This is a genomic window from Enterobacter cloacae complex sp. P18RS, assembly GCF_014982105.1.
GTDB classification, from domain to species: Bacteria; Pseudomonadota; Gammaproteobacteria; order Enterobacterales; family Enterobacteriaceae; genus Enterobacter; species Enterobacter hormaechei_C.
In genome coordinates this window covers 1-57393 of the sequence record NZ_JADCKV010000035.1, presented here as the reverse complement: position 1 = coordinate 57393, position 57393 = coordinate 1, and the positions used below count along the sequence as shown (strand labels likewise).

The following is a 57393-nucleotide window of genomic DNA, read 5'->3' as shown; positions in this document are numbered from 1 at the left end:
AGCTTTGGCAGCAGGCATTTTTCGATGGCGTGCTGGCTGGCATTAATGCGCACCGTGCCGGATGGCGTCTGGCGGTAATGCGCCAGTCTGGTCAGCCCGGTATCGAGCGCATCAAAGGCTGAACCAGCGGTCTGGAAAAGTTGCTCCCCGGCATGGGTCAGCGACAGTTTGCGCGTTGTACGCACCAGAAGCCGAACGCCCAGCCGCTCTTCCAGCTCGCGAACCGATCGACTGATCCCGGATTGTGCCAGCCCGAGCCGTTGCGCGGCTGCCGTGAAGCTTCCCTCCCGCACCACCTGGATAAACAGATACAGCTCATTGTAGTTTTCCCGCTTCGCCATCATGCCTCATCAATTCATAACAATATGATATTAATCCTAGCAGCCATTGGCCTCTAATCAGCACTATTTCTGCTAACTATAATGACCGCATTACAACAACACACGGTACCTCTTATGCAAACATTCACCCAAAAACTGTCCGTTGCGCTGCTGCTATGCGCATCATTAAGTGGAGTGACAACAATGAGTTATGCAGAAACACGAAATCCTGCCGCCCCCGTTTCGATGGTGACAACCTGGGATAAGACCTTCGTCGAGAGCAATAAAGTCGACCACCGCAAGGTGACGTTCGAGAACCGATACGGGATCACCCTGGTCGGCGATCTGTACATTCCCAGGAACAGCGGCGACCAGAAGCTGGCGGCGATTGCCGTCAGTGGACCATTCGGTGCGGTTAAAGAACAATCCAGTGGTCTTTACGCCCAGACTCTGGCTGAACAGGGGTTCGTGACCCTGGCCTTCGACCCATCCTACACGGGTGAAAGCGGCGGCCAGCCGCGTAACGTTGCCTCCCCTGATATCAACACCGAAGACTTTAGCGCCGCAGTGGATTTCCTCGGATTACAGAAAGAAGTCGACCGTAACCGTATCGGCATTCTCGGGATCTGCGGCTGGGGTGGTATGGCGCTGAACGCGGCATCCATGGATACCCGCGTGAAGGCGGTCGCCACCATCGTAATGTACGATATGAGCCGCGCGATGGGTCACGGCGTGGGCGACGGGAAAGATCGTTATTCAGCGGCCGATCGCCGGGCCGTGTTGCAGTATCTGAACGCGCAACGCTGGAAAGATGCTGAAAGCGGCACCTTCGCCCATGGCGGCCACGATATTTATGTCGATGAAAACGGTAAGGTAACGGCGGCCGGGCGTATTCTGCCGGAAGCATTGCCCGCCGATCCGCATCCGGTACTGAAAGAGTTCTATGATTACTACCGTATGCCGCGCGGCTTCCATGCCCGTTCCGTAAACTCCACCGGCGCATGGACCGCGACCATGCCGTTGTCCTTTATGAATATGCCGCTGCTGAGCTATGCCGGGGAGATCACCATCCCAACGCTGATTGTGACCGGTGAAAACGCGCACTCACGTTATTTTGCGGAAGATGCGTTTAAAGCTGTCGGCAGCAAACAGAAGGAACTGGTGATTGTTCCCGGTGCGAATCACGTTGATCTCTACGATAACGTCGCAGGGAAAATCCCGTTCGCGCAGTTCGGGCAGTTTTTCAAAACCAGTCTGGATTAATTCTCTTAGCCCCCGGCAATCAGGGGGCTTATCTTCTCTTCGCCGTGAATTACACCTATGTCCACACTGAATCAAACCTCATCCCGTGATGCTGAGCGTGCACACTGGGGCGGTATTTTTGCCATGACCCTGTGCGTTTTTGTCCTCATTGCCTCGGAATTTATGCCCGTCAGCCTGCTCACGCCCCTCGCCAGAGATTTAGGGGTGACAGAGGGGACGGCTGGCCAGGGGATCGCCCTCTCTGGTGCGCTGGCTGTCCTGACCAGCCTTTTTCTTTCCCGGCTTGCCGGGAATATGAATCGCAAACATCTTCTTTCAGGCATGACCGTCCTGATGGCGCTGTCAGGGATCATTATCGCCTTCGCCCCAAACGCTTTGATGTATATGGCAGGCCGGGCGCTGATCGGCATCGCCATCGGCGGTTTCTGGTCGATGTCTGCTGCCACCGCCATTCGGCTGGTGCCTCAGCATCAGGTCTCTCGTGCGCTGGCGATTTTTAACGGCGGCAACGCGCTGGCGACGGTGGTCGCCGCCCCGCTGGGCAGTTATCTCGGCTCGACCATTGGCTGGCGCGGCGCGTTTCTTTGCCTGGTTCCCGTGGCGATTGTGGCGTTCATCTGGCAATATTTTAGCCTGCCCAACATGGGCGGGAACCAGCGGCCGTCGCCACGTAAAAGCGTATTTCGCCTGCTCCACCAGCCTGCGGTTTCGGTGGGTCTGATGGCGTGCGGCCTGTTCTTCATGGGACAGTTTGCGTTATTTACCTATGTGCGCCCCTTCCTCGAAACCGTCACCCACGTCAGTCCTTCCGGCTTATCGCTGATCCTGCTCACTATCGGTATCGCAGGTTTCATCGGCACGCTGATCGTCGCGCTGGTCCTGAATGCCGCGTTTTACCTCACCTTAATGGCCATACCGCTGCTTATGGCGCTGATTGCAGGGGTATTAATGCTCACCGGGGACAGCCTGTGGATCGTGGCCCTGCTGTTAGGTTTCTGGGGAATGCTGGCAACTGCGGCCCCTACGGGCTGGTGGACGTGGATCGCCCGTACGTTACCGGAAGATGCCGAGGCTGGCGGCGGGTTAATGGTCGCGGTGATCCAACTCTCCATTGCGCTTGGCTCAACGGCGGGTGGCGTGGTGTTTGATACCTTTGGCTGGCAGAGCACCTTCGCTTTAAGCAGCATATTACTCCTGAGTGCAGGGGTGCTGACTTTTACGACGTCGCGCCATCGGAAATAAGGCATTATATTAACAGGGTTGTTTTATTTAATTACAAAACCTCGCTCACCTCCCGTAGAAATAATAATTAAGCAATATCCTGGTCAGCCAGCGACATCGCTTTGTTAGCTTGAGCATTCAGGCAAAGCTCAAACCGGAGGTATTCTTTGCTGATTAAATTAAAGAAAGAACGAACGCATCAGGAGGATCGTCGTCTTGCCCTCTGGCTGGCGACCTCCGCGGGACTGCTGAATGCCATTGCGCTGGGCGCGTTCGGTTTTTTTCCCTCGCATATGACGGGCAATACCTCGCAGCTATCCAGCGAAGTTTCCTCCACCGATCTCAGCGATATTCTTTTCTTTGGCGCCATTATTCTTTCGTTTGTCTCAGGCGCCATCGCTGCGCGGATTATTGTTATCTGGGGGATTATCCATAACGTCAGGCTGGTATTCAGCCAGGTTCTGTTTGTTGAAGGGCTATTATTGGCCGGGGTATCCCTGTACGAAATGTATTTTCACTCCTTCGCCACGAATCATGAGATTATTATTTTCCTGTGCGGGTTGATGGGAATTCATAATTCCACCTCCACTCAACTATCCGGCGGTCGGGTGAGATCCACGCACATCACCGGCACGCTGACCGATGCGGGCATTTCGCTGGCCTCCGTTATGGTCGCCATGCTGCGCCGGGATTACTCCAAAGATACGGCCGCGCAAAAGAGTCAGCTCAAAACCCATTTAACTACCCTTTTCTCCTTTATCAGCGGCGGGATCGCGGGGCTGATCCTGTTCAGAGAGTTTGGATTCCACGCGATGCTGGCGCTGGGCCTGTTGCTGGTAATCGTCGCCGCCTTCTCTATCGTCCGCATTTCGTGGCGCGTACGCAAGGTGCGCGCCGCGCTCAGTCGACAGGTATAATCAGCACGCCTTATGTGACGTTGTCACGTAAGGCGTGCTTCTTTAAGACTATTCTGCCTGCCCACTGACAGCCCTTATGCCATAAGGCTTCACTCAGGTTGTCACTAATTTCATAGGGTTACTGATTTACCCCCTTCGCTGGAACCCTTCCGTTTCGCTTGCTATAGGTGAAGTACCCCTGCCGAAACATGGCATAACAACAGGCAACCGGTGGTTGCTATAACGCATGCGCACAGGGAGACACACCGCAATGCACCCATTACTTAAACGTTCGCTGCTTTTTGTCGGCGCGATTATCGTGGTTCTCGCTCTCCTCACCTGGGGAATAGGACTGGAAACGATTAAGGCGCGCCAGGTTGACCTGATTTACCTCGGGCAACAGCACCTGATTCTGGTCTTTTCATCCATGTTCTTTGCCCTGCTGGTGGGCATTCCAAGCGGTATTCTGCTGAGCCGTCCGGCCGCGCGTGGTATCGCCGAATATGTGATGCAAATCTTTAACGTGGGCAACACCCTGCCGCCGCTGGCCGTTCTGGCACTGGCGATGGTGGTGATTGGCATCGGTGATAAACCGGCCATTATCGCCCTCTTTCTGGCCTCTCTGCTGCCGATTGTGCGTAACACCTATGCCGGGCTGTGCTCTGTTCCCGCGTCGTTGCTGGAAGCGGCAAACGGTATCGGCATGACCAAATGGCAGCGCCTGAGTCAGGTTGAGATTCCAAACGCTTGGCCGGTGATGCTTTCCGGTATTCGCATTGCCACTGCGATTAACGTCGGTACCGCACCGCTGGCATTCCTGATTGGCGCCAGCAGCTACGGCGAGCTGATTTTCCCGGGGATCTATCTGAATGATTTCCCGACGCTGATCCTGGGCGCGGCGGCCACCGCTCTGTTCGCCCTGATTCTGGATACGCTGCTGGCGGCACTGGGCCGATTACTGAGCCCGCATCTCGCGCGATAATTATAACAAGGAGCTTCTATGAGACTGTTTTCCGGGCTGACGGCGCTATGCGCCGCCGCGCTCTTCACCAGCCAGGCGCTTGCCGCGCCGCTGATCCTGGCAACCAAGAGCTTTACCGAGCAGCACATTCTCTCGGCCATGACCGTGCAGTATCTGCAAAAGAAAGGGTTTCAGGTACAGCCTCAGACCAATATTGCAACGGTGATTTCCCGTAACGCGATGATCAACAAGCAGATTGATATGACCTGGGAGTATACCGGCACCTCGCTGATCATCTTCAACCACATCAACAAACGCATGTCGCCGCAGGAATCGTACGAGACGGTGAAACGCCTCGATGCGAAGCACGGTCTGGTGTGGCTTAAACCTGCCGATATGAACAATACCTATGCCTTTGCCATGCAGCGCAAGCGCGCCGAGGCTGAACATATCAATACCATGTCTGAGATGGTGGCAAAGATTGAGCAGATCCGTAAAACCGATCCGGATAACAACTGGCTGCTGGGCCTTGACCTGGAATTTGCCGGGCGCAGCGACGGGATGAAACCGTTGCAGGCAGCCTACAACATGGAGCTGGACCGCCCGCAGATCCGCCAGATGGATCCGGGCCTGGTCTATAACGCGGTGCGCGACGGGTTTGTCGATGCGGGGCTGATCTACACCACCGACGGGCGCGTAAAGGGCTTCGATCTTAAAGTGCTGGAAGATGACAAAGGCTTCTTCCCGAGTTATGCCGTGACGCCAGTTGTTCGGAAAGACACGCTGGAGGCTAATCCGGGGCTGGAGGAGGCGCTGAACACCCTTTCAGCCCAGCTCAATAACGACGTTATCACCGAACTGAATAAGAAGGTGGATATCGACCATCAGTCACCGCAGCAGGTCGCCCGTGATTTCCTGCGTAGCAAACAGTTGCTGTAGGAGGCGCTATGGAGACGATTCACTATATTCTCGACAACTGGGACTATCTCTTAACCCTGACGCTGCAACACCTGTGGCTGGTGGCGCTCGCCGTGGGCCTGGCGATTATTATTGGCGTGCCGCTGGGCATTTTAATTGTCCGCCATAAATGGCTGGCAACGCCGGTGCTGGGAATTGCCACCATTGTGCTCACCATCCCGTCAATTGCGCTTTTCGGCCTCATGATCCCGCTCTTTTCGCTGATCGGTCAGGGCATTGGCGCCCTGCCCGCGATTACGGCGGTGTTCCTCTATTCGCTGCTGCCGATTGTGCGTAACACCCACACGGCGCTCGACAGCCTGCCGCCGGGCCTGCGTGAAGCGGGACGCGGCATCGGCATGACCTTCTGGCAGCGTCTGCGCTGGGTGGAAATCCCGATGGCGTTGCCGGTGATTTTTGGCGGCATCCGCACCGCCGTGGTGATGAACATCGGCGTCATGGCGATTGCCGCCGTGATCGGTGCGGGCGGGCTGGGCCTGCTGCTGCTTAACGGTATTGGCGGGAGTGATATTCGTATGTTGATTGCGGGCGCGCTGATGATTTGTCTTTTAGCGATTGTGCTCGACTGGTTGCTGCACCGTTTGCAGGTGGTACTGACTCCGAAGGGGATTCGATAATGATAAAACTGGAAAACCTCACCAAACAATTTTCACAGAAACACGGCCAGACGTTTAAGGCCGTCGACAACGTCAACCTGAACGTGCCTGAAGGGGAAATGTGCGTGCTGCTCGGCCCGTCCGGCTGCGGGAAAACCACTACCCTAAAGATGATCAACCGTCTCATTACGCCAAGCAGCGGGACGATCCTGATTAACGGCGAAGACACCAGCGGAATGGACACCGTGACCCTGCGTCGCAACATTGGCTACGTGATCCAGCAAATTGGCCTGTTCCCGAACATGACCATCGAAGAGAACATTACCGTCGTGCCGCGCATGCTGGGCTGGGATAAAGCGCGCTGTAAATCCCGTGCCGAGGAGCTGATGGATATGGTGGCAATGGATCCGCATAAATTCCTTCACCGCTATCCACGCGAAATGTCCGGCGGTCAGCAGCAGCGTATCGGCGTTATCCGCGCGCTGGCAGCGGATCCCCCGGTCCTGCTGATGGATGAACCGTTCGGCGCGGTCGACCCGATTAACCGTGAGGTGATCCAGAACCAGTTCCTGGAGATGCAGCGCAAGCTGAAAAAGACCGTGATGCTGGTGAGCCACGATATTGACGAAGCGCTGAAGCTGGGCGACCGTATTGCCGTCTTCCGTCAGGGACGTATCGTGCAGTGCGCCAGCCCGGACGAGCTGCTGGCGAAACCCGCGAATGAGTTTGTTGGCTCGTTTGTTGGTCAGGACCGGACGTTGAAACGCCTGCTGCTGGTATCGGCGGGCGACGTCACCGACCAGCAGCCTACCATTACGGTACGCGAATCGACGCCGCTGCCGGAGGCCTTCGCCACCATGGATGACAACGATATTCGCGCCATTACCGTGGTTGATGAGCACGGCAAACCGCTCGGCTTTGTGAAGCGCCGCGAAGCGCGTAACGCCAGCGGCAGCTGCGGGGATATTCTGCATCCGTTCCGCATGACCGGTAAGGCCGAGGATAACCTGCGCGTGGTGCTTTCTCGCCTGTATGAGAGCAACACCAGCTGGATGCCGATTGTGGACGAGGACGGACGCTATAACGGCGAAATATCCCAGGATTATATTGCGGAGTATTTGAGCTCAGGGCGTACGCGCCGGGCGTTGAATATTCATAGCGAGAGTTAAGCATTCAGGCCGGGTACTGCCCGGCCTTTTTCCGCACGCATACCTTTTGCTAACCTCCCGATTTCCCGCCACAATATTGTATCGTCCCCGTTAAATCACGACTTCATGCAACGTCTTCACGCTTACCCCGACATCCGCGCGATGTTTCGTCGTCTCCTGATTGCTACCGTCACCGGCGTGCTGGCGGCGCTGGCCGTTGCGGTGTTCCGCCACAGCATGTATCTGCTGGAGTGGCTATTTCTCAGCAACGAAAGCGGAAGTCTGGTGAACGCCGCAGCCGCGTTATCACCCTGGCGGCGGGCGCTGACGCCTGCGCTGGGTGGTCTGGCCGCGGGAATGCTACTGTGGGGATGGCAGCGCATGACGGCACAACGTCCCCACGCCCCCACCGATTATATGGAAGCGCTTGAGACGGGTGACGGCCAGTTTGATTACGGCGCCAGCCTGGTGAAATCCCTCGCGTCGTTGCTGGTGGTCGCCAGCGGCAGCGCCATCGGCCGTGAAGGCGCCATGATCCTGCTTGCTGCCCTCGCCGCCTCCTTTTTTGCACAACGTTGTACGCCGAAATCCGAATGGAAACTGTGGATCGCCTGCGGTGCCGCCGCCGGGATGGCCAGCGCCTATCATGCGCCGCTGGCGGGCAGCCTGTTTATCGCAGAGATCCTGTTTGGCACGCTGATGCTGGCCTCCCTCGGCCCGGTGGTGATTGCTGCTGTAGTGGCCCTGCTGACCACGCGCCTGTTAAGTCCCGGCGCGAATACGCTATATGATGTCCATCTCAGCGAGATGCTTACGGCGGTGGATTATTTCCTGATCGTTGGCGTGGGTCTGCTGGCTGGCGTTTGCGGCCCGCTGCTGATGTGGCTGATGGCGGCCAGCCACAGGCTGTTTCTGCGTCTCAAACTTTCACCGCCGTGGCAGCTGGCGCTGGGTGGTCTGATCGTCGGGCTGCTGTCGCTGCTAACGCCGAAGGTATGGGGGAATGGCTATAGCGTGGTTCAGGCGTTTTTGCAGTCACCGCCGCTGCTGTCGGTGATTGCTGGCGTCTTTATTTGCAAGCTGCTGGCGGTGCTGGCAAGCAGCGGGTCCGGCGCGCCGGGAGGCGTGTTCACGCCAACCTTGTTTGTCGGTATGGCAACGGGAATGCTGTTTGCGCAGATCTTTGCGCTGTGGTTTCCTGGCTCTGAGACGGCGATCCTGCTCGGACTGGCGGGTATGGCGACGCTGCTCGCCGCCACAACGCATGCGCCAATCATGTCGGCCTTGATGGTATGTGAGATGACCGGGCAGTATTTTTTACTTCCCGGTTTGCTGGTTGCCTGTGTTGTGGCGTCGGTATTGTCGAGAACGCTACGCCACGACTCGATCTACGGCCAGCATACCGCCGAAAGCCGAGAGATCGATGTAGTGCGCTAATTCGCGCTGCTCGGCGCGGGGCAGATAAGGCAGTTCGCCCACCAGCGGGCCAGGCAGCTTTTTGCTCAGCACATCGATGATTTCAGCGTAGTGCGCAAGGCCCGGGTTAATACGGTTCGCCACCCAACCAATCAGCGGCAGGCCGTCATTAGCGATAGCCTGCGCCGTCAGCAAGGCATGGTTGATGCACCCTTCCTGAATGCCCACGACCATAATCACCGGCAACTGCTCCTGCACCACCCATTCGGAAAGGGGACGTAAATCGTTCATCAGGCTGCGCCAGCCGCCGGTCCCTTCAACGACAACGTGGTCAACCTTTTCACTCAGATTTGCCAGGCCATCAGAAAGCAGGCTGTAGTTGATAAGCCCACTGTGAGCGACGCTGCTTTCCTCTTCGCTTAAGGCGATAGGATTAACGGCATCATAAGGCAGTTCCAGAGACGAGACGCTTTGCAGAACCAGGGCATCCTTATTGCGCAGCCCTTCTGGCGTCTCTTTACTGCCTTTTGCAACCGGCTTGTATCCTGCAACGCGTTTACCGCTTGCCGCCAGGGCCTGAAGTAACGCGCGGGATACGACTGTCTTCCCGACAGACGTATCCGTACCAGTAATAAAGAAACGCTTAAGCATGACTCATTCCACCTCTTGGGTATGCTTCAAAATATAAACCAGGTAAATAATTCAGTGGGGAAAGTCTACGGGATGCGTGCGCTACCGGGCTTGAGATAGCGCAATTTTTCGTACATCTCTGGAAAAGAGTTAGCCCTGTAGCAAACGAATCAGTAACGAGCCGTTGTACATCGCATCTTTTACCAGCGCGGCGCCGGCCATCGTACCCTGGTTGGAAAATTGCGTACTTTCGACCACGATGTTTTTACTGTACGCGGGAAGCGCCTGCTGATTGATGCAGGCGGAAATCGCCGGAAAGAGGATATCCGCCGCCTGGCTGAGCGGGGAGCCGATCAGTATTTTTTGCGGGTTAAACAGGTTCACCATAATGGCCAGAATGCGCCCGACATTATTGCCCACGCCGGTAATAATGTCCTTCGCCAGCAGATCGCCCTGCCTTGCCGCAGCGCACAGTGCCTCGACGCTTAACGGTTGACCGTGCAGCGTGGAGCTCATCGACTGGCTGAGCCGCACCTGCGCCAGCTCCAGCACGCTTTCGACGCTGGCAATCGTCTCCAGACAGCCATGGTTACCGCAGTAGCAGCGTTTTCCGTACGGATCGACCTGCGTATGGCCGATCTCCACCAGGCTACTGCTGCCAGCATGCAACAGACGCCCGTCGGTGATCACACCTGCGCCAACGTTATGATCAATCACCACCTGAATTACGTCGCGTGCGCCCCGGGAGGCACCAAACAATGCCTCCGCCATCGTCCAGGCGCTGATATCATGCTGAATGTAGACCGGCACACCGGTGTGGTTTTCCAGCACGTCGCCCAGCGGCATCTCTTTGACGTTTTCATAAAACGGCATGCGGTGCACAATGCCATTTTCGGTATCAATAATTCCCGGCAGGGTGATCGCAATCGCCGTTAAACGTTCAAGACGCTGCTGGTGACGAATAAAGAACTGGTCGATGTGGGTCAGAATGGCATCGAGAAGTGGTTGCTCTGCATTAAGCGGGAGTTCCAGCCGGTCTTCCACCACCAGCTTGCTGCTGAGGTCGCGCAGCGCGAGGAAGATTTCCCCGCGGCTAATCCGCAGCGACAGGTAGTGCCAGGCTTCCGTTTCCACCACCAGCCCTACCGCCGGACGGCCACGGCTGCCCGGCTCCTGAATTTCTGTTTCCTGAACCAGATGGGCTTCCAGCATTTCGCGGACAATCTTGGTAATACTGGCGGGTGCCAGTTGTGCCAGGCGCGAAAGATCGATACGCGAAACCGGACCAAGCTGATCAATCAGGCGATAAACGGCACCCGCGTTGGTCTGCTTGATCTGATCGATATGCCCTGGCTGACTATCAGCAACCACCTCGTACTCCCTTATTTTCGAGCTTCGAAATAAACTGAGGGCTATGGTGAAGCACTTCAATGGCTGACGTCAAATTTTTACTTAGCCATGTGATTTACTGCACATTTTCGCCCACTTTTCCCTATAAATAATGCCCGCGAGAAGCGGTAATTAATTGTTCTTTGAAACGCTGTGCCGCATGGCTCTGTTCATGATGTTTAGACCACACCAGCCACATCTCTGAGACTGCATCCTGCTCGGCTATCTTCACCCAGCGCATTTCCGCCAGTTGTACCCGTTTAAATGAGGCCGGGAGAATCGATACGCCAAGCCCTGCGGCAACGAGACCAATGATCGTCATGGCTTCCCCCACCTCCTGCGCGATAGTCGGGACAAGGCCATATCGCCGCATCAGACCAAGAATATCGTCATACAACCCGGTACCCACCTGTGGGTCAAAAAAGACAAACGGCTCTTTCGCCAGTTCAGCCAGCGAGACGCTGTGCTGCGCGGCGAGCGGATGATCCCGGGGGATCATCGCCATCAGCGGTTCGCGGAGGATCACCTGCCACGCCAGGGTATCAGGCAACTGCGTGTTACGCATCAGCCCCAGGTCGAGCGATCCTTCGTTAAGCGGCGATATCTGCTCTCGGGTATTTATTTCGCGCGTCTGAATATGCACATCCGGAAAGTTACGGCGAAACGAGGATAGCGTTTGTGAAACAGCGCTGATAAAGGGGGCCGATGAGGTAAACCCGATGCGCAGCTCCCCCGTCTCCCCAAGATAAAGCCGTTCCGCTCTGGCGGCGGCGTCCTCCACCATACTCAGGATCTGCCGGCTATCGGCGAGAAACTGTTTTCCCGCCGTCGTCAGGCTCACGCTGCGGTTGGTTCGCGCCAGCAGACGCGCCCCGACCTGCTGCTCCAGGATCTGGATCTGCTGGCTTAGCGGTGGCTGAGAGATATTCAGCCTTGCCGCCGCACGACCAAAATGCAGCTCTTCGGCGACGGCGACAAAATAGCGCAGATGGCGCAGCTCGATATTCATATTTTTAAAGTATCATTTGAGATTATTAATATATTAGACAGAATATTTACATTTTCCTACCCTAATCTTGTGGTCATACCCGTCACCAGAAACCACGGGGATGTTTAAGCAAGGATTATGTGTGAGCCGTACAACGACCGTTGATATCGCGCCGGCCAGCGACATTGATGATTTACCCGCAGCACCGCAGCCGGTTCAGTTTATTAAACGTGGTACCCCCCAGTTTATGCGCGTCACGCTGGCGCTCTTCTCAGCAGGTCTCGCCACTTTTGCCCTGCTCTACTGCGTTCAGCCGATCCTGCCGGTCCTGTCGCATGAATTTGGCGTGTCGCCAGCCAGCAGCAGTATTTCGCTCTCCATTTCAACCGGGATGCTGGCGATCGGTCTGCTGTTCACCGGGCCACTTTCGGATGCCATCGGACGTAAGCAGGTCATGGTAACGGCGTTAATGCTGGCCTCCGTGTGTACCTTGCTGTCCACCATGATGACCAGCTGGCACGGCATTCTGGTCATGCGCGCGCTGATTGGGTTATCCCTCAGCGGCGTGGCGGCGGTCGGGATGACCTATCTCAGCGAGGAGATCCACCCGAGCTTCGTGGCCTTCTCCATGGGGCTATACATTAGCGGGAACTCTATCGGCGGGATGAGCGGACGCCTGCTCAGCGGTGTGTTTACTGATTTCTTTAACTGGCGCATTGCACTGGCCGTTATCGGCTGCTTCGCCCTCGCTTCGGCGCTGATGTTCTGGAAAATCCTGCCGGAATCGCGCCATTTCCGCCCGACCTCCCTGCGTCCGAAAACGTTATTTATCAACTTTCGTCTGCACTGGCGCGATCAAGGGCTGCCCCGTTTGTTCCTGACCGGTTTCCTGCTGATGGGCTCGTTCGTGACGCTGTTTAATTACATCGGCTATCGTCTGATGCTTTCACCGTGGCATCTTAGTCAGGCATTGGTGGGTTTGCTCTCTGTGGCATATCTCACCGGGACATGGAGTTCGCCAAAAGCGGGCGCCATGACCGCGCGCTTCGGTCGTGGTCCGGTGATGCTGGTTTCCACCGCCGTGATGCTGTTCGGACTGCTGATGACGCTTTTCTCTTCCCTGTGGCTGATTTTTGCCGGAATGCTGCTCTTCTCTGCGGGCTTCTTTGCCGCGCATTCCGTTGCCAGCAGCTGGATTGGCCCACGCGCGCGCCGCGCCAAAGGTCAGGCTTCGTCACTGTATCTGTTCAGTTACTATCTCGGTTCCAGCATAGCCGGTACGCTCGGCGGGGTGTTCTGGCATAACTACGGCTGGAACGGCGTGGGCGGATTTATCGCGCTGATGTTGTGCGCGGCACTGCTGGTGGGCGCGAGCCTGCATAAACGACTGCATTAACATTCAGCCCTCTTCGTGTTTAAATCGAGCCGATGCTAATTTTTGTCATCGGCTGATTCAGACACGAGGACTTCATGAAAAACAATAACTATCAACAACTCACCCGCACCTTCCAGCGCCTCTCCCGCTTCTCGCACCTCTCCTCCATCGCCAGTTGGGACATGTTCACCATGATGCCGCCAGGCGGCAGCGCCGCGCGCGGTGAAGCGCTGGCGGAGATGAGCGTCCTGCAACATCAGATCCTGACCGATAAAAAAATGGGTGAATGGCTGGCGGCGGCGGCAGACGAAGATCTGAATGACGTTGAGCAAGCCAACCTGCGTGAAATGACACGCCACTACCAGCAGGCCACTTTACTGCCGGAATCGCTGGTGGAGGCCAAATCGCTGGCGGGCAGCAGGTGTGAACACGCCTGGCGCACTCAGCGTCCGGCCAACGACTGGCAGGGCTTTTCAGCCAACCTGAAAGAGGTGGTGAAACTCAGTCGTGAAGAAGCCCGCCTGCGCGCTGAGGCTAAAGGCTGCACGCCTTACGACGCGCTGCTGGATATCTTTGAACCCGACATGACCAGCGCTCGCCTGGATGTGCTGTTCGGCGATCTGAAGTCCTGGCTGCCGGAGCTGCTGGCAAAGGTTGTGGAAAAACAGGCTCAACGATCGTTCGTTCCGCCACAGGGTCCCTTCCCGACCGCCACGCAGCGCGAGCTGGGCCTGGAAGCGATGAAAATGCTTGGCTTCGATTTTAACGGCGGTCGTCTGGACGTTAGCGCTCACCCGTTCTGCGGCGGCGTGCCGGAAGATGTGCGTATCACCACGCGTTACGATGAAGATGAACTGCTCAGCGCGCTTTTCGGCGTGATCCACGAAACCGGACATGCCCGCTACGAGCAAAACCTTCCGCGAGCGTGGGCCGGCCAGCCCGTTGCGCTGGCGCGCTCTACGGCGATCCATGAATCCCAGAGCTTGTTCTTTGAAATGCAGCTGGGCCGCAGCGACGCTTTCCTGAAGCATCTGCTTCCGGCGGTTCATGCCCGTTTCGGCAGCCAGGCGGCATTCAGCGAAGAGAATTTTATTGCCTGGAACCAGCGCGTGAAGCCGGGCTACATCCGCGTTGATGCGGATGAAGTGAGCTATCCGGCGCATGTGGTGCTGCGCTATGAGATCGAGCGCGCGCTAATCAATGGCGAAATTGAAGTCGATGATATTCCCGCGTTATGGGATGAGAAAATGCAGGCGTGGCTTGGGTTATCCACCAAAGATAACTACCGCAACGGCTGTATGCAGGATATCCACTGGACCGACGGCGGTTTTGGCTACTTCCCGTCTTACACGCTGGGGGCAATGTATGCGGCACAGCTGTTCCATGCCGCCAAAACTGCGCTGCCCGGGTTGCAGGCATCCATTGCCGGGGGCGATTTCTCGGCGCTGTTTGACTGGCTGCGTCAGAATATCTGGCAGCACGGCAGCCGTTTCAGCACGTCGCAGCTCATCACCCAGGCTACAGGTGAAGATCTGAATATCCGCTACTTCCGCGAACACCTGACGTCCCGCTATCTGTAACCGAACGCGCCGGGGGCCCACCCCGGCGTTGTACATATGGTTACACGCCGATACCAATCACTCACGGAAACCCCGAATTTACAGGGATATAGTTATTTCAACGGCCCCGCAGTGGGGTTAAATGAGAAACCAAATTCGAGGGTATGAAAATGAAAAAAGTATTAGCTCTGGTCGTTGCCGCTGCTATGGGTCTGTCTTCCGCTGCATTCGCGGCTGAAACTACCGCCACCGCAGCGCCTGCGGCATCCACCGCTGCTCCGGCCAAAACGGTTCACCATAAAAAACATCACAAAGCGGCTAAACCAGCGGCAGAACAAAAAGCGCAGGCCGCGAAAAAGCACCACAAAAAAGCGGCAAAACCTGCGGTAGAGCAGAAAGCCCAAGCGGCTAAAAAGCATCACAAAAAAGCAGCAAAACACGAAGCGGCTAAACCTGCTGCGCAGCCAGCAGCGTAAGAGTACAAGCTTAACCGTGCCCTTCGGGGCACGTTGGTAAACCGGCGCTGAACGGGTTTGCGGTCAGCGCCGTTTTTTTATCCGGAGGGCGTATGCTGCGGCGCTATCGGTTTGAGTTCATTCTTATCCTGCTAATTTTATGCGCGCTCATCGCCAGCCACTTTTATCTTTCCTGAATGTAGCACGCTGATTTTACTCCCACTTTCTCGCCGTCGCGTCTATAGTATTTTCATAGGGTTCACTTTTAATAATCATAATTACCCCCACCAGAGTGTGATATGCGTAAATCTGTTGTGTTGTTACTGGGAACGTTTAGCCTTTTTGCTGGCTTTTCACATGCGGATGATGGCGACGATGACGCCATTAGCGCCAAAGAGGTAAAGACGCTGTTTTTTGGTCATGACGATCGTACGCGTGTCACCGATCCTACCGAATCGCCCTGGGATGCCATCGGGCAACTGGAAACCGCCAGCGGCAATTTATGTACCGCGACCCTCATTACGCCACGCCTTGCGCTGACGGCGGGTCATTGCCTGTTAATGCCGCCTGAAGGCAAACCGGATAAAGCGATCGCCCTGCGCTTTGTGTCGCAAAAAGGAATATGGCGCTACGAAATTCACGGTATTGAGGGGCGGGTGGATCCGTCGCTTGGCAAACGCCTGAAACCGGATGGCGATGGCTGGATTGTGCCGCCCGGGGCGGCCTCCTGGGATTTCGGGCTGATCGTTTTACGTTATCCGCCGTCCGGGATCACCCCGCTGCCGCTCTTTGATGGCGATAAAGCCGCGCTCACCGCCGCCCTGAAAGCCGCCGATCGAAAAGTGACGCAGTCAGGCTACCCTGTTGATCACCTCGATTCGCTGTACACCCATACGGACTGCGTGGTGACGGGCTGGGCGCAAAACAGCGTACTGTCGCATCAGTGCGATACGCTACCGGGTGATAGCGGATCGCCCCTGATGTTAAAAACTGATAACGGCTGGCAGCTGATTGGCGTTCAGAGTTCTGCGCCAGCGGCGAAAGACCGCTGGCGCGCAGATAACCGGGCGTTGTCGGTGACCGGTTTTCGCGACCGGCTGGAAGCCCTGGCGCAGCAGTAGGTCACTCAGGCCAGTTTAATCATGATCATGCCGGCGAGCAGTAATACCAGCCCTATCCAGCCTTTATTGTTTAAACGCTGCCCGAACATAATCCAGCCTGCCGCCAGGGTGGCGGCAATACCGAAGCCCCCCCACAGCGCATAGGCCACGGACAGATCGATGCCTTTCACCGCCTGCGACAGGGCGCTAAACGCCCCCAGAACCGCGGCAATCGATAACAGGCCGTAGGCTTTGCGACGAAAACCGTCGGAGAACTTCAGAAAGACGTTGGCAATAATTTCCAGAACGATGGCGAAAGCCAGCCAGGCCGCGTGGATCCATTCAAACTGCTGCATGGGTCTGCTCCTTCTGCTGTTTTGCCGGTTTGCGTGTACCCGATTTAATCAGCACGATACCTGCGACCAGGGTCGTCAGCCCGGCAATTTTCATTGTCGTCAGGGTTTCATCAAATAACATGACGCTAAACAGCGTAATCAATAAAATACCAATACCTTCCCACAATGCGTATGCCACGCCCAGCGCGATTTTTTTAACCGCAAAAGAGAGGAAAATATAGGAAAGCGTAATCATGACCAGCATCAAAATAAAACCGGTGCTGCCATCACTCACGCTTGCCCATTTCATCGACAAGGTGCCGGTAATTTCAGCGACGATCGCCAGAGCTAATAAAATCCAGTAAAACATGTTTTTTCTCCTGCTTGAGAATATAATCCATCGAGGCTCGCTGCGGACAGCAAACCAAAAAATTGGGAATTAAATCAGTTAGCTAAGCGCATAGCGCCAGCTCAGGCAGAAGACGTGACTATAGCGCGGAACGCCAGTGTTGCTCACCAGAAAGCAGGCAGAGGGAGGTTGAAAACAGAGCAGAGTTGTTTGAAAAAAACGTCCTGAACAAATTGTCCATAAAATTACAATTATCCGCGGTGTTGCTTCTCGTCTTTGCGGATGAAAATTGTCCTCGGTAGTTGAACACGCCTGATTTGTATCATAAGCCAGGAATTTACTCAAAGCCTTTTCATTTCTTTACCCAGTCTGTTTGATTTTGGTTAGTTTTTTTAATCCGCTTTCCCCTCTATTATAAATAAAAAACTGTTCAGGAACGTCCATGGCCAAACCTATTATCACCCTCAACGGGCTTAAGATCGTCATCATGCTGGGCATGCTGATGATCATTCTGACCGGCGTTCGTTTTGCGGCCGATATCATCGTGCCTTTTATCCTGGCGCTTTTTATCGCGGTGATCCTCAATCCGCTGGTGCAGCGAATGGTGCGGCTACGCATCCCGCGTGTGCTGGCGATAAGCCTGCTTATCAGTATTATTATCGTTGCGATGGTGCTTTTAGTCGCCTATCTGGGAACCTCCCTGAACGAGCTGGCGCGGACGCTACCGACATACCGCTCTTCCCTGGCGACCCCGCTGCTGCAAATTGAACCCTGGCTGCAACGCGCGGGTATCGAAGTCTCGGTTGAGGAACTGCTTAAATACATCGATCCGAATGCCGCCATGACGATTGTCACCAGCCTGCTGGCACAACTCTCCAACGCCATGACCTCGATTTTCCTGCTGTTCCTGACGGTTGTGTTTATGCTGCTGGAAGTTCCACAGCTGCCTGCAAAGCTCCAGCACATCATGGTGCGTCCGGTAGAGGGAATGGGCGCCATTCAGCGCGCGCTCGACAGCGTTTCACGCTATCTGGTGCTGAAAACGGCCATCAGCCTGGTGACGGGATTAGTGGTCTGGGGGATGCTCGCCGCGCTGGATGTGCGTTTTGCCTTTGTCTGGGGGCTGCTGGCCTTTGCGCTCAACTATATTCCTAACATCGGCTCCGTGCTGGCGGCGATCCCCCCTATCCTTCAGGTGCTGGTTTTCAGCGGTTTGTATGATGCCCTGATTCTGCTGGCAGGCTATCTGGTGATTAACCTTGTCTTCGGGAACATTCTCGAACCACGGATAATGGGACGCGGGCTGGGGCTTTCAACCCTTGTTGTGTTCCTGTCCCTGATTTTCTGGGGCTGGCTGCTCGGGCCTGTCGGCATGCTGCTCTCCGTTCCGCTGACAATTATTGTCAAAATTGGCCTGGAGCAGACCGCCGGTGGACAAAGTATCGCTGTACTGCTGAGCGACATGAGCCATAAGGCCGATTAATTGTCCATCGACAGCATGGGCTTACCCGTTCTTCCCGCTTCGCGATAGTTGCCCACTGCCCGCTGCCATTCCGACAGCGGGTAGAGGGTGACATCGCTGCACTGGCTGGCGCGCAGTTTAGGCCAGATGCGCCGAAACTCCGCCTGCCACGCCTCAGCGCTCAGCGCGTCCAGATAGTTACGAATGTGAAACCACGCCACGCGCGGCAACGGCCGCTGCTGCCGGAAGGTCTGCCCGGAGAGTAGCCCGTAGCAGACAAAGGTGCCGGTTTCGGGCATCACGCTCAGGATCGTCTCCGCCAGACTGCCGCCCGTGGCGTCGTACACCACCTCCGCTTGCGCGGCGGCAGCGTTGACGGCGGTCGTATCATGTTGCGCAATCGGGACGATCCCCATTTCAGCCAGACGTTGAGCGTGCACGGGCGAACGATGGATCCCGTAAACCGCCTCCGCACCCGCCTGACGTGCCCATTGCCCGAGCAGAACGGCGCAGTCAGAACCGGCAGCGGTGAGCAGCACCGTTTTCCCGACCGGAGGATAGCGGTCCAGCATCATCTGTGCGGCAAGCGGGTTGATATACGCCCGCGCGGCAAGTAGCGAGTCGACGTCGTCCGGGACGGGAACCGCATACGCCGCCGGGCAGTCGACATAGCGCTGCCAGGTTCCCTGCCCCCGTAACGGCAGGACCCGCTTGCCCAGCAGCGCCGGATAAGCGGCGGGCGTTTCGGTCACTATTCCGACCCCTTCATAACCGGCTATCGCAGGCAGCGGCGTGCGATGGCGATATGCTCCGGTGATGGGGATGAGATCGGAGGCGTTCACCGGGGAAAAAAGCATGCGCACACGTATCTCTCCCGGCTGTCGCGGCGACAATGGTGTAGTTTCCGCTTGCAGTACCGATTCAGGCTCACCAAACCGGCGATACCAGAGGGCCAGATTAAGCATTGCGATCGCGCCATCCCATTTCCGGTGCGACATGTTTCAGGATGGACTCGATCACATGTGCGTTGTATTCCACGCCCAGCTGATTCGGCATGGTAAGTAACAGCGTATCCGCTTCCGCGATCGCTTCATCCTTTTTCAACTGTTCAATCAGCTTGTCTGGCTCTGCGGCATAGCTGCGTCCGAAAATGGCCCGCGTTTTCTCATCCAGATAGCCCACGCTGTCGCTTTCATTGCGGCTTGAACCGAAATACATCCGGTCGCGATCGTCCATCAGGGCAAAAATACTGCGGCTGACCGAAACGCGTGGCTGACGGGTATGCCCTGCCTCAGCCCAGGCCTGTCGGTAGGCTCGGATCTGTTTTGCCTGCTGAATATGGAACGGCTCGCCGGTTTCATCATCTTTCAGCGTTGAGCTTTGCAGGTTCATCCCCAGTGTTGCCGCCCATACTGCCGTTGCATTAGAGCCAGCCCCCCACCAGATACGATCGCGTAAGCCTTCTGAATGCGGCTCCAGACGCAACAATCCCGGCGGGTTTGGGAACATCGGCTGTGGGTTAGGCTTTGCAAACCCTTCACCGCGTAATACATCAAGCAGTACCTCAGTGTGGCGGCGCGCCATATCAGATTCGTTTTCCCCTTCCTGCGGCACGTAACCAAAATAACGCCAGCCATCAATCACCTGCTCCGGGGAACCCCGGCTGATACCAAGCTGTAATCGCCCGCCGGAGATGAGATCTGCCGCGCCAGCATCTTCCGCCATATACAGCGGATTTTCATACCGCATGTCGATCACACCCGTCCCGATTTCGATGCGTTTGGTTTTCGCGCCTATTGCAGCCAGCAAGGGGAATGGCGAACTGAGCTGGCGGGCAAAGTGATCCACACGGAAATAAGCCCCGTCCGCGCCCAGCTCTTCGGCGGCGACCGCCAGATCGATGGACTGTAGCAGCGTGTCAGCCGCGGTTCGCGTGCCGGACTGGGGTGACGGTGTCCAGTGACCAAACGACAAAAATCCGATCTTTTTCATAGTGGAGTATCCTGATAAAGCATTGCGTTATCCCTACTCTACGCATTAACGAATGAGAATAAATGGTGATTATTTAACGGAATGCTTCAAATAAACTGACAGAAATACGCAAATCGCACGCTGCCTTCCCGCAGAGGAGGCATTCTCCTGACATCTCATAATGGGATATAGTGTGAATTATTCTCTTTTTAACAGGTAACATCAGCAATGGCTCTGATCCCCAAAAACTACGCACGGCTGGAAAGCGGCTACCGTGAAAAAGCGCTAAAAATCTACCCCTGGGTTTGTGGACGCTGCTCGCGTGAGTTTGTATATTCAAATCTTCGTGAACTCACGGTTCACCATATCGACCACGATCACACCAATAACCCGGAAGATGGCAGTAACTGGGAGCTGTTGTGCCTGTTTTGTCACGATCACGAACACTCAAAGTACACCGAAGCGGATCAGTATGGCACCACCGTTGTCGCGGGTGAGGATGCGCAAAAAGACGTGGGTGTCGCCACGTTTAACCCCTTTGCCGATCTCAAGGCGATGATGAACAAGAAGAAGTAATATCGACGGCTTCACTGCCCATACCTGTCGTATGGGCACTTATATTCCTTAAACATTTCATTAAATACCCTTTCCGCCAGATTTGCCTCGCCGCCATTCTGAACATAACCCTCTCCCTCCTGCACCCGTACGACGTCACTCCTCGTTCCCCCTTGATCTTTGCTATCAACATACAATACTGTATATAAATACAGTCTTAATTAACGGTGATCATAATGCAGTTTTTCACCCCTCCTGGCGATACCAGAGCGAGCTGACCATGTTTGCACTGTGTGATGTGAACGCTTTCTATGCTTCCTGTGAAACGGTTTTTCGCCCGGACCTGAAGGGACGACCGGTGGTCGTGTTGTCCAATAACGATGGGTGCGTCATCTCTCGCTCCGCTGAAGCCAAACCCTTTGTGAAAATGGGTGAACCGTACTTCAAACAGAAAGATCTCTTCAGGCATCATGGCGTGGTTTGTTTCAGCAGTAATTATGAACTTTACGCGGATATGTCCAACCGGGTAATGAACACGCTTGAAGAGATGTCGCCTCGTAGCGAAATATACTCAATTGATGAGATCTTTTGCGATCTTACCGGCGTGCGTAATTGTCGCGATCTTTCCGACTTTGGGCATGAAATGAGAGCGACCGTACTGCAACGCACCCATCTGACCGTCGGAGTGGGCATCGCACCCACAAAGACGCTGGCGAAACTGGCAAATCATGCGGCGAAACGCTGGCAGCGCCAGACGGGAGGCGTTGTTGATTTATCCAATGTGGATCGTCAGAGAAAGCTGATGGCGGCGCTACCCGTCGAAGACGTTTGGGGTGTAGGACGTCGCATAGCGAAGAAGCTTGAGATGATGGGGATTAAGACCGTCCTGCAACTGGCAGACACCGATATCCGGTTCATAAGAAAACATTTCAATGTCGTGCTGGAGAGAACGGTGCGTGAATTACGGGGCGAATCGTGTCTTGAACTGGAAGAGTTTGCCCCGGTAAAGCAAGAAATCGTCTGTTCGCGCTCGTTTGGCGAACGCATCACCGAATATGACGATGTACGCCAGGCCATCTGTAGTTATGCCGCCCGGGCAGCAGAAAAACTTCGCAATGAGCATCAGCATTGCCGCTTTATCTCCGTATTTGTTAAAACCTCGCCCTTCGCGCTTAACGAGCCATATTATGGCAATAGCGCGTCGGTAAAACTGCTCACCCCAACCCAGGATAGCCGGGATATTATCGGCGCATCAGTTCGTTGTCTGGATGCGGTCTGGAAGAACGGCCATCGGTACCAGAAAGCCGGAGTGATGCTGGGAGATTTTTATAGCCAGGGCGTCGCGCAACTTAATCTGTTTGACGACAACGCACCCAGGAAAAACAGCCAAAAGTTAATGGATGTATTAGACCATCTGAATGCTGAAAATGGCCGTGGCACGCTTTACTTCGCGGGACAGGGTATACAGCAGCCGTGGCAGATGAAACGGGAAATGCTTTCACCCCGCTACACCACCCGCTTTGCGGATCTCCTCACTGTTAAGTGATATTAACAATTGCTGCTAAGTTGTAATTTTCCCCTTGCCGGACCGGACAAATCGGTTATCGTGCCAGGCAACTTTCGCAGCAATAAAAGACAGTGGGATGCGCTATGGCGATTTTTGATGGTCACAATGACCTGTTGCTTAATTTATGGCTTCACCATCGCCAGGATCCGGTAACGGCCTTCTTCTCCGGCATTGAGAAGGGACACCTCGATTATCCACGCATGCAGCAAGGCGGATTTTCCGGCGGGCTGTTCGCGCTGTTCGTGCCGCCGCAGGAGTATATCGCCCGCATGGCGCCACAATACGCCAGCGAGCCGTGGCAGCCGGTCGACATTCTCTGGCAGCAGCTGACGATCCTTAAGCAGCTTGTCGCCCACTCCGATGGCCGGGCGCGATTGTGCCTGAGCTCGGCGGATATCGAACGCTGCCGTCAGGATAAAGTGCTGGCGATGGTGGCGCATATTGAGGGCGCGGGCGGTTTTGACGGCGAGGGAGACGATCTACAGGCTTTCTATGCCGCCGGGGTGCGCAGCATTGGGCCTTTCTGGAACATTGCTAACCGTTTCGGCACCGGCGTTAACGGGGCGTTTCCCGGCAGCCCGGACAGCGGCCCAGGGCTTACCGCTGAGGGTATCGCCCTCATTAAGCACGCTAACGTCCTGAACATGCTGATTGATGTTTCGCATATGAATGAAAAAGCGTTCTGGGATACCGCTCGTCATTCCTCTTCACCGCTGGTCGCCACCCATTCCAACGCCCATACGCTGTGCCCGCAACCGCGCAATCTGACCGATCGGCAGCTACTGGCTATCCGCGACAGCGGCGGCGTGGCAGGCGTCAATTTCGGCAACGCGTTTTTGCGCGCCGACGGTAAACGCGATAGCGATACCCCGCTGAGCACAATCGTTCGCCATATCGACTATCTTATTAACATCATGGGTGACGATCATGTCGCGCTGGGCTCCGATTTTGACGGCATTACGTTGCCTGATGACTTACACGATGTGAGTGGTTTACCGCGGCTAATCAGCGCGTTGCGTGACAGCGGCTATGATCAATTTGTGCTGAATAAGCTGCTGTGGGGCAACTGGCAAAAGGTATTGCAAAATGTTTGGCAACAATAGGTTACGTTGTAAACATTAAGTTAATTCCTTACATCTTTCGGGTTGAGCTTTGCCCTCCTGTGACGCATTATTTGATGACCATCACAAAACTGGCACAAACAATGGCGTTGGTGCTGCTTTTTTAAAGAGGAAAAAACGATGTGGAAGAAACCTGCTTTTATTGATTTACGTCTTGGCCTGGAAGTGACCCTGTACATTTCCAACCGTTAATCGCTCTGCCCGCCATCCGTGCGGGCATTTTTGTTTGACTACCTGGCCCATCTTCATGTTTATTAAAGTCCTCGGTTCCGCCGCTGGCGGTGGTTTCCCCCAGTGGAACTGTAACTGCGCCAACTGTCAGGGTTTGCGCGACGGTACCCTTCAGGCGACCCCTCGCACCCAGTCGTCGATCATCGTCAGCGATAACGGCAAAGAGTGGGTGCTGTGTAACGCCTCCCCCGATATCAGCCAGCAGATTGCCCATACGCCAGAACTGAATAAGAAAGAGGTTCTGCGCGGCACGCATATTGGCGGCATTATTCTCACCGATAGCCAGATTGACCACACCACCGGGCTGCTCAGCCTGCGCGAAGGGTGCCCGCATCAGGTATGGTGTACGCCGGAGGTGCATGAAGATCTTTCCAGCGGATTCCCGATTTTTACCATGCTCCGGCACTGGAACGGTGGCCTGATTCACCACCCGATCGCGCCGCTCACCGCCTTTAGCGTGGAAGCCTGCCCTGATTTGCAGTTTACCGCTGTCCCCATCGCCAGTAACGCACCGCCCTATTCGCCGTGGCGCGACCGCCCGCTGCCGGGGCATAACGTGGCGCTGTTTATCGAAAACCGCCGCAACGGTCAGACGCTGTTCTACGCACCGGGTCTCGGTGAACCCGATGACACCATCCTGCCGTGGCTTAAAAAAGCGGACTGTCTGCTGATTGACGGCACCGTCTGGCAGGACGATGAACTCCAGGCCACCGGCGTCGGACGCAATACCGGCCGCGACATGGGCCATCTGGCGCTCGGCGATGAACACGGCATGATGGCGCTGCTGGCCTCGCTGCCGGCAAAGCGCAAGATTCTGATCCACATTAATAACACCAACCCGATCCTTAACGAGCAGTCGCCGCAGCGTCACGCCCTTGCGCAGCAGGGAATAGAAGTGAGCTGGGACGGGATGAACATCACGCTTCAGGACTAACTATGCACATTCGCGAAACGCTCTCACCGCAAGAGTTTGAGCACGCCCTCCGGGCGAAAGGCGCCTACTATCATATTCACCATCCGTACCATATCGCGATGCATAACGGCGAGGCCAGCCGCGAGCAGATCCAGGGCTGGGTGGCGAACCGGTTTTACTACCAGACGACGATCCCGCTGAAAGATGCGGCAATTATGGCGAACTGCCCGGATCCGCACACGCGTCGCAAATGGGTGCAGCGGATCCTCGATCACGACGGCAGCAACGGTCATGACGGCGGTATCGAAGCCTGGCTACAGCTGGGCGAAGCCGTGGGGCTCAGCCGCGAGGACTTAATCAGCGAACGCCACGTGTTGCCCGGCGTCCGTTTCGCCGTCGACGCTTACGTTAACTTCGCCCGCCGCGCCAACTGGCAGGAGGCGGCATGCAGCTCGCTCACCGAACTGTTCGCCCCGCAAATCCATCAGTCGCGTCTCGACAGCTGGCCACAGCACTACCCGTGGATCAAAGAGGAAGGCTATTTTTATTTCCGCAGCCGCCTCAGCCAGGCCAGCCGCGACGTTGAACACGGTCTGGAGCTGGCGAAGCGTTACTGCGATAGCGCGGAAAAGCAGAATCGGATGCTGGAGATCCTTCAGTTCAAACTCGATATCCTGTGGTCGATGCTCGACGCGATGACCATGGCCTACGCGCTACAGCGTCCGCCTTATCACACGGTCACCGACAAAGCGGCCTGGCACACAACCCGACTGGTATAAGCATGCAAAAAAACTCCATCGTCGCCTTTCGTCGCGGCTATCGCCTGCAATGGGAAGCCGCTCAGGACAGCCATGTCATCCTCTATCCGGAAGGCATGGCCAAACTCAATGAGACCGCGGCCGCGATCCTCGAACTGGTCGATGGCCAACGCGACGCGGCGGCCATCATTGCCATACTCAACGAACGGTTCCCGGAAGCCGGCGGCGTGGATGACGACGTCGTAGAATTCCTGCAAATCGCTTATCAACAGAAGTGGATTATTTTCCGTGAGCCAGAATAAACCCGCCGTCAATCCACCGCTGTGGCTGCTGGCGGAGCTGACCTATCGCTGTCCGCTACAGTGTCCTTACTGCTCTAACCCGCTGGACTTCGCCCGGCAGGATCAGGAGCTGACCACCGAACAGTGGATTGAGGTTTTCCGCCAGGCGCGGGCGATGGGCAGCGTGCAGATAGGTTTTTCCGGCGGCGAACCGTTGACGCGTAAAGATCTGCCGGAGCTGATCCGCGCCGCCCGCGATCTCGGTTTTTATACCAACCTGATCACCTCGGGAATTGGCCTGACGGAAAGCAAACTCGACGCGTTCAGCGAGGCCGGTCTGGACCATATCCAGATTAGCTTCCAGGCCAGCGATGAAGTGCTCAACGCTGCGCTGGCGGGGAATAAAAAAGCCTTCCAGCAGAAGCTGGCGATGGCCAAAGCGGTCAAAGCCCGTGATTACCCGATGGTGCTGAATTTCGTCCTGCATCGGCATAATATCGATCAGATCGATAAAATCATCGAGCTGTGCATCGAACTGGACGCCGACGATGTCGAACTTGCCACCTGCCAGTTCTACGGTTGGGCGTTCCTTAATCGTCAGGGGCTTCTGCCGACGCGGGAACAGATCGCCCGCGCGGAACGCGTGGTTGCCGAATATCGGCAAAAAATGGCCGCCAGCGGCAATCTGACCAACCTGCTGTTCGTCACCCCCGATTATTACGAAGAGCGGCCAAAAGGCTGTATGGGCGGCTGGGGGTCGATTTTCCTCAGCGTGACCCCGGAAGGCACGGCGCTGCCCTGCCACAGCGCGCGCCAGCTGCCGGTGGATTTCCCGTCGGTGCTTGAGCAGAGCCTGGAATCCATCTGGTATGACTCTTTCGGCTTCAACCGCTATCGCGGGTTTGACTGGATGCCGGAGCCGTGCCGCTCCTGCGATGAAAAGGAGAAGGACTTCGGCGGCTGCCGCTGTCAGGCCTTTATGCTCACCGGGAATGCGGATAACGCCGATCCGGTGTGCAGCAAATCGCCGCATCATCATAAAATCCTCGAGGCGCGACGCGAAGCAGCCTGTAGTGATATGAAGATCGGTCAACTTCAGTTCCGCAACCGTACCCGTTCTCAGCTTATCTACAAAACCCGGGAACTGTAACGATAATGACCACCCGCATCGTGGAACTGGCAGGCGGTTTGCGCGCAACGCTGGTGCATCAGCCGCAGGCGACACGCGCGGCGGCGCTGGCGCGCGTGAGTGCCGGAAGCCATCACGAGCCACCGCGCTTCGCCGGTCTGGCGCATTTGCTTGAGCACCTGCTGTTCCGCGGTAGCCAGCGCTATCAGGGCGATGATCGACTCATGGCCTGGGTCCAGCGCCAGGGCGGCAGCGTCAATGCCACCACGCTGGCTCGCCACAGCGCTTTTTTCTTCGACGTTGCCGCCGATAACCTGTCCTACGGCGTCGCGCGGCTGCGGGATATGTTGCAGGCGCCGCTGCTTTCACCGCATGACATACAGCGCGAAGTGGCTGTCATTGATGCGGAAAACCGGCTCATCCAGCAACATGATTCCGCCAGGCGCGAAGCGGCGGCGCGCCACGCGATGGAAGAACCCGCGGTTTTTCGCCGTTTTCAGGTGGGTAGCAAGGATTCTCTGGGACAGGACCCGGTATCGCTGCAAGCCGCGTTGCGCGACTTTCATCGTCGCTATTATGTGGCCGGACACCTGCAATTGTGGCTGCAAGGGCCGCAAACGCTGGATGTGCTGGCCGAGCTTGCCCATACGTTTGCGTCAGATTTTGCGTCAGGAGGCATGCCTGAAACCGCTCCCCCGTTGCGTCTTAGCGCTGAAGCAGATTATAAGCTGGCGGTAACGGAGCGACCCGCACTGTGGCGTTGTCCGTTAATCCGAAAAAGTGACAACGTCACTTTATTTCGGGAGTTTTTACTGGACGACGCCCCCGGAAGCCTGATTGCCGGGCTACGGGCGCGCGGGCTGGCAGAAGAGGTAGCCCTGAACTGGCTTTATCAGGATGACGATTACGGCTGGCTGGCGCTAACGGTTGATAGCGAACGGCCCGAGGACATTGACCCGCATATTACCCACTGGCTACGGGCGCTACAGCAAACGACGGATGAGCAGCAGCGGCATTATTATCGGCTGGCACAGCAGCGTTTCAGCGCCCTGCCGACGCTGGAGCAGCTGCGCCAGCGGGCATTTGGTTTTGCGCCCGGCGCGGCGCCCGTAGGTTTTTCCGCCTTCTGTGCTGACTTACTGGCGGCGCCAGTCTCGTATCTGGCCTGCAAAAAAATGGAAACCGCTGAAATTATTGCCAGCCAGGGTTTTGCCCTGCCGCTTAGCCATTGGCGTCGCCAGCCGGTTGCAGATGATAGCCCCATCGCGTTTTCCTTCTACCCGCAGACTGCCAGGTATGCTGCGCCAGCCCCGACGTCAGAAGCTGCTCCACTGCTGCATTTGTCGGCGCAGACACAACCGCCGACGCTGATCCTGCGCAGGCCTTTTTATTCGCGCGTGGACAGGTCACAGGGGGTGGCGATGGGCAAACAGTTACGCCCTCTTCTTGCTGAACTGCGCCATATCGACGGCAGCGGCGAGTGGCAAACGGTTGACGGTAGCTGGCAGCTCACCCTGCGGCTTCCTGACGCCATGGTGACGGCGGAACCCATCATCGGGGCGATAATCGATCGCCTCTCCCACCCCGCACCTGCTATTACGCCAGCGCCAGAAGGCATTGCCATCCGTGAGCTGCTTCAGCAATTGCCTGAACGTCTGGCATCGGACCCGCCACGGGACGGCTGGCTGGCGGCGTTAGTTGGCGGCAGCGCCGGACACGCGCACGGGTTAGCCCGGCAGCTTGGCCTGCTCCGGGTGCCGGTTAACGCTAAGCCGTTGCCGTTAAGCGGTTGTCCCGGCGGGATCGAACACATCCCGCACGCCAGCGCGGATTCGGCGCTGCTGGTGTTTATTCCCCTGCCGCCGGGCGCGTCGCTCGCCGCGCTGCGGCTGCTGGCGTTATGCTGCGAACCGCAATTTTTCCAGCGCCTGCGCGTGGAACAGCAGATTGGCTACGTGGTCAGCTGTCGTTATCAGCGTATTGCCGATCGCGATGGCCTGTTGCTGGCGTTACAGTCGCCTGACCGTTCTCCCGTGAACCTGTTGGGTTGCTGCAAACGATTTTTGCGTGAGCTGACGCCGTGCGATGAGGCAGCGTTCAGCGTGTTGCGACAGCAGCTGGCGACGCAGATCCGCTCACCGATGGATGCCAGCGCCACGGCAGTGGCCGCCCTGCGCCAGCGCTATGGTTTGCCGGTGTTAACGCCGCAGGCTATTGATGCCCTGCAACCTGACGAGATAATCGCGCTATGGCGCGAGATGACTCGCCGTCGCCGACGCTGGCGGGTGCTTTTCACGGGCTGACCGGAACCGGCGCTTTCTTCCTGTGCGTAGTTTTTAGTCAAAAAAAAGCCCCGTACTACGACGGGGCCGGGCTGCTTATTTAGCTGTTATTTATCCAGCGCGTAGGCAATCACGTAGTCACCACGATCCGGCGACTGGCGTGCACCGCCGGCAGAGATCAGAATGTACTGTTTGCCGGTTTTCGGTGATACATAGCTGACAGGTCCGCCCTGGCTACCCACCGGGAGACGCGCTTTCCACACTTCTTCCCCCGTGGAGGAATCAAAGGCGCGCAGGTAGTAATCCTGGGTTCCCGCAATGAAGACCAGACCGCCCTGCGTGGCCAGCGTACCGCCCAGCGTCGGCATACCGACAGGCATTGGCATGCGCATTTTTATCCCAAACGGACCGGTATCCTGAACGGTACCGACCGGCACCTGCCAGACGATTTTCTGCGTTTTCAGGTCAATTGCGGAGAGGGAGCCAAACGGTGGTTTCTGGCACGGAATGCCCAGCGGTGACATGAAACGGTTTTTGTTGACCGAATACGGCGTTCCTTTCATCGGAACGGCGCCCATCCCGGCGTTCACGGCTTCACCGCCTGTGTTTGCCACCGCGCTCTGCGGATCTTGTTTAATCAGCTGGACCCACAGACCCAGACGCATGTCGTTGACGAAGATGTACTGGTTGTTCGGATCGGTGGACAAGCTGCCCCAGTTCATTCCCCCCAGCGAGCCCGGGAAGCTCAGGGAAATATCGGTTCCCGGCATCGTGTACAGACCGTCATAACGCATTGATTTGAAGCTGATACGGCAGGCCAGCTGGTCAAACGGCGTCGCCCCCCACATATCCGATTCTTTCAGGGTTTCCGCGCCAATCTGCGGCATTCCCACAGAGCGCGGCTGCGTTGCCGGGTACTGTTCACGTGGAATATCCGCTGGTTTTACCGGAACCTCTTTCACTTCAGTGAGCGGTTTACCCGTCAGGCGATCAAGAACGTAAATTTGCCCCGCTTTGGTGCCCACCACCACCGCGGGCTTGTTGCCCTCTTTCGTCGGGAAATCAACCAGGCTCGGCTGCATCGGGATATCGAAATCCCAGAGGTCGTTATGCACGGTCTGGTATACCCACTTCTCTTTCCCGGTAGTCGCATCCAGCGCGAGGATTGAGGTGGCGTATTTGTGATCTTCCGGAATACGGTCAGCGCCCCACAGGTCGACAGAGGAACTTCCCATCGGGATAAACACGGTATTCATCGACGCATCCCAGGACATAGGGGCCCAGGAGTTTGCAGAGCTACGTTTGTAGTGTTCGCCCGGCTTCAGAACATAGTTCGGATCCGGATTACGCGGGTCGAACGCCCAGCGCAGCTGGCCGGTGATCACGTCATAACCACGTATAACGCCTCCCGGCATATCGGTGCTGACGTTATCCGCAACGCGGCCGCCAACGACAACCGTCGTACCCGCCAGCGTCGGGGCCGACGTCAGCACGTAGGTGGGATCTGACGCGTCGCCCATCCCTTCATGCAGGTTAACGCTGCCGTTAGTACCGAAGTCCGGGCAGAACTTGCCGTTATCGGCGTCTAACGCGATCAGCTTACCGTCGATGGTGTTCATCAGGATACGACGCTGGCATGCAGCGCCCGGTGCCACCTGCGCTGGCAGAACCGGCGTGGAGCCGGCTACCGTTGGCTGCGCCAGCGGTTTGGTGGCATCAAAGTACGCCAGACCACGGCAGCGCATCCAGATTGCAGACCTGGCGTTGATTTCCGCTTTCCAGATCTCTTTCCCGCTATCGGCATCCACGGCGATCACGTTGTTATGCGGCGTACAGAGGAAGACACGATCGCCAACCTGTAGCGGCGTTTGCTGATCTTCTGCGCCATTGCCGTCCGGACTTTCCGGTACGTCACCGGTATGGTAGGTCCAGACCGGTTTCAGGTTTTTCACGTTGTCACGGGTTATCTGGTCCAGCGCCACAAAGCGACTACCGCCAGCCGTATTACCGTAGTGATCCCAGTTCTGCTGTTTCGCATCATCTTTTACCGGCACCAGCGGGCGTTTTTCACCGCTAAACGGCACGGTCGGATGGGGTTGAAACATCTGAACAAAGGTGACGCCCATGGCGACAATAAGGACCGCGCAGACCCCCAGGGCCCCTTTTACGCAGGACGGTTTTCCTTCACGTTTACGCAATGCAGGCCAGGTGGCGGCTGCCAGCACCATCAGCCCGGCGGGTACCATTAAACGGGAAACCAGCGGCCAGAAGTCGAGCCCGGCATCGAAAAATGCCCAAATCAGGGTACCAAGAAACACCAGGGCAAACAGCCCCACGGCAGAGGACTTGCGGCGGAAGAACTGAATCGCAGAGAGCAGAGTGATAACCCCGGCGATGAGAAAATACCAACTCCCCCCCAGGGAAACCAGTTTAAAACCGCCGATGGCAAAAAAGAGCCCCGTTACAAGAAGTATCACACCCACCAGCAGGCACCACGGGCCTAACCAGCCGGATGGGCGGGGATTATTGTCTGACATAAAAATGAATCTCCTGATTACTTTATAACAGCAGGGTTTTATTGACTGCCACGATGCTAAAACCCTGCATAACATCGATTGTTCGTGTGCGAATCATAAGTTAAAATTATAATGTAGACAAAATGTATTCTGTCGGAAGAAAAGAAAACTCACTAAAGTGCAGGAACATAACAAAATAAAAAAATGGGATATCACTCTGTAATTCGCCAATACCAGAATATTTGACCAGTCAGTTCCGGCTTATGCGATGAATATCAGGTTTGCCGACAAGACAGCCCGGATAACGTAAGATTTTTGCATGATGAGAATTAACTTATTGCCTATTAATTAAGCTTCACAAACACGATCAGCTCGCGGATTTCACGATATACGTCACTACACCAAAGATATCGAGCGTATCGTCGCTGCCGACAATAATCGGTGAATAGGCGCTGTTCATGGGGTTGAGTTGAATATTGGGACGCAACTGGAGGCGCTTCACGGTAAATTCGCCCTCTACCGCCGCAATCACGATATCGCCATGCTCAGGCTTGCGGGAACTGTCCACCACCAGCAAATCACCGTTATTAATCCCCCCTTCTATCATCGAGTCACCGGCGGCTTTGACAAAGTAAGTGGAGCTGGGATGGGCGACTAATAACTCGTTTAAATCGATACGCCGCTCTACATAATCCGCTGCCGGGCTGGGGAAGCCGCACTGTACTAAGTCGCTGAAAAGTGGAATAGCAACGATTTCACGCAACTCTGCGGGTCTGAAAAAGATCATGATAAATACCTCCATACTGTTTTTATATACAGTAGTTTTAACTGAGGTATCGATCAAGCCATGTCAGCGTAAGCGGCTGGCTACGCCTTAACCGCTTCGCTTATAACCCCCTATAGCAATGAAGATTATTTGCTTTGTAAATTTTTACGTATGAGCAAGCTTAACGCGTCATAAAACATCACTATCAAATCACTTACTAATGACTTCTAAATACACAAAACACAACTTAGCCTCACTGCACAATCACTATCCATTGACTTTCTATTTAGACTGGCGCATATTTTACAGCACAAATTAACAAGACAATTTTTGGAGGACGTTTTCTATGCCCGCCCGTGATTATCCCGATAAGCGTGTTGCTCGCGGTGTCGCAAAGGAGGCCGAACTCAGGATGTTAAGCGCGCGCATCGATCCTGCGCTGATGGAGTACATCCGCATTACTGCGTATGAAACACGGAAAAGTAAGCAGGAAATCGTGGCGGAAGCATTAGCGCTTCACCGCCAAAGAAGTCAGATTGGATCATAAACAGCAAAAGCCCGAAAAATCCTCCGGGCTTTTGCTGCCATCGGGATTACCCCACCAGCGAATTTAACGTCTCCAGCGCCTCAGGCGGCAATACCAGATCGGCTGCCGCCAGGTTTTCACGCAGATGCGCCACCGACGAGGTTCCCGGGATCAAGAGGATATTTGGCGAGCGTTGCAGCAGCCATGCCAGCGCCACCTGCATCGGCGTCGCGCCCAGTGAATCCGCCACCGCCTGTAGTCCGGAAGATTGCAGTGGCGTGAAACCTCCCAGCGGGAAGAACGGCACCCAGGCAATCCCCTGCTGCGCCAGCGAATCGACCAGCGCATCGTCACCGCGATTCACAACGTTGTACATGTTCTGTACACACACCACGGAAACCATCTTCTGCGCTTCAGCGACCTGCGAAGCGGTGACGTTGCTCAGCCCAATATGGCGAACCAGCCCCTGCTGTTGCAGCTCCGCAAGGGTGCTCAGCGGCGCGGCAATCGAGCCTTCCGCCGGTCCGTGGGTGCTAAACATGATCCGCAGGTTAACCACGTCCAGCACATCCCGCTTCAGGTTACGCAGGTTGTCATGCACCGCCTGCGTCAGCTCCTGCGCGGAAAACGCCGGCAGCCAGGAGGCATCCTCGCCGCGTCGGGCTCCGATCTTGGTCACAATCGTAAGGTCGTCCCGGTACGGATGAAGCGCCTCGCAGATAAGCTGGTTGGTCACATGAGGTCCGTAAAAATCGCTGGTATCAATGTGATTCACACCCGACGCCACCGCTTCACGCAGCACCGCCAGCGCCGCATTTTTGTCTTTTGGCGGACCAAAAACGCCAGGCCCGGCAAGCTGCATCGCGCCAAAGCCAAATCGTTTAACCGTACGCGTTCCGAGCGTGAACGTTCCGCTTTTATCTATGCTGCTCATGCTGACCTTCCTCATAAAAAATGATCCGGATTTACAACAGGTTCCGCAACGAAACCATTAGTTAAGCAATAGTAAAATTAAAGTTTAAATTCGCTACGACGATAGTATTGATGTAACCCTGCCTCTTCTCTTACGGATGACCGCCATGCTGAAAAATCTGCACGTGATTACCGGTATTATCTTTGCCCTCACCATATTCTGTCTGCTGCAAGTTGTCACGGGAGGGTTGTTCTACTCTGCCGTTAACAACGATCGTCACAACTTTCAGAACTCCGGGTTACTCAATGCCCAACAGGAGAGCCTGAGCGACAGCGTGAACACGCTGGTGAAAACGCGCGTTACCGTCACCCGCGTGGCGATCCGCTACCTGAAAAACCAGCGCGATCCGGCCTCTCTCGCAGCAATCAACACGCTGTTGGGCACCGCGAACGGTTCGCTGACCAAAGCCGAAGACTATTACAAAAACTGGCAGGCGATTTCGCAGGTGAAGGGCCAGAATGCCGCGCTCACCGAAGAGATGCAGAAAGCCTGGAAGCAAATGCACGAGGTGATGCGATTGTCCATTGAGTATCTGCGCGCCGATAACTATCAGGCCTATGGCGACCTGGACGCCCAGCAGGCGCAGGATGAGATGGAGGCGGTCTATACCCGCTGGCGCGCTGAAAACAACGTGCTGCTGAAAGCCGCCGCCGAAGAGAATCAGAGCAGCTTTACCCAGATGCAGTGGACGCTGGCGGCGATCTTCCTGACTGTGATCGCCGTGCTGGTGGTGATCTGGCAGGGTTTACAGCACCTGCTCCTGAAACCGCTCAACGCCATCATGAACCATATTCGCACCATCGCGAGCGGCGATCTGACGCAAAATGTCGCGATTACCGGGCGCAACGAGATGGGCCAGCTGGCTGCTGGTCTGCACGAGATGCAGCAGTCGCTGGTGAGCACCGTCAGCGCCGTGCGCGGCAGCACAGATTCTATCTACACGGGCGCAGGAGAAATTGCCGCCGGGAGTAACGACCTTTCCGCGCGAACCGAGCAGCAGGCAGCCTCGCTGGAAGAGACCGCCGCCAGTATGGAAGAGCTGACTGCCACGGTGAAACAGAACTCGGATAACGCCCGTCAGGCGACGCTGCTGGCGAAGAATGCGTCTGAAACCGCCGCTCGCGGCGGTCAGGTGGTGGATAACGTGGTGCGTACCATGAATGACATTGCCGACAGTTCTCAGCAAATTGCGCATATCACCGGCGTTATCGATAGCATTGCCTTCCAGACCAACATTCTGGCGCTCAACGCGGCGGTTGAAGCCGCCCGTGCCGGGGAACAAGGTCGCGGCTTTGCGGTCGTGGCAGGTGAAGTACGGACGCTGGCCAGCCGCAGCGCGCAGGCGGCAAAAGAGATCAAAGGGCTTATCGAGAACTCTGTCAGCCGGGTGAATACCGGCTCGGAACAGGTGAGCGAGGCGGGTGCGACCATGAAAGAGATCGTCGCGGCCGTGACGCGCGTAACCGATATTATGGCTGAGATTTCCTCGGCGTCTGACGAGCAGAGCCGCGGTATAGAGCAGGTCAGCCTGGCGGTCTCGCAGATGGACAGCGTCACACAGCAAAACGCCGCGCTGGTACAGGAGTCGGCAACGGCGGCGGCAGCGCTGGAAGATCAGTCTGAACAGCTGCGTCAGGCCGTGGCGGCATTCCGGCTGAACGCTCAGGCATCGCTGGCGGCTCGCCCTAAAAACGTGAAACCGCCCGTACTGCTGCGCCCGTCAGCGGCAGGCGCGAATACAGCTGACGCGAACTGGGAAACCTTCTGAGTGACAGGCGGGCATCTCGCCCGCCTTCCTGATTAGCGGCTGCGCTTGGCGTGGCGCTCCCAGTTATCTCGCTTCGCATCCTCTGACTTACGCAACGAGACATAGCATGCTCCGCTGCCGCCGTGATGCGGCTGCGCTTCGCAAAAGGCCTGTACTTCGTCGAACTCGGTCAGCCAGCGCGCAAGATAGCTGCGCACCACGTTAGGATGCGACTGCTGTTCACGCCCTTTACCATGCACGATGATCAGGTTGCGTAGCCCGTCACGTCCGGCCTGGCGAATAAAGGAATAGACCAGCTGGCGGCATTGCTCCGCAGGCTGGCGTAACAGCGTTAAGCTGGCCTGACGGGAATATTTGCCGGAACGCAGCTTATCAAATACCCCCTGCTGTACCCCTTCGCGCTGGTACATGAGCGGCTCGGCAAGGGGCAACAGTTCCAGAAACCCCAGGGTCAGAAAGTTATCGAGCTGCTCAGTATCTATTTCCTGACGCGCCCGCGTGTTGCGGCTCTGCTGCCAGTGAATATCCGCGCAGCGTTTGAGCGGCTGGACATCCTCCATGGCGTCAAGAAAAAGTGATTTGTCGTCAGGGTTCATGGAAATCCTCCGGCTACATCTGAGTGATGTACTATACCTGCGCCCGTTGCGGGTCTCAATCATCCAGGCACGGGTTCAAATAATGGCTTAAGGAACAGATAATCGCAGACGCAATAAATTTAATCTAACCTTAACTTAAATTTCAGCCGTAATTAATTAAATAATTTACGTTAAAAAATCGTGAAATCAATCACTCAACGTCCTTCTCTTTTAAGAAAAAGCTGTTATAACTTAATAAACCTGCCCAATGGATAATACATGTAGGATCCGCGAAAGGACGCACGACTGTGTGTACTGTGGAGTCTGTCTGATGTCGGGCAGACTCTATTTTTTTATTGTTGTTATTTTTATTAAATTAATTTCCTGGCTTCCCTTCGAAACTGCGTGATTAATGATTCGGCAAGCGGTGTCTGGCGAGAATCACGACGCTGAATTAAATAATATGCTGCTTTAGGCAGAGTTTCGACAACCGGCAGCATTATCAGACGGTGCGCCAGAAGCGGATCACAGCCCAGCTCCTGCGGTAAAATGCTGATGAAATCGCTTTGTGCGACGAGGCTAATACAGGAGGAAAAGGTCTCACAGACAACGCCAATTCGCGGTATTTGAGATCGATGGCTAAAAGTATCCTGCAACTGCTTATAATAACTTCCCCGGGGCGTAGGCATCGTCCAGTTATATTGCAAAAGCTCATTAATTGAGGTCGCCCCTGTCGCCGGATGCCCTGCCCGACAAAATACAGCAAAAGGCTTTTCGAACAGCTTTTCAAACGTAAATTCGTGATCGTACGGCCCCTGATAATAGGTATTGATGGTAAAGTCCAGCTCACCCTGACGTAATTCATTAATCATCGACACCAGCTGGCCTTCCATAATCCGTACGTTGACCTGAGGATGCTGCGCATGAAAACGCGTAATGACGGCCGGCATCAGGCTGCGTGAAATACTGGCCCCCATCCCAATATTGATCTGCCCGGCAAGCTCGCCCTGTCGCTGGCGGATGTCATCCTGCGCTGCACGCAGCTCTTCCAGAATCAAATTAGCGCGGTGATAAAACCCTTCCCCGCACTCGGTCAGCGCGACGCCTTTACTCCGGCGCACAAACAGCTGGGCCGCCATACCCTCCTCCAGCTCTTTAATGGATTTGGTCAGCGCCGGCTGGGAAAGATTTAACGTCCTGCTGGCACCGCGAATGCTGCCCTGACGCGCCACTTCAACAAACGCCCGGATTTGATGAAATTTAATCTGAAATGACATAGCTCAACCGATAACCGTTGTTTATCAGAGTAAAGAAACTGTCATCTACTTTAATGGAAAGGGATATGCGAGGGTAATTTCTGAACGGTTAAAACTGTGAAAAAACGGTTAGTGATAAGTAAAAACTATCACAACGTGAAGCAGTTCACATTTTTTATGATGACAGGAGCAGATATGGACACACTGGCACAGTACATCCAGACATTATCCCCCCAGTTGATCGCATGGCGTCGCGATTTTCACCATTTTGCGGAATCCGGCTGGGTAGAGTTTCGAACAGCTGCGAAAGTCGCGGAAATCCTCGACTCGCTGGGCTACGAACTGGCGATGGGTCGCGACGTGGTCGATGCCGAAAGCCGTATGGGACTGCCCGATGATGCCACCCTTTCGCGAGAGTTTGCCCGCGCCCGGGCGCAGGGTGCGCCGGAGAAATGGCTGGCGCCGTTTGAGGGCGGATTTACCGGCATTGTGGCGACCCTGAATACCGGACGTCCGGGCCCGACGCTGGCGTTTCGGGTAGACATGGATGCACTTGATTTAAGCGAAGCGCTTGACGAAAGTCATCGCCCCTTCCGCGACGGTTTTGCCTCCTGCAATGCGGGAATGATGCATGCTTGCGCGCACGACGGCCACACCACCATTGGTCTGGGGCTGGCGCAGGTGCTTAAGCAGAATGAAGCGCAGCTCAACGGCACCATCAAGCTAATTTTCCAGCCTGCCGAAGAAGGCACCCGCGGCGCGCGCGCCATGGTTGCCGCCGGGGCGCTGGACGGCGTGGATTATTTTACCGCCATTCATATTGGTACCGGCGTGCCTGCCGGAACGGCGATCTGCGGCAGCGATAGCTTTATGGCCACCACCAAGTTCGACGTGAACTTTACCGGCGTTGCGGCACACGCGGGCGGTAAGCCGGAGGACGGACGTAACGCTCTGCTCGCCGCCGCGCAGGCCGCACTTGCCCTGCACAGCATTGCGCCACACAGCGAAGGCGCCTCCCGCGTCAACGTCGGGGTGATGCAGGCAGGTAGCGGACGCAACGTGGTGCCCGCCAATGCCCTGATCAAGGTTGAAACCCGCGGCGAAACCGAAGCCATTAATCAGTATGTCTTTGAACGCGCGCAGGCGGTTATCACCGGCGCGGCCGCGCTCTACGGCGTAAGCGCCGAAATACGCCTGATGGGTGCCGCCACCTTCAGCGCGCCGACGCCGGCCTGGGTTGCTTATCTGCGCGAACAGGCGAGCCAGGTTTCCGGAATTGAGCATGCAATTGATAAGGTGACAGCGCCTGCGGGCTCCGAAGATGCCACGCTGATGATGGCCCGCGTTCAGCAGAACGGCGGCATGGCGTCGTATATGGTCTTCGGCACCGAGCTGAGCGCCGGACATCATAACGAAAAATTCGATTTTGATGAGCAGGTGATGAACGTTGCCATCGAAACGCTGGCGCGAACTGCGCTTAATTTCCCGTGGACGCGAGGTGTGTAATGCAGGAGAACTACGCTTTTATCGCCGATGCCATCGACACGCGATGTCAGACGTTTACCGATATTGCCGACGACATCTGGGATCATCCCGAAACGCGCTTCGAAGAGTTCTGGTCCGCCGAACGGCTCGCCAGTGCGCTGGAAGCCGAGGGCTTTGCCCTGACGCGGGAAGCCGGAGGCATTCCCAATGCCTTTATTGCCAGCTACGGCAGCGGCAAGCCCGTTATCGCCCTTCTGGGCGAATACGATGCCCTGGCCGGGCTAAGCCAGCAGGCGCACTGCGCGACGGCGCAATCCGCCACCCCGGGGGCGAACGGCCACGGCTGCGGGCATAACCTGTTAGGCACTGCTGCCTTCGCCGGGGCGGTGGCGGTGAAAAGCTGGCTGGAACAACACGGCGGCAGCGGAACGGTACGATTTTACGGCTGCCCCGGCGAGGAAGGCGGCTCCGGTAAAACCTTTATGGTACGTGAAGGGCTGTTTGACGACGTGGACGCTGCCGTGACATGGCACCCGGAGGCCTTTGCCGGGATGTTTAACGTCAGCACGCTGGCCAATATTCAGGCCGCCTGGCGGTTTAAGGGGATCGCCGCTCATGCCGCAAACTCCCCACATCTGGGGCGCAGCGCGCTGGATGCCGTGACGCTGATGACCACCGGTACAAACTTCCTCAACGAACACATCATAGAAAAAGCGCGCGTTCATTACGCCATCACCGATACCGGCGGGATTTCGCCCAACGTGGTACAGGCCCAGGCCGAGGTGCTGTACCTGATCCGCGCCCCGGAGATGGCCGATGCGCAGCAGATCTACGCGCGCATCGAGAAAATCGCCCAGGGTGCGGCGATGATGACCGAAACCACCGTCGAGTGCCGCTTTGATAAAGCCTGCTCCAGCTATCTGCCGAACCGTACGCTCGAAGCGGCGATGTACCACGCATTGCAGCATTATGGCACGCCGGCCTGGACGGAAGAGGAACGCGAATTTGCCCGTGAAATCCGCGCCACGCTCACGGCAAACGACCTGCAAAACAGCCTGAAAAACATTGCCGCAACGGGGGGCGAAGAGGGAAAAGCGTTTGCCCGACGCCATCAGGAGACGCTGCTGGTGGATGAAGTTGCCCCTTACGCCATCACCGATAACGTGCTGGCAGGCTCCACCGATGTGGGGGATGTCAGCTGGAAGATGCCTGTTGCACAGTGCTTTAGCCCCTGTTTTACCGTCGGCACCCCACTGCATACCTGGCAATTAGTGGCGCAGGGGCGTACCTCAATTGCCCATAAAGGCATGTTGCTGGCCGGAAAAGTGATGGGCGCGACCGCGCTGCATCTGCTTCAGGATGCCGACCTGTTGCGAAAATGCCGGGAAGAGTTCGAACAACACATAACAGAAAAACCGTACGAGTGTCCGATCCCGCAGGGCGTGACACCGTCACCTTTAAAATAAAAAAACACAACACAACACAACAACAGTCCCGAGGAACGCCCATGAGTATGTCTTCCATACCTTCGCATTCCCCATCCGGTAAGCTCTATGGCTGGGTTGAAAGGATCGGCAATAAAGTGCCGCACCCTTTCCTGCTTTTTATCTATTTAATTGTCATCCTGATGGTCGCGACGGCCGTGCTGTCCGCCTTTGATGTGAGCGTGCGCAGCCCGGCCGACGGCAGCATGGTGGCAGTGAAAAACCTGCTCAGCGTTGAAGGGTTGCACTGGTTTTTGCCGAACGTGATTAAAAACTTCAGCGGTTTTGCGCCGCTGGGCGCCATCCTGGCGCTGGTGTTAGGCGCGGGACTGGCCGAACGCGTGGGTCTGCTGCCCGCGCTGATGGTGAAAATGGCCTCGCACGTCAGCGCGCGTTATGCCAGCTATATGGTGCTGTTTATTGCCTTCTTCAGCCATATCTCGTCCGACGCGGCGCTGGTGATCATGCCGCCGATGGGGGCGCTGATTTTCCTCGCCGTTGGCCGTCATCCTGTTGCGGGTCTGCTGTCGGCGATTGCGGGCGTCGGCTGTGGGTTTACCGCTAACCTGCTTATCGTGACCACCGATGTGCTGCTCTCCGGCATCAGTACGGAGGCAGCCAGCACCATCGATGCGACTATGCACGTCAGCGTGATCGACAACTGGTACTTTATGGCCAGTTCGGTGATTGTCCTGACGATTGTCGGGGGGCTGATTACCGATAAGATCATTGAGCCGCGCCTGGGTAAATGGGAAGGCCGGAGCGATGAAAAGCTGGAGACGCTGAGCAAAGAGCAGCAGTTCGGCCTGCGCGTAGCCGGGATCGTCTCGCTGGCGTTCATTGCGGTGGTGGCGCTGATGGTGGTGCCGGAAAATGGCGTGCTGCGCGATCCGATCAAACACACCGTACTGCCCTCGCCGTTTATACAGGGCATTGTGCCGCTGATAATTCTCTTCTTCTTCGTCGTTTCGCTCGCGTTCGGCATCGCCACCGGCAAAATCCGCCGTCAGGGAGATCTGCCGCACCTGATGATCGAGCCGATGAAGGAGATGGCGGGTTTTATCGTGATGGTGTTCCCGCTGGCGCAGTTTGTCGCCATGTTTAACTGGAGCAATATGGGCAAGTTTATGGCCGTGAGCCTGACGGACGCGCTGGAGGCGGCGGGGTTGAGCGGTGTTCCGGCGTTTGTCGGCCTGGCGCTGCTGTCGTCCCTGCTGTGCATGTTTATTGCCAGCGGGTCGGCCATCTGGTCGATTCTGGCGCCCATCTTTGTCCCCATGTTTATGATGCTCGGCTTCCATCCTGCGTTCGCCCAGATCCTGTTCCGTGTCGCCGATTCCTCGGTGATCCCGCTGGCGCCCGTGTCACCCTTCGTTCCGCTGTTTTTAGGCTTCCTGCAACGCTACATACCGGAGGCTAAGCTGGGTACCTACTATTCGCTGGTTCTGCCCTATCCGCTTATCTTCTTAGGGGTATGGCTGGTGATGCTGGTGGCGTGGTATCTTGTCGGCCTGCCGATTGGACCGGGTGTTTACCCGAGGCTGAACTAAGGAGTACTGATGCTGAGATTACTCGAAGATAAGATTGCGACGCCGCTGGGGCCGCTGTGGGTTATCGCGGATGAAGCGTTCAATCTGCGCGCGGTTGAATGGGAAGAGCACAGCGACCGGATGGTTGAGCTGCTCAACATCCATTATCGCGCCGAGGGTTACGAGCGTATTACTGCCCGTAATCCTGGCGGGCTGAGCGATAAACTGACGGCCTACTTCGAGGGCGATCTCAGCATTATTAATACCCTGCCAACCGCCACGGCGGGCACCCCTTTCCAGCGCGAGGTGTGGCAGGCGCTGCGTAATATTCCCTGCGGGCAGGTGATGCACTACGGTCAGTTGGCAGAACAGCTTGGCCGTGCCGGCGCGGCGCGCGCGGTCGGTGCGGCAAATGGCTCTAACCCCGTCAGCATTGTGGTGCCTTGCCATCGCGTGATCGGGCGCAACGGCACCCTCACCGGCTATGCCGGGGGCGTACAGCGCAAAGAGTGGCTGCTGCGTCACGAAGGGTATTTTCTGCTGTAATTCCCAGGCTTTTTGTGCTTAATTTTCTTCCTGTTAGGTCCATAATCCTTAATCATTCTGTGGAATTTCAAGGAGATGGCAACACGCTGCCGTCTCTTGTCTTTATTGGGGGTTTGCCAGACTTACGTCCTTACCAAAAAGATGTTAAAATTGACCAATATCAATTAAGGCTTGAGCAAACCTATGATCCCGGAAAAGCGAATTATACGACGCATTCAGTCTGGCGGTTGTGCTATCCATTGCCAGGATTGCAGCATCAGCCAGCTCTGTATCCCGTTTACTCTGAATGAGCACGAACTCGATCAGCTTGACAATATCATCGAGCGCAAAAAGCCTATTCAGAAAGGGCAGACGCTGTTTAAGGCGGGAGACGAACTGAAATCGCTCTATGCTATCCGTTCTGGCACTATCAAAAGCTACACCATTACCGAACAGGGCGACGAGCAGATCACCGGCTTCCATCTGGCAGGCGATTTAGTCGGCTTTGACGCCATCGGCAGTGGCCATCACCCGAGCTTTGCTCAGGCGCTGGAAACCTCTATGGTCTGCGAAATTCCGTTTGAGACGCTGGACGATCTGTCCGGTAAGATGCCGAACCTGCGTCAGCAGATGATGCGTCTGATGAGCGGTGAGATTAAAGGCGATCAGGATATGATCCTGCTGCTTTCCAAAAAGAATGCCGAAGAGCGTCTGGCCGCCTTTATCTATAACCTCTCCCGCCGTTTCGCGGAGCGTGGCTTCTCCCCGCGTGAATTCCGTCTGACCATGACGCGCGGCGATATTGGCAACTATCTGGGCCTGACCGTGGAAACCATCAGCCGTCTGCTGGGTCGCTTCCAGAAAAGCGGAATGCTGGCGGTTAAAGGTAAGTACATCACCATCGAAAACGGTGAAGCGCTGGCCATTCTGGCGGGTCACTCACGTAACGTGGCATAACTCTCCCGGATATCTTATGCCAGGTCGATAAATTTTCATGATTATTGATCTGGCAAAAACTTCCCCCCTGTTTCATTCAAGATATATAGGTTACTCTTTTACTTACAGACTGTGGTGACAGTAGTAAGGAGACCTGTATGGCAAAGTATCAAAACATGCTGGTGGCTATCGATCCTAATCAGGACGATCAGCCGGCATTACGACGTGCTGTGTATTTACATCAACGGATTGGTGGCAAAATTAAAGCCTTTTTGCCGATTTATGACTTCTCATACGAGATGACCACCCTTCTGTCGCCTGACGAGCGCACCGCTATGCGTCAGGGAGTGATCAGCCAGCGTACCGCGTGGATCCGCGAGCAGGCGAAATATTACCTGGAAGCGGGCGTACCGATTGATATCAAAGTGGTCTGGCACAACCGACCTTTCGAAGCCATTATTCAGGAAGTGGTGGCCGGTGGGCATGACCTGCTGCTGAAAATGGCGCACCAGCATGACAAACTGGAATCCGTGATTTTCACTCCAACCGACTGGCACCTGCTGCGCAAATGCCCTTGCCCGGTATGGATGGTGAAAGATCAGCCATGGCCTGAGGGCGGGAAAGCCGTCGTGGCGGTGAATCTGGCCAGCGAAGAGGATTATCACAATTCGCTGAACGAGAAGCTGGTGAAGGAAACCATCCAGCTTGCCGACCAGGTTAACCACACCGAAGTCCATCTGGTGGGTGCCTATCCGGTTACGCCAATCAATATCGCCATCGAGTTGCCTGAATTTGACCCGAGCGTGTATAACGACGCGATTCGCGGTCAGCATCTGCTGGCCATGAAAGCGCTGCGCCAGAAATTCAGTATCGATGAGAATATGACGCACGTAGAAAAAGGGTTACCGGAAGAGGTTATTCCGGATCTGGCGGAGCATTTGCAGGCCGGGATTGTGGTGCTGGGCACCATTGGCCGGACCGGTATCTCTGCCGCGTTCCTGGGAAATACCGCCGAGCAGGTGATTGACCACCTGCGCTGCGACCTTCTGGTCATCAAACCGGATCAGTATCAAACGCCGGTTGAACTGGACGATGAGGAAGACGATTGACCCCAAAATGAAAGCCCGCCGGTAACGGCGGGCTTTTTTATTACGCTTCGCTCAACCGCTGCGTCGGTGCCTCGTCGCCGGCATTCATCCAGGGCGCGTGCAGAACCATGCTCGGCAGCGCCAGCTTGATCTCCTGCTGGTTCAGCCCCTCCAGAATACGGATATTGATCTCCTGCTGAATATCCATGTACTTGTTGTAGTCCGCCGTATTAACGATATGGACCACCTCGAAGGTCAGGCGATCGCGATCGAAGCCCAGGAAATGGGCGCGGTCAAACTTCGTTTCCCCGACGTCGGTAATGATCTGTTTGACCATATCACCCACTGAACGCAGTTTGTCCGGCGCCGTGTCGCTGGCAACCCCGAAGGTAAAGACGATCCGGCGCGTTTGCATCCGTTTGTAGTTATGCAGCGTCTGTTGCAGCAGAATGGCGTTCCCGCAGACAATCTGCTCCCCGCTCAGGCTGCGGATACGGGTGGTTTTCAGGCCAATGTGCTCTACCGTCCCGGCGACATCGTTAAACACCACAAAATCGCCAATTTCGAACGGCTTATCAAAACCGATGGAAAGCGATGCAAACACGTCGCTCAGGATCGTTTGCACCGCGAGGGCGATTGCAATACCCCCTACCCCAAGGCTGGCAACCAGAGCAGTGATGTTGACGCCCGCGTTAGCAAGAATAGACAGCAGCATCACTGACCAGACTATGGCACGGAGGATAAGCCCCGTGATCACCAGCGTCACCGGGTTTTTATGGCTTCCCGGCGCCAGCATGACGTGACGAAGCCACGACACCACCCCCTGATCCATCCACAGCGCCACCTGGATAGCGAAAACCAGGAACCAGGCGTGGCTCACGGTACCAAAGAGATGATCCGGTAAGTCGACGAAACGCAGGCTGAATAACAGCGCCACGACAAAAAGCAGGAAGCGGCTGGTGCGGTTAAGCATATCCGTCAGGATAAAACGCATCCGGTTGGTGGTGGGGTGCTTGTCGCCCCAGGTAGTGATCCCTTTCTTAACGAAGGCGATCAGACGCGTCAGCAGCCAGTACACCAGCAGAGTCACAAAAACCACCGTGGCGACGCCGATCCAGAAAGATGGCGTCATCATCAGCTCGATGATGTCGAAGCGGGACAAAAATCGCATTACACCTCCTCGTATTACACAAAGGGTAAAGTATAGACAGAGGAGAAAAGCTGGCCGCAGAAATAAGAAAACCGCCCCAGGGGGCGGTTTGTCAGGATAAAGTGCAATTACAGCGCTTTCAGGATCGCATCCACGCTGGCCTTGGCGTCGCCAAACAGCATGTGGGTGTTATCTTTAAAGAACAGCGGGTTCTGCACGCCAGCATAGCCGGTGTTCATAGAGCGTTTGAAGACAATGACGTTCTGCGCCTTCCACACTTCGAGAACAGGCATACCCGCAATCGGACTACGCGGGTCGTCCTGCGCCGCCGGGTTAACGGTGTCGTTGGCGCCAATCACCAACACGGTGTCGGTGTCGGCGAAATCATCGTTGATCTCGTCCATTTCCAGCACAATGTCGTAAGGCACCTTCGCTTCCGCCAGCAGCACGTTCATGTGGCCTGGCAGACGCCCCGCCACCGGGTGAATACCAAAGCGAACCTTGATGCCGCGCGCGCGGAGTTTCTCGGTGATTTCCGCCACCGGATACTGCGCCTGCGCCACCGCCATGCCATAGCCTGGGGTGATGATGACGGAATGCGAGTTTTTCAGCATCTCTGCGGTGTCTTCCGCGCTGATTTCACGGTGTTCACCCACTTCCTCATCAGAACCGGTTGATGAGCCGTCAGAACCGAAGCCACCCGCGATGACGCTGATAAACGAACGGTTCATCGCCTTACACATGATGTAAGACAGGATCGCACCGGAAGAACCGACCAGCGCACCGGTGACAATCAGCAGGTCGTTGCTCAGCATAAAGCCTGCCGCCGCCGCCGCCCAACCGGAGTAGGAGTTCAGCATGGAAACCACCACCGGCATATCTGCTCCGCCGATAGACGCCACCAGATGCCAGCCGAAAGCCAGCGCGATGATGGTCATCACCAGTAACGCCAGCACCTGCAAGCCTACGCTTTCGGTACGCACGAAGACCACCAGCAGCACAAAGGAAACGACCAGCGCCGCCAGGTTCAGCTTGTGGCGGTTAGGCAGCATCAGCGGTTTGGAAGAGATCTTCCCGCGCAGCTTGCCGAACGCCACAATCGACCCGGTGAAGGTCACCGCACCGATGAAGATGCCGAGGAACACTTCGGTCAGGTGGATGTTCACCAGAATCGGCTCCAGGCCCGGTTCGTGGTACAGGTAGCTGTTGAAGCCCACCAGCACCGCCGCCAGACCCACGAAGCTGTGCAGAATGGCAACCAGCTCCGGCATCTCGGTCATTTCAACGCGTTTCGCCAGACGAATACCAATCGCGCCGCCGATGATCATCGCCACCAGGATCCACGCCACGTTGCCGGTGTCCGGCCCAAAGATGGTGGCAATCAGCGCAATCGCCATCCCGGCGATACCAAAGTTATTTCCCTGCTGAGACGTTTCGTGTTTGGAAAGCCCCGCCAGACTGAAAATAAACAGGATTGCAGCAACAATGTATGCGGCTGTAACTAATCCTCCAGACATATGCTACCCCTTAGCCTTTACGAAACATTTTCAGCATGCGCTGAGTCACGGTGAAACCACCGAAAATATTGATACTGGCGATCAGCACCGCAATGAAGCTCAGGAAGCTGATCCAGCCGCCATGACCAATTTGCAGCAATGCCCCGACCACGATAATCCCGGAGATGGCATTGGTGACCGACATCAGCGGGGTATGCAGCGCATGGGAGACGTTCCACACGACGTAGTAACCCACCACGCAGGAGAGCGCGAAGACGGTGAAGTGGCCAAGGAACTCTTTTGGCGCGACATCCGCCAGCCAGCCAAACAGGATAATAACCAGCGCCATGATGGCGTATTTGCGCCACGGCGACGCAGGTTTTGCTGGCTCCGCGGGCTCTGGCGCCGCTTTCGGCGCAGCCTGAGGATGAGCGGAAACCTGAATCGGCGGTGCAGGCCAGGTGATTTCCCCTTCACGCACCACGGTAACGCCACGCACCACCACATCATCAAAATCAACGGTAATGTTGCCGTCTTTCTCTTTGCAGAGCAGCTTCAGCAGGTTAACGAGGTTCGTGCCGTACAGCTGAGAGGACTGGGTTGGCAGACGCCCTGGCAGGTCGGTATAACCGATCACCTTCACGCCGTTCGCGGTCGTCGTGACCTGGTTTGGCACGGTATACTCACAGTTACCGCCGTTTTGCGCCGCCAGATCGACAATAACGCTGCCCGGCTGCATGGAATCCACCATCTCACGGGTGATCAGCTTCGGCGCCGGTTTACCCGGAATAAGCGCGGTGGTGACAATGATGTCCACCTCTTTTGCCTGCGCCGCAAAGAGCGCCATTTCCGCCTTAATAAAGGCTTCAGACATGACCTTCGCGTAACCATCACCGCTGCCCGCTTCTTCCTTGAAGTCCAGTTCAAGGAATTCGGCGCCCATACTCTGCACCTGCTCCTTCACTTCCGGCCGGGTATCAAACGCGCGAACAATAGCGCCCAGGCTGTTTGCGGCCCCGATAGCGGCAAGACCTGCCACACCGGCACCAATCACCATCACCTTCGCGGGTGGTACTTTACCTGCCGCCGTAATCTGACCGGTAAAGAAGCGACCAAACTCATGCGCAGCTTCGACAATGGCGCGATAGCCGGCAATGTTCGCCATGGAGCTCAGCGCATCCAGAGACTGCGCGCGCGATATACGCGGCACGGAGTCCATCGCCATCACGGTGACACCGCGTGCTGCCAGCTTCTCCATCAGCTCCGGGTTTTGGGCTGGCCAGACAAAGCTCACAAGCGTCGTGCCCGCGTTCAGCAGTTCAATTTCACTCTCTTCCGGTGCGTTGACCTTCAGAATGATGGGTGATTGCCAGACCTCAGCACCGTCCACTACGTCCGCGCCAGCCTGAGTAAAGGCCTCGTCATCGAAACTCGCCAGTTTGCCCGCGCCGCTTTCAATCGCGACGGTAAAACCCAGTTTAAGCAGTTGCTCCACCGTTTTTGGTGTTGCCGCTACGCGGGTTTCATTGGCTAACCGTTCTTTTGGTACCCCAATACGCATAGTTTTCCCTTCCATCGGTTTTTGATGATGGTTTGTCGATAATTGCCCACGGTTTGTATCAATTTTCACCATCGAGATATCGACGGAGAATGATTAACCCCGGAAAATAAAACAGTAACAAACTTTCTATAACCTACTGAAAATAGCGCCCGTGATCTACCGCCAGAAAACACTATTTCTTACTTTATCTGTGAAAAATAAGCGATCGGGGTCACTGACAGAGATATTTACCTTAAATTCGCCTTCAGGACCGATAAATCGCGCAAGCGAAGCGGTAAAAACATGATATAGCGCCATAAAAGAACAACTCATTAACATTAAATTAACTTGTAAAAGTCATATGCTTAATCAGTTTTGCTTGTGAAGCGCCTGTTTTTTCCACATATCACAAAATGTTATCGAATCAGGTCCTTTGGTGAGCACAGGCTGTGAAAAATGCCGCAGACAGCGACGGGTGTTAAATGCCATAATCGGGACCGTCTCAAATTAACAACAACACCAGTACATGGTTTGCGCAAGGCGAAGGATTATTTTTATGAAGCTTAAGAACACACTCCTGGCGTCCGCACTTCTTTCCGCGACCGCCCTGTCTGCGAATGCCGCGACAGAGTTGACGCCGGAGCAAGCGGCAGCGTTAAAACCTTTTGACCATACGGTCATTGTGGGTCGCTATAACTCAATTGGCGATGCCGTCGCCGCCGCATCAAAAGCCGCCGATAAAAACGGCGCTGCCTCGTTTTACGTTGTTGACCAGTCCGATCAGGGCAACAGCGGCAACCAGCGCGTGACGATTGCGCTGTACAAAGAGAATGCCCCAAAAGCAGATGAACAGAAAAACCGCGTGATTAACGGCATTGTTGAACTGCCGAAAGATCAGGCTGTTCAGCTGGAACCGTATGACACCGTGACCGTTCAGGGCTTCTACCGCAGCCAGCCTGAAGTTAACGATGCCATCACCAAAGCCGCGAGAGAAAAAGGCGCTTACGCGTTCTATATCGTGCGTCAGGTTGATGCCAACCAGGGCGGAAACCAGCGCATCACCGCCTTCATCTATAAGCAAGATGCGAAAAAACGCGTAGTACAAAGCCCGGATGCCATTCCAGCGGATTCAGATGCGGGACGTGCCGCGTTAGCGAAAGGCGGTGAAGAAGCGAAGAAAGTGGAAATTCCGGGCGTTGCAACCTCGGCGGCACCAAGCGCTGAAGTGGGTCGTTTCTTTGAAACCCAATCCACCAAAGGCGGTCGTTATACCGTTACGTTACCAGACGGCACGAAAATTGAAGAGCTGAACAAAGCCACTGCCGCGCAGATGGTTCCGTTCGACAGCATCAAGTTTACGGGCAACTATGGCAACATGACGGAAATCTCCTATCAGGTGGCGAAGCGTGCTGCGAAGAAAGGCGCGAAGTATTACCACATCACCCGCCAGTGGCAGGAACGTGGTAACAACCTGACCATCAGCGCCGATCTGTACAAGTAACAAAACGGTTTCATAAAGGCGGCGCAGTGCCGCCTTTTTTGTTACTTTTTTTCTGATTTCTGCCACACGTCATTGCATGCACCCTTCACACTCCGTAAAATCCCGCGCCTTAGCGTGATCCACCATTTTTATGCGCCTTAGCGAAATAATTATTCTGGATTTGGACTTTTCATAACAGGAAGCCAATGGAAAAGAAACTTGGCCTGAGTGCTTTAACTGCACTTGTATTGAGCTCAATGCTGGGCGCGGGCGTATTCAGTTTGCCGCAGAACATGGCGGCCGTCGCCAGCCCGGCCGCATTACTGATTGGCTGGGGCATTACCGGTGTCGGGATTTTGCTGCTGGCGTTCGCCATGCTGCTGCTGACCCGTATCCGACCGGATCTGGACGGCGGAATATTCACTTACGCCCGGGAAGGTTTCGGCGAGCTGATCGGCTTCTGCTCCGCCTGGGGTTACTGGCTGTGCGCGGTGATCGCCAACGTCTCCTATCTGGTTATCGTCTTCTCGGCGCTCAGCTTCTTTACCGACACGCCCGAACTGCGCCTGTTTGGCGACGGCAATACCTGGCAGTCCATCGTCGGCGCCTCGGTGCTGCTGTGGATAGTTCACTGGCTGATTTTGCGTGGCGTTCAGACCGCGGCCAGCATTAACCTGGTGGCGACGCTGGCCAAGCTGGTGCCGCTTGGCCTGTTCGTCGTGCTGGCCTTCCTCGCCTTCCGTCTCGATGTCTTTACGCTCGATTTCAGCGGCATTGCGCTGGGCGTCCCCGTTTGGGAACAGGTGAAAAATACCATGCTGATCACCCTGTGGGTGTTCATCGGCGTTGAAGGTGCCGTCGTGGTCTCTGCCCGCGCGCGTAACAAGCGCGATGTGGGACGCGCCACGCTGCTGGCCGTACTGGCGGCGCTGGGCGTTTATCTGCTGGTGACGCTGCTGTCGCTCGGCGTGGTAGCTCGCCCTGAACTTGCGGAAATGCGTAACCCGTCCATGGCAGGGCTGATGGTGAAAATGTTGGGTCCCTGGGGGGACGTGATTATCGCGGCGGGTCTGATTGTTTCCGTTTGCGGCGCCTATCTGAGCTGGACCATTATGGCAGCGGAAGTCCCGTTCCTGGCCGCCACGCACAAAGCGTTCCCGCGCCTGTTTGCCCGTCAGAACAAAAACAGTGCGCCATCGGCCTCTCTGTGGCTCACCAACATCAGCGTGCAGGTCTGTCTGGTGCTGATCTGGCTCACAGGATCGGACTATAACACGCTGCTGACCATCGCCTCCGAGATGATTCTGGTACCCTATTTCTTAGTGGGCGCATATCTGTTAAAAATTGCGACCCGCCCGGCACACTATGCGGTAGGCGTCGGCGCCTGTATTTACGGTCTATGGTTGTTGTATGCTTCCGGACCGATGCATCTGCTGCTGTCCGTGGTGCTCTACGCGCCGGGCCTGCTGGTGTTTATCTACGCTCGCCGTACACATCAGCTTGATAATGCCCTTAAGCGCCGCGAAATGGCATTGATAGGTTTGCTGTTAGTCGCTGCCGTACCGGCAACGTGGATGTTAATGGGATAGCGCCGCCTGTCCCATTTTTGAACTGAAAAGGAGATTACGATGGGACACACGCAGCAACGCCCAATATTGATCACTGGCGCAGGCCGTCGCATTGGCCTCGCCCTCGCCCATCACTTTCTCAATCTTCGCCATCCGGTTATCGTCAGTTACCGCACGGAATATCCCTCCATTGAAGGGCTACGAAATGCCGGAGCAGTCTGCATTCAGGCGGATTTCTCCACAGATGAAGGTATTCTCGCCTTCGTGGACAAAGTGAAGTCGACCACCCACGGACTGCGGGCGGTTATTCACAACGCCAGTACCTGGCTTCCCGAAAAAGCAGGACATTCACTCAGCGAAACGCTCGCCTGCATGATGCAGATCCACGTTAATGCGCCTTATCTGCTCAACCATGCCCTACAGGATTTGCTGCGCGGACACGGCCATGCCGCAGGAGACATTATCCATTTCACCGATTACGTGGTGGAGCGAGGAAGCGACAAACACATCGCCTATGCGGCCAGCAAAGCCGCGCTGGATAATATGACCCGCTCTTTCGCACGCAAGCTGGCGCCCGAGGTAAAGGTCAACGCGATTGCTCCGGCGATGATTTTATTTAACGAAGGCGATGATGCCGAGTATCGTCAGCAGGCGCTCAACAAGTCGTTAATGAAAATTGCGCCCGGCGAGAAAGAGGTGATCGACCTGATCGATTATCTGCTGACCAGCTGTTACGTCACGGGCCGAACGTTTGCCGTGGACGGTGGCCGCCCCCTGCGCTAGTGAAAGCGGCTCCAGAAGAAGATGAGCACCCAGGCGCTGAGGCTCCAGCAGACCACCGCCCCGCCCAGCGCCATGGGCAGACGCAGAAAACCGGTGAAGTACCACAGCGACAGCAGGTAAATAAAATACGGGATGATCGACCACATCCCGAACACAATGGTGGCGCGCAGCGCCTCAATACCCCGCTCAGAGGCCACAATATAGTGCGCGATTAACGCAAAGGTGGGAAACAGCGGGATCAGCCCGGCAATGTAGTAGTTCTTCGTTTTAGCCAGCACCCCAATCAGCAGTACGACCAGCGCACCCAGCGCGGCTTTTATCACCAGCCCCATTCTTTTCCCTTAACAATCAAATAACATTCCCGTGCAGGATAACGGAACTCCGGCTAATTTTGAAAGATTAATGGAAGGTTAAGGTTGCGCGGTGTATGTTGACGTTTTTCGCGATGACAGACGTTGTATGAATAAGATTGTTTATGTTGAAGATGAACCCGAGGTGGGGCAATTAATCGCCGCTTATCTGGTTAAACATGATATGGAAGTGGTTGTCGAGCCTCGTGGCGATCGCGCTGAAGACGTCGTCAACCGCGAAAATCCGGATCTGGTGTTGCTGGACATCATGCTGCCCGGGAAAGATGGTATGACGCTATGCCGGGATCTGCGCGCGAAATGGGACGGCCCGATCGTGCTGCTGACCTCTCTCGACAGCGATATGAATCATATTCTGTCGCTTGAGATGGGCGCAAACGACTACATCCTGAAAACCACGCCGCCGGCGGTTCTGCTAGCCCGTTTACGCCTCCATCTGCGTCAGCGTGCCAGCGCTGAGCGTGAAGCGCCTGCGCCCTCCTTAACGCCGCATAAAGCGATGCGTTTCGGCACACTTTCTATCGACCCGGTCAACCGACAGGTTATGCTTTCCGGGGAGCTGATTGCGCTCTCAACCGCAGATTTTGACCTGCTGTGGGAGCTTGCAACCCATGCCGGACAAATTATGGACCGGGATGCATTGCTGAAAAATCTGCGCGGCGTAAGTTACGACGGAATGGATCGTAGCGTTGATGTGGCGATTTCACGACTGCGTAAAAAACTGTTGGATAACGCCACGGAACCTTACCGCATCAAAACCGTACGCAACAAGGGCTATCTGTTTGCACCGCACGCCTGGGAAACCTGAAAAAGGGGCCAACTGGAATATTCAAAAAATAACTGACGATGCATCGGAATTGTTATCGGTATTCGTCGAAAGTTATCGATTATATGCATCGTCAGTTATGACATATCCTCTGGTCTGATTCCTCTCTCCAGTTCTATTCGATGTGCATTTTTCGCGTAAACAAAAGTAGCGCTAATGTATTTGATTGCTATAGTACAATATATATTCAGCAGAGCAGGCACCATCATCGATCAAAAATCCGTCACTTAAATGCACATTAGGCTAAAAATGATCTTTACAATTGACTTAATCATTATCTTATCCTTATGAAAACAAAGGGGATAATGGCGAACATATAAATAATATCGATCTTTTTCAATAGCTTACGTGTTTGCAGAAATCTAATTCTCATGCTAAACCTTATACTCTCTCAATTATTTAATGAAAGAGGTATAGCAATGTCATGGAGAGTCATTAGCTCGGTAATTTGTCCTAACACGGGAATCGTTTATTCAAGCATCTTGGGACTCAAGTTCTTGAAACTCATCATTTGGTATGAAAGCGATGTCTATTTGTACCCCGGTGACAGGATATATCTGACAAAAAATGGCGTCTTCATAAATGGTGTTTTCAAGCCTATATCGATATACAACATATCACCTTACAACGAAATGTTGTGGAGTGAAATTAAAAACAAGATGGCCTGCCCATACAATCGAAACCAGCACGAGGAGATATGCACTTACGCGGTGCATTGCAACGCGCGGAAATGCCCGCATGGGTTTGCCACCAACCCACTGATTGTCAGCACAGGTAAATCCAGACATTAGCGAAAATCGGAAATATTGAGATCAAGATAATTAATATTTCTGCTGCACCGCCTTTGTCCGGATAAATCTCCGTGACTACAGCCCAAATGCTCCTGTGGGGACATTTGGGCTGTAGTCACGCCTGGCAACTCTGGCTTCTTGTACCAAATTAATTTTTATTGTGCAATTTTAAGCAAGCCATCCGGAAGGCTAAAATAAAAATTGCTAATTAACCCTGCCCGTGCATTAATGGTCTCGTTAGTCCGATCCAATAATAGTTGGACAAGTTGCATGACAATTCTCATAACCAGGCGCTATCGCTGATATCCCCTCCTTTTGAGTCCACACCTTAGCATTATATGTTTATTAGCTTTTATATCACTTCGGAAATGTTCAAATGGAGTCTTTATGTCATCAAAAATTTTAGGTCTGGTTAAGTGGTTTAAGGAAAATAAAGGCTTTGGTTTTATCTCCCCTGTAGATGGCAGCAAAGATGTTTTCGTGCATTTCTCTGCCCTTCAGGGAGAGAACTTCAAAACACTTTTTGGAGGTCAGAAAGTCGAATTTATCATCGTAAGCGGCGATAAAGGCCCTGCTGCTGCGAATGTAACGCTTTGCGATAAATAATATCAGCACACAGCCGCGTTGACGATGATGTTGCTTCTGGCTCGTGGACTGCACAAGCAGTCTACAATCCGATGCTAACTGCTTGTAAATCAGTAAAGTGTTATTGAGGTCAGGTGACCGCGAAAAACATCGTCTCTTCCACTTCTTGTATGAGTATTTCTTCAGAGACGCTGAGAGGATTTAAACAAAGCGCTACAGTAGGGACAGACAAGTTGGGCCCCCTTTTGTATGCGAGTGAAACTGTGCTCTGACTCTTTAGCGCAGTTTGGACATGAACATTTGACTAAATAATTGCGACGAAGTTGCGAGTTTTTACGTCCCGACATAGGCTGCTCCTGAATGAAAAGGGTTGCCACCATACACGTTAAGGCAGGATATTGCTTGCTTTTATTTCCCAAAGAGAGCAAAAAAAGGAAAGGAGCCACGCTTATGGAACATTCTTACCTTGCACAATAACAAAGAGATATAGAGTGATATATGAAAAAGGTGATCATTTTTTTTAATGCCAACCCCAGCAAAGTCATTATCGTGCTTAAGGGCATAACGTCTGTACGCCAGACATATCCGGATGGTGAAGAAATAAATCTTCAGATCATGACTGCAAGCTTTCCGTCGTTGACGGGAGATCATAATTCTATCTATGTTGCTTCAGACAGGGAACTTACCTCTCAGGAAATATCTGATGCTGCCAAACAATATTTATAATATTTTCTGTCACTAGTCCGGTTAACAACACAGCATTTATTTCACTCAGAATGAGAAAAATTACAATCCATCATTATTAATGCCTGCAAAATGCAGGCTTTTTTACGACATTGCCCTTTAAATTTAACTATTCCGCATAATCGTGCTGCTCACTTTGCTCCCTCTGTTTCCGAAGAAAGTGTATCATCAACCTTCTTCGCTCCTGTGGTGATATGGATGTCCACGCAGGGCTGACGAAGTAAAGCCGGGTTCTTAATTGATTGATTTAGCGGTGCTATCCAATGAAAAAGCTGTTTGTGCAGTTTTAGTGTGCAGAAAATCCGCAACTCATTGAAATGGCTTAATTTATCATGATTTCAATGAGTTAGCCAAAAACATTTAACGGACATCTACGGACGTGCACGGTCTTTTTTGTGCCCCTATCGGTGTCCCTTCTTTCAAAATGCCCCCAAATCTGCCCCCAAAATCCCCCTCTTTTGCGTAGCTCTTTCCAGTTTCGCAACGTCCCGCTTTACGCCCATCTGACGTCTAACCATAATCACAACCGATCCGATTGTAAGACTTAACCAGCGCGCGCTACTTTTTCTCCCTGCCCTATACTTTCAGTCTGACTGACTGGAGGTTTCTATGTGTGGACGTTTTGCACAAGCCCAAACCCGTGAAGAATATCTGGCATATCTGGCCGATGAAGCCGATCGTGACATCGCTTATGACCCGGAACCTATTGGCCGATTCAACGTCGCACCCGGTACCAAGGTCCTGCTACTGAGCGAACGCGACGAGCAGCTGCACCTCGATTCGGTGCTGTGGTCATACGCGCCTGGGTGGTGGGATAAACCGTCGTTGATTAACGCGCGCGTAGGAATCGTGGCCACAAGCAGAGTGTTCAAACCTCATGGGCAATAAGAATAGCCCTACTACATCGAGCGGACTTTATTCACGGCATCTATCGTCAATCAGCCATTCTAAGGGTACAATTTATATTCAGTATTTTCTGAATGTGACATCAATAAAATGTTTGTGTAAATATTAACCACTTCGAGTTAAAAAACACCTCGTAATTAAAGAACAATGAAATTGATTCACAATGATATCTTCAGACATTTTCACTTGAAATTGATAGTTCGCGATAGAGACTCCGTTTATCACTACTTTCGCTTTCCTTAAATGAAGTTCACATGATCACCCTCATATCTATCGACCAACATTTATTCAATAGGCTTTATAATCACAGGTGTATTCAGCTCTAAACTGTATAATGTAAGCTACTGTACCAACAGAAATTTAGTAAGTTTTTTTAGTTATTTAACTTGCCCATGCAATGAATAGTAGCTTCAAATGAAAATATAACAAAACATCTAATTAAAATAGCATAGAATATCCTTACAATAACTGTGGTATAAA

The 57393-nt window shown here is 55.0% G+C and carries 56 protein-coding genes and 1 pseudogene (1 of these 57 only partly in view); 39 read left to right on the top strand and 18 right to left on the bottom strand.

Translation table 11 applies throughout. The features are described 5' to 3' along the window. Positions 1 to 341: the 5' portion of a LysR family transcriptional regulator gene (locus tag INF61_RS21585; protein ID WP_063659924.1), read on the bottom strand. The gene continues 544 nt to the left of window position 1, outside the view; the window shows 341 of its 885 coding nt (coding positions 1-341); its start codon is at positions 339 to 341; its stop codon lies beyond the left edge, outside the window. A 114-nt stretch (positions 342 to 455) separates the two neighbouring features. On the opposite strand from INF61_RS21585, the gene INF61_RS21580 reads away from it, so the two are divergent. The 8 genes from INF61_RS21580 (at position 456) to clcB (ending at position 8820) form a co-directional block, all read left to right on the top strand. Beyond that, positions 456 to 1583 carry an alpha/beta hydrolase gene (locus INF61_RS21580; RefSeq protein WP_193548115.1) on the top strand — a complete coding sequence of 376 codons (1128 nt, stop codon included), beginning with the start codon at positions 456 to 458 and terminating at the stop codon, positions 1581 to 1583. Between the two features lie 57 nt (positions 1584 to 1640). Then, positions 1641 to 2825: an MFS transporter gene (locus INF61_RS21575; RefSeq protein ID WP_017384552.1), complete on the top strand. Its 1185-nt coding sequence runs from the start codon at positions 1641 to 1643 to the stop codon at positions 2823 to 2825. A 146-nt stretch (positions 2826 to 2971) separates the two neighbouring features. Continuing rightward, complete coding sequence (locus tag INF61_RS21570) at positions 2972 to 3721, top strand: YoaK family protein (protein WP_058689345.1); 750 nt, start codon at positions 2972 to 2974, stop codon at positions 3719 to 3721. A 250-nt stretch (positions 3722 to 3971) separates the two neighbouring features. Continuing rightward, the gene (gene osmY, locus INF61_RS21565) at positions 3972 to 4682 is read left to right on the top strand and encodes an osmoprotectant ABC transporter permease OsmY (RefSeq protein WP_032648184.1); all 711 of its coding nucleotides are present in this window, start codon (positions 3972 to 3974) and stop codon (positions 4680 to 4682) included. An 18-nt stretch (positions 4683 to 4700) separates the two neighbouring features. Further along, positions 4701 to 5600 (top strand): osmoprotectant ABC transporter substrate-binding protein OsmX, encoded by a 900-nt coding sequence (osmX, locus tag INF61_RS21560; RefSeq protein WP_017694085.1) that lies wholly within the window; start codon positions 4701 to 4703, stop codon positions 5598 to 5600. Positions 5601 to 5608: 8 nt separating this feature from the next. Continuing rightward, positions 5609 to 6256, top strand: coding sequence for an osmoprotectant ABC transporter permease OsmW (gene osmW / locus INF61_RS21555; RefSeq protein WP_006808875.1), 648 nt, complete (start codon positions 5609 to 5611; stop codon positions 6254 to 6256). Further along, positions 6256 to 7404 (top strand): osmoprotectant ABC transporter ATP-binding protein OsmV, encoded by a 1149-nt coding sequence (osmV, locus tag INF61_RS21550; protein ID WP_003857446.1) that lies wholly within the window; start codon positions 6256 to 6258, stop codon positions 7402 to 7404. Before osmW ends, osmV begins: the two co-directional genes overlap by 1 nt. A gap of 105 nt (positions 7405 to 7509) precedes the next feature. Beyond that, positions 7510 to 8820 carry a voltage-gated ClC-type chloride channel ClcB gene (gene clcB / locus INF61_RS21545; RefSeq protein ID WP_023296525.1) on the top strand — a complete coding sequence of 437 codons (1311 nt, stop codon included), beginning with the start codon at positions 7510 to 7512 and terminating at the stop codon, positions 8818 to 8820. Here clcB and bioD read toward each other — a convergent pair. The 3 genes from bioD to INF61_RS21530 form a co-directional block, all read right to left on the bottom strand. Beyond that, a complete protein-coding gene (bioD, locus tag INF61_RS21540) occupies positions 8755 to 9450 on the bottom strand; it encodes a dethiobiotin synthase (protein WP_015570628.1) in 696 nt (231 codons plus the stop codon). The two genes, clcB and bioD, sit on opposite strands and share 66 nt — an antisense overlap. Positions 9451 to 9579: 129 nt before the next feature. Then, the gene (gene mlc, locus INF61_RS21535; RefSeq protein WP_003857451.1) at positions 9580 to 10800 is read right to left on the bottom strand and encodes a sugar metabolism global transcriptional regulator Mlc; all 1221 of its coding nucleotides are present in this window, start codon (positions 10798 to 10800) and stop codon (positions 9580 to 9582) included. 121 nt (positions 10801 to 10921) lie between these two features. Next, entirely contained in the window at positions 10922 to 11827 is a 906-nt protein-coding gene (locus tag INF61_RS21530) for a LysR family transcriptional regulator (protein WP_193548114.1), read from the bottom strand. A 121-nt stretch (positions 11828 to 11948) separates the two neighbouring features. Here INF61_RS21530 and INF61_RS21525 point away from each other — a divergent pair, with 121 nt between their 5' ends. From INF61_RS21525 to INF61_RS21510, 5 genes are all read left to right on the top strand, one after another. Continuing rightward, a complete protein-coding gene (locus INF61_RS21525) occupies positions 11949 to 13202 on the top strand; it encodes an MFS transporter (protein WP_017384556.1) in 1254 nt (417 codons plus the stop codon). 74 nt (positions 13203 to 13276) lie between these two features. Then, complete coding sequence (locus INF61_RS21520; protein WP_032619769.1) at positions 13277 to 14761, top strand: carboxypeptidase M32; 1485 nt, start codon at positions 13277 to 13279, stop codon at positions 14759 to 14761. A gap of 149 nt (positions 14762 to 14910) precedes the next feature. Beyond that, complete coding sequence (gene asr / locus INF61_RS21515; protein ID WP_003857459.1) at positions 14911 to 15216, top strand: acid resistance repetitive basic protein Asr; 306 nt, start codon at positions 14911 to 14913, stop codon at positions 15214 to 15216. Positions 15217 to 15308: 92 nt separating this feature from the next. Further along, positions 15309 to 15392: a hypothetical protein gene (locus INF61_RS23150; RefSeq protein WP_057979992.1), complete on the top strand. Its 84-nt coding sequence runs from the start codon at positions 15309 to 15311 to the stop codon at positions 15390 to 15392. A gap of 102 nt (positions 15393 to 15494) precedes the next feature. Next, the gene (locus tag INF61_RS21510; protein WP_003857461.1) at positions 15495 to 16316 is read left to right on the top strand and encodes a serine protease; all 822 of its coding nucleotides are present in this window, start codon (positions 15495 to 15497) and stop codon (positions 16314 to 16316) included. 5 nt (positions 16317 to 16321) lie between these two features. Here the strand turns inward: INF61_RS21510 and mdtI are convergent, their stop codons facing one another. Then, on the bottom strand, positions 16322 to 16651 hold the full coding sequence (gene mdtI, locus INF61_RS21505; RefSeq protein ID WP_003857463.1) for a multidrug/spermidine efflux SMR transporter subunit MdtI: 330 nt from the start codon (positions 16649 to 16651) through the stop codon (positions 16322 to 16324). Next, positions 16638 to 17000, bottom strand: a complete 363-nt coding sequence (gene mdtJ, locus INF61_RS21500) for a multidrug/spermidine efflux SMR transporter subunit MdtJ (RefSeq protein ID WP_015570633.1) — start codon at positions 16998 to 17000, stop codon at positions 16638 to 16640. The genes mdtI and mdtJ overlap by 14 nt, the downstream gene beginning before the upstream one ends. 421 nt (positions 17001 to 17421) lie before the next feature. Here mdtJ and INF61_RS21495 point away from each other — a divergent pair, with 421 nt between their 5' ends. Beyond that, positions 17422 to 18462, top strand: a complete 1041-nt coding sequence (locus tag INF61_RS21495; RefSeq protein WP_015570634.1) for an AI-2E family transporter — start codon at positions 17422 to 17424, stop codon at positions 18460 to 18462. Here INF61_RS21495 and INF61_RS21490 read toward each other — a convergent pair. Further along, entirely contained in the window at positions 18459 to 19406 is a 948-nt protein-coding gene (locus INF61_RS21490) for a zinc-dependent alcohol dehydrogenase family protein (protein WP_017384558.1), read from the bottom strand. The genes INF61_RS21495 and INF61_RS21490 overlap by 4 nt on opposite strands. Next, entirely contained in the window at positions 19399 to 20433 is a 1035-nt protein-coding gene (locus INF61_RS21485; protein WP_193548113.1) for an LLM class flavin-dependent oxidoreductase, read from the bottom strand. Before INF61_RS21485 ends, INF61_RS21490 begins: the two co-directional genes overlap by 8 nt. A 207-nt stretch (positions 20434 to 20640) precedes the next feature. On the opposite strand from INF61_RS21485, the gene yajD reads away from it, so the two are divergent. The 9 genes from yajD (at position 20641) to pqqF (ending at position 29270) form a co-directional block, all read left to right on the top strand. Beyond that, positions 20641 to 20988 carry an HNH nuclease YajD gene (gene yajD / locus INF61_RS21480; RefSeq protein ID WP_006808895.1) on the top strand — a complete coding sequence of 116 codons (348 nt, stop codon included), beginning with the start codon at positions 20641 to 20643 and terminating at the stop codon, positions 20986 to 20988. Between the two features lie 259 nt (positions 20989 to 21247). Next, positions 21248 to 22513 carry a Y-family DNA polymerase gene (locus tag INF61_RS21475; protein WP_032609083.1) on the top strand — a complete coding sequence of 422 codons (1266 nt, stop codon included), beginning with the start codon at positions 21248 to 21250 and terminating at the stop codon, positions 22511 to 22513. 104 nt (positions 22514 to 22617) lie between these two features. Further along, on the top strand, positions 22618 to 23637 hold the full coding sequence (locus INF61_RS21470) for a dipeptidase (RefSeq protein WP_141414784.1): 1020 nt from the start codon (positions 22618 to 22620) through the stop codon (positions 23635 to 23637). A 138-nt stretch (positions 23638 to 23775) separates the two neighbouring features. After that, the gene (gene pqqA / locus INF61_RS21465; RefSeq protein ID WP_002905689.1) at positions 23776 to 23847 is read left to right on the top strand and encodes a pyrroloquinoline quinone precursor peptide PqqA; all 72 of its coding nucleotides are present in this window, start codon (positions 23776 to 23778) and stop codon (positions 23845 to 23847) included. A 55-nt stretch (positions 23848 to 23902) separates the two neighbouring features. After that, positions 23903 to 24820: a pyrroloquinoline quinone biosynthesis protein PqqB gene (gene pqqB, locus INF61_RS21460; protein ID WP_017384563.1), complete on the top strand. Its 918-nt coding sequence runs from the start codon at positions 23903 to 23905 to the stop codon at positions 24818 to 24820. A 2-nt stretch (positions 24821 to 24822) separates the two neighbouring features. Next, on the top strand, positions 24823 to 25578 hold the full coding sequence (gene pqqC / locus INF61_RS21455) for a pyrroloquinoline-quinone synthase PqqC (protein WP_003857506.1): 756 nt from the start codon (positions 24823 to 24825) through the stop codon (positions 25576 to 25578). Positions 25579 to 25580: 2 nt separating this feature from the next. After that, on the top strand, positions 25581 to 25859 hold the full coding sequence (gene pqqD, locus INF61_RS21450; RefSeq protein ID WP_003857508.1) for a pyrroloquinoline quinone biosynthesis peptide chaperone PqqD: 279 nt from the start codon (positions 25581 to 25583) through the stop codon (positions 25857 to 25859). After that, positions 25846 to 26988: a pyrroloquinoline quinone biosynthesis protein PqqE gene (gene pqqE, locus INF61_RS21445; protein WP_022651046.1), complete on the top strand. Its 1143-nt coding sequence runs from the start codon at positions 25846 to 25848 to the stop codon at positions 26986 to 26988. Before pqqD ends, pqqE begins: the two co-directional genes overlap by 14 nt. Before the next feature lie 5 nt (positions 26989 to 26993). Continuing rightward, positions 26994 to 29270 (top strand): pyrroloquinoline quinone biosynthesis protein PqqF, encoded by a 2277-nt coding sequence (pqqF, locus tag INF61_RS21440; protein WP_193548112.1) that lies wholly within the window; start codon positions 26994 to 26996, stop codon positions 29268 to 29270. A gap of 86 nt (positions 29271 to 29356) precedes the next feature. On the opposite strand, the gene INF61_RS21435 is transcribed toward pqqF, so the two are convergent. Together INF61_RS21435 and INF61_RS21430 are read right to left on the bottom strand one after the other, a co-directional pair. After that, positions 29357 to 31786, bottom strand: coding sequence for a glucose/quinate/shikimate family membrane-bound PQQ-dependent dehydrogenase (locus tag INF61_RS21435; RefSeq protein WP_033487076.1), 2430 nt, complete (start codon positions 31784 to 31786; stop codon positions 29357 to 29359). A 346-nt stretch (positions 31787 to 32132) separates the two neighbouring features. Next, entirely contained in the window at positions 32133 to 32552 is a 420-nt protein-coding gene (locus INF61_RS21430) for a translesion error-prone DNA polymerase V autoproteolytic subunit (protein ID WP_003857514.1), read from the bottom strand. A 325-nt stretch (positions 32553 to 32877) separates the two neighbouring features. Here INF61_RS21430 and INF61_RS21425 point away from each other — a divergent pair, with 325 nt between their 5' ends. Further along, on the top strand, positions 32878 to 33078 hold the full coding sequence (locus tag INF61_RS21425) for a hypothetical protein (protein WP_003857516.1): 201 nt from the start codon (positions 32878 to 32880) through the stop codon (positions 33076 to 33078). Positions 33079 to 33124: 46 nt separating this feature from the next. On the opposite strand, the gene INF61_RS21420 is transcribed toward INF61_RS21425, so the two are convergent. Continuing rightward, positions 33125 to 33991, bottom strand: coding sequence for an aldo/keto reductase family oxidoreductase (locus INF61_RS21420; RefSeq protein WP_193548111.1), 867 nt, complete (start codon positions 33989 to 33991; stop codon positions 33125 to 33127). A gap of 145 nt (positions 33992 to 34136) precedes the next feature. Between INF61_RS21420 and INF61_RS21415 the strand changes: the two genes are divergently transcribed. Then, complete coding sequence (locus tag INF61_RS21415; RefSeq protein WP_049012582.1) at positions 34137 to 35798, top strand: methyl-accepting chemotaxis protein; 1662 nt, start codon at positions 34137 to 34139, stop codon at positions 35796 to 35798. Positions 35799 to 35830: 32 nt separating this feature from the next. Here INF61_RS21415 and smrA read toward each other — a convergent pair whose 3' ends face one another. Next, positions 35831 to 36394, bottom strand: a complete 564-nt coding sequence (gene smrA, locus INF61_RS21410) for a DNA endonuclease SmrA (RefSeq protein ID WP_015570640.1) — start codon at positions 36392 to 36394, stop codon at positions 35831 to 35833. Positions 36395 to 36744: 350 nt separating this feature from the next. Continuing rightward, positions 36745 to 37650 (bottom strand): LysR family transcriptional regulator, encoded by a 906-nt coding sequence (locus INF61_RS21405; protein WP_032648168.1) that lies wholly within the window; start codon positions 37648 to 37650, stop codon positions 36745 to 36747. Between the two features lie 174 nt (positions 37651 to 37824). Here INF61_RS21405 and INF61_RS21400 point away from each other — a divergent pair, with 174 nt between their 5' ends. The 6 genes from INF61_RS21400 (at position 37825) to uspE (ending at position 44697) form a co-directional block, all read left to right on the top strand. Beyond that, a complete protein-coding gene (locus tag INF61_RS21400) occupies positions 37825 to 39135 on the top strand; it encodes a M20 family metallo-hydrolase (protein ID WP_032671083.1) in 1311 nt (436 codons plus the stop codon). Next, entirely contained in the window at positions 39135 to 40580 is a 1446-nt protein-coding gene (locus INF61_RS21395; RefSeq protein ID WP_033487077.1) for a M20 family metallopeptidase, read from the top strand. Before INF61_RS21400 ends, INF61_RS21395 begins: the two co-directional genes overlap by 1 nt. A gap of 41 nt (positions 40581 to 40621) precedes the next feature. Next, entirely contained in the window at positions 40622 to 42148 is a 1527-nt protein-coding gene (gene abgT / locus INF61_RS21390; protein WP_047741336.1) for a p-aminobenzoyl-glutamate transporter, read from the top strand. Positions 42149 to 42157: 9 nt separating this feature from the next. Further along, entirely contained in the window at positions 42158 to 42673 is a 516-nt protein-coding gene (gene ogt / locus INF61_RS21385) for a methylated-DNA--[protein]-cysteine S-methyltransferase (protein WP_015570643.1), read from the top strand. Positions 42674 to 42856: 183 nt separating this feature from the next. Then, positions 42857 to 43609, top strand: coding sequence for a fumarate/nitrate reduction transcriptional regulator Fnr (gene fnr / locus INF61_RS21380; protein ID WP_000611906.1), 753 nt, complete (start codon positions 42857 to 42859; stop codon positions 43607 to 43609). Positions 43610 to 43746: 137 nt separating this feature from the next. Next, entirely contained in the window at positions 43747 to 44697 is a 951-nt protein-coding gene (uspE, locus tag INF61_RS21375; RefSeq protein ID WP_006808916.1) for a universal stress protein UspE, read from the top strand. Between the two features lie 40 nt (positions 44698 to 44737). On the opposite strand, the gene INF61_RS21370 is transcribed toward uspE, so the two are convergent. From INF61_RS21370 to pntA, 3 genes are all read right to left on the bottom strand, one after another. Then, positions 44738 to 45847, bottom strand: a complete 1110-nt coding sequence (locus tag INF61_RS21370; RefSeq protein ID WP_017694101.1) for a mechanosensitive ion channel family protein — start codon at positions 45845 to 45847, stop codon at positions 44738 to 44740. A 107-nt stretch (positions 45848 to 45954) separates the two neighbouring features. Further along, positions 45955 to 47343, bottom strand: a complete 1389-nt coding sequence (gene pntB / locus INF61_RS21365) for a Re/Si-specific NAD(P)(+) transhydrogenase subunit beta (protein WP_003857541.1) — start codon at positions 47341 to 47343, stop codon at positions 45955 to 45957. Between the two features lie 10 nt (positions 47344 to 47353). Then, on the bottom strand, positions 47354 to 48883 hold the full coding sequence (pntA, locus tag INF61_RS21360; protein WP_193548110.1) for a Re/Si-specific NAD(P)(+) transhydrogenase subunit alpha: 1530 nt from the start codon (positions 48881 to 48883) through the stop codon (positions 47354 to 47356). 535 nt (positions 48884 to 49418) lie between these two features. Between pntA and ydgH the strand changes: the two genes are divergently transcribed. The 3 genes from ydgH (at position 49419) to folM (ending at position 52693) form a co-directional block, all read left to right on the top strand. Further along, positions 49419 to 50363, top strand: coding sequence for a DUF1471 family protein YdgH (ydgH, locus tag INF61_RS21355; RefSeq protein ID WP_000769339.1), 945 nt, complete (start codon positions 49419 to 49421; stop codon positions 50361 to 50363). Between the two features lie 185 nt (positions 50364 to 50548). Beyond that, positions 50549 to 51931, top strand: coding sequence for an amino acid permease (locus INF61_RS21350; RefSeq protein WP_003857548.1), 1383 nt, complete (start codon positions 50549 to 50551; stop codon positions 51929 to 51931). Positions 51932 to 51970: 39 nt separating this feature from the next. Continuing rightward, entirely contained in the window at positions 51971 to 52693 is a 723-nt protein-coding gene (folM, locus tag INF61_RS21345; RefSeq protein WP_063413496.1) for a dihydromonapterin reductase, read from the top strand. Here folM and INF61_RS21340 read toward each other — a convergent pair. Next, positions 52690 to 53025 carry a GlpM family protein gene (locus INF61_RS21340; RefSeq protein ID WP_015570648.1) on the bottom strand — a complete coding sequence of 112 codons (336 nt, stop codon included), beginning with the start codon at positions 53023 to 53025 and terminating at the stop codon, positions 52690 to 52692. The two genes, folM and INF61_RS21340, sit on opposite strands and share 4 nt — an antisense overlap. A 127-nt stretch (positions 53026 to 53152) precedes the next feature. On the opposite strand from INF61_RS21340, the gene rstA reads away from it, so the two are divergent. The 3 genes from rstA to INF61_RS21325 all read left to right on the top strand — a co-directional run bounded on the left by rstA (position 53153) and on the right by INF61_RS21325 (position 55284). Further along, a complete protein-coding gene (gene rstA, locus INF61_RS21335; protein ID WP_063413497.1) occupies positions 53153 to 53869 on the top strand; it encodes a two-component system response regulator RstA in 717 nt (238 codons plus the stop codon). A 389-nt stretch (positions 53870 to 54258) separates the two neighbouring features. Beyond that, on the top strand, positions 54259 to 54678 hold the full coding sequence (iraM, locus tag INF61_RS21330; protein ID WP_370553206.1) for an anti-adapter protein IraM: 420 nt from the start codon (positions 54259 to 54261) through the stop codon (positions 54676 to 54678). A 387-nt stretch (positions 54679 to 55065) separates the two neighbouring features. Then, positions 55066 to 55284, top strand: coding sequence for a cold shock domain-containing protein (locus INF61_RS21325; protein WP_063413498.1), 219 nt, complete (start codon positions 55066 to 55068; stop codon positions 55282 to 55284). A gap of 161 nt (positions 55285 to 55445) precedes the next feature. Here INF61_RS21325 and INF61_RS22965 read toward each other — a convergent pair whose 3' ends face one another. Beyond that, a complete protein-coding gene (locus INF61_RS22965) occupies positions 55446 to 55610 on the bottom strand; it encodes a YnfU family zinc-binding protein (RefSeq protein ID WP_213083756.1) in 165 nt (54 codons plus the stop codon). A 151-nt stretch (positions 55611 to 55761) separates the two neighbouring features. Between INF61_RS22965 and INF61_RS21320 the strand changes: the two genes are divergently transcribed. Further along, positions 55762 to 55989, top strand: a complete 228-nt coding sequence (locus tag INF61_RS21320; RefSeq protein WP_017384578.1) for a hypothetical protein — start codon at positions 55762 to 55764, stop codon at positions 55987 to 55989. Positions 55990 to 56616: 627 nt separating this feature from the next. Continuing rightward, positions 56617 to 56892, top strand: a pseudogene (locus INF61_RS21315) (SOS response-associated peptidase family protein); the annotation flags it as partial. Positions 56893 to 57393 lie beyond the last annotated feature (501 nt).

Coding starts and splice junctions, on each gene's coding strand:
- INF61_RS23150 (WP_057979992.1), top strand. CDS start 15,309: ATGCTGCGGCGCTATCGGTTTGAGTTCATTCTTATCCTGCTAATTTTA.
- INF61_RS21395 (WP_033487077.1), top strand. CDS start 39,135: ATGCAGGAGAACTACGCTTTTATCGCCGATGCCATCGACACGCGATGT.
- INF61_RS21425 (WP_003857516.1), top strand. CDS start 32,878: ATGCCCGCCCGTGATTATCCCGATAAGCGTGTTGCTCGCGGTGTCGCA.
- INF61_RS21495 (WP_015570634.1), top strand. CDS start 17,422: ATGGCCAAACCTATTATCACCCTCAACGGGCTTAAGATCGTCATCATG.
- INF61_RS21405 (WP_032648168.1), bottom strand. CDS start 37,650: ATGTCATTTCAGATTAAATTTCATCAAATCCGGGCGTTTGTTGAAGTG.
- uspE (WP_006808916.1), top strand. CDS start 43,747: ATGGCAAAGTATCAAAACATGCTGGTGGCTATCGATCCTAATCAGGAC.
- osmW (WP_006808875.1), top strand. CDS start 5,609: ATGGAGACGATTCACTATATTCTCGACAACTGGGACTATCTCTTAACC.
- asr (WP_003857459.1), top strand. CDS start 14,911: ATGAAAAAAGTATTAGCTCTGGTCGTTGCCGCTGCTATGGGTCTGTCT.
- INF61_RS21520 (WP_032619769.1), top strand. CDS start 13,277: ATGAAAAACAATAACTATCAACAACTCACCCGCACCTTCCAGCGCCTC.
- INF61_RS21430 (WP_003857514.1), bottom strand. CDS start 32,552: ATGATCTTTTTCAGACCCGCAGAGTTGCGTGAAATCGTTGCTATTCCA.
- pqqD (WP_003857508.1), top strand. CDS start 25,581: ATGCAAAAAAACTCCATCGTCGCCTTTCGTCGCGGCTATCGCCTGCAA.
- mdtI (WP_003857463.1), bottom strand. CDS start 16,651: ATGCAGCAGTTTGAATGGATCCACGCGGCCTGGCTGGCTTTCGCCATC.
- INF61_RS21510 (WP_003857461.1), top strand. CDS start 15,495: ATGCGTAAATCTGTTGTGTTGTTACTGGGAACGTTTAGCCTTTTTGCT.
- INF61_RS21420 (WP_193548111.1), bottom strand. CDS start 33,991: ATGAGCAGCATAGATAAAAGCGGAACGTTCACGCTCGGAACGCGTACG.
- INF61_RS21470 (WP_141414784.1), top strand. CDS start 22,618: ATGGCGATTTTTGATGGTCACAATGACCTGTTGCTTAATTTATGGCTT.
- pqqF (WP_193548112.1), top strand. CDS start 26,994: ATGACCACCCGCATCGTGGAACTGGCAGGCGGTTTGCGCGCAACGCTG.
- INF61_RS21320 (WP_017384578.1), top strand. CDS start 55,762: ATGAAAAAGGTGATCATTTTTTTTAATGCCAACCCCAGCAAAGTCATT.
- INF61_RS21575 (WP_017384552.1), top strand. CDS start 1,641: ATGTCCACACTGAATCAAACCTCATCCCGTGATGCTGAGCGTGCACAC.
- INF61_RS21530 (WP_193548114.1), bottom strand. CDS start 11,827: ATGAATATCGAGCTGCGCCATCTGCGCTATTTTGTCGCCGTCGCCGAA.
- fnr (WP_000611906.1), top strand. CDS start 42,857: ATGATCCCGGAAAAGCGAATTATACGACGCATTCAGTCTGGCGGTTGT.
- pqqB (WP_017384563.1), top strand. CDS start 23,903: ATGTTTATTAAAGTCCTCGGTTCCGCCGCTGGCGGTGGTTTCCCCCAG.
- INF61_RS21400 (WP_032671083.1), top strand. CDS start 37,825: ATGGACACACTGGCACAGTACATCCAGACATTATCCCCCCAGTTGATC.
- INF61_RS21370 (WP_017694101.1), bottom strand. CDS start 45,847: ATGCGATTTTTGTCCCGCTTCGACATCATCGAGCTGATGATGACGCCA.
- osmV (WP_003857446.1), top strand. CDS start 6,256: ATGATAAAACTGGAAAACCTCACCAAACAATTTTCACAGAAACACGGC.
- folM (WP_063413496.1), top strand. CDS start 51,971: ATGGGACACACGCAGCAACGCCCAATATTGATCACTGGCGCAGGCCGT.
- ydgH (WP_000769339.1), top strand. CDS start 49,419: ATGAAGCTTAAGAACACACTCCTGGCGTCCGCACTTCTTTCCGCGACC.
- osmY (WP_032648184.1), top strand. CDS start 3,972: ATGCACCCATTACTTAAACGTTCGCTGCTTTTTGTCGGCGCGATTATC.
- INF61_RS21475 (WP_032609083.1), top strand. CDS start 21,248: ATGTTTGCACTGTGTGATGTGAACGCTTTCTATGCTTCCTGTGAAACG.
- iraM (WP_370553206.1), top strand. CDS start 54,259: ATGCTAAACCTTATACTCTCTCAATTATTTAATGAAAGAGGTATAGCA.
- osmX (WP_017694085.1), top strand. CDS start 4,701: ATGAGACTGTTTTCCGGGCTGACGGCGCTATGCGCCGCCGCGCTCTTC.
- pqqC (WP_003857506.1), top strand. CDS start 24,823: ATGCACATTCGCGAAACGCTCTCACCGCAAGAGTTTGAGCACGCCCTC.
- INF61_RS21490 (WP_017384558.1), bottom strand. CDS start 19,406: ATGCTTAATCTGGCCCTCTGGTATCGCCGGTTTGGTGAGCCTGAATCG.
- INF61_RS21325 (WP_063413498.1), top strand. CDS start 55,066: ATGTCATCAAAAATTTTAGGTCTGGTTAAGTGGTTTAAGGAAAATAAA.
- yajD (WP_006808895.1), top strand. CDS start 20,641: ATGGCTCTGATCCCCAAAAACTACGCACGGCTGGAAAGCGGCTACCGT.
- rstA (WP_063413497.1), top strand. CDS start 53,153: ATGAATAAGATTGTTTATGTTGAAGATGAACCCGAGGTGGGGCAATTA.
- ogt (WP_015570643.1), top strand. CDS start 42,158: ATGCTGAGATTACTCGAAGATAAGATTGCGACGCCGCTGGGGCCGCTG.
- mdtJ (WP_015570633.1), bottom strand. CDS start 17,000: ATGTTTTACTGGATTTTATTAGCTCTGGCGATCGTCGCTGAAATTACC.
- pntB (WP_003857541.1), bottom strand. CDS start 47,343: ATGTCTGGAGGATTAGTTACAGCCGCATACATTGTTGCTGCAATCCTG.
- INF61_RS21485 (WP_193548113.1), bottom strand. CDS start 20,433: ATGAAAAAGATCGGATTTTTGTCGTTTGGTCACTGGACACCGTCACCC.
- INF61_RS22965 (WP_213083756.1), bottom strand. CDS start 55,610: ATGTCGGGACGTAAAAACTCGCAACTTCGTCGCAATTATTTAGTCAAA.
- INF61_RS21580 (WP_193548115.1), top strand. CDS start 456: ATGCAAACATTCACCCAAAAACTGTCCGTTGCGCTGCTGCTATGCGCA.
- INF61_RS21435 (WP_033487076.1), bottom strand. CDS start 31,786: ATGTCAGACAATAATCCCCGCCCATCCGGCTGGTTAGGCCCGTGGTGC.
- INF61_RS21350 (WP_003857548.1), top strand. CDS start 50,549: ATGGAAAAGAAACTTGGCCTGAGTGCTTTAACTGCACTTGTATTGAGC.
- pntA (WP_193548110.1), bottom strand. CDS start 48,883: ATGCGTATTGGGGTACCAAAAGAACGGTTAGCCAATGAAACCCGCGTA.
- bioD (WP_015570628.1), bottom strand. CDS start 9,450: ATGCTTAAGCGTTTCTTTATTACTGGTACGGATACGTCTGTCGGGAAG.
- INF61_RS21415 (WP_049012582.1), top strand. CDS start 34,137: ATGCTGAAAAATCTGCACGTGATTACCGGTATTATCTTTGCCCTCACC.
- abgT (WP_047741336.1), top strand. CDS start 40,622: ATGAGTATGTCTTCCATACCTTCGCATTCCCCATCCGGTAAGCTCTAT.
- smrA (WP_015570640.1), bottom strand. CDS start 36,394: ATGAACCCTGACGACAAATCACTTTTTCTTGACGCCATGGAGGATGTC.
- clcB (WP_023296525.1), top strand. CDS start 7,510: ATGCAACGTCTTCACGCTTACCCCGACATCCGCGCGATGTTTCGTCGT.
- INF61_RS21340 (WP_015570648.1), bottom strand. CDS start 53,025: ATGGGGCTGGTGATAAAAGCCGCGCTGGGTGCGCTGGTCGTACTGCTG.